Raw genomic sequence first — 56,566 nt, 5'->3', positions numbered from 1 at the left:
GGACCAGTTGAGGCCGGCGAGGAAAGACGGAACGGCCCAGGGCAGGAATACCAGCGCCTGGACGATCGATCTGCCGAAAAACGGTTTGTCCAACAGAAGTGCCAGGATCAGCCCAAAGATGAACTGCAGCACCACGGAAGCGCCCGTCCACCAAAGTGTATTCTTCAGTGCCCAGTAGAAGGCCTTATCCTTGGAGAGATCGCGAAAGTGTTCCAGGCCGATGAAGCCGCCGGAAAACGGATTGAGCAATTGAATATCGCGAAAGGCATAGGAAATGCCGATTGCCAGCGGCACCAGCATCACGGCGATGATGAGGATCAGGGCAGGGGCGCTGTAGAGATAGGGCTCCGAGGCGTCGGCGAGGCGCTTCAGCCACGGCCTGCGGTCGTGACGCCTGTCGAGCGTGTCGGTGATCGAAGTCATCTGCAAGAGTTCCCATTCGCGGCGTTCGAACGCCGTCTGTTTCAATTGGGCAGAGATGGCGGCGGATCGCTCCGCCGCCGCATGTGCGTTCTATTTCTTGGCCAGGAATTTCTGCTGGGCCTTGGTCAGGTAATCGGCCCACTGGTCGGCGAGGTCCTTCGCCGAGATATCGCCGAGCAGCGCCTGCTGCGAGGTCTTGATGGCGAGTGAATCCTTGAAGAACGCGAATTCCTCGAGATAGGTCGGCATGACAGTGGGAACGGTGTCCTTGTCGGCCAGTTCCTGGAACCAGCCCTTGAACTGATCGCCGGCGTAGAAGGGGTCCTTTTCCGCGGCCGTATAGGCCGGCAAGGCGCCGATCTTCTTGTTCCACTCGAGATTGCCTTCCTTACCCTCGAGAGTCGCGATCAGCTTCCAGGACAGATCCTTGTTCTGGCTGGTCGAGAACATCGACCAGCCGGCATAACCAATGGTCGGGAAGGATTTGCCATCGGGACCCTTCGGCAGCGGCGCGACACCGAAATCGTCCTTCTTCATGCGTTCGGCAACGGCGATCAGCGCATCCGGATCCTGATCGAGGAAGGCACAGGTGCCGGAATAGAAGCCGGCGACGACTTCGTTGAAGCCCCAGTTGACGCTATCCTTCGGCGCATAGCCTTTCTTGTAGAGATCGACCATCCATTCGATGCCCTTGGCCCAGCCGGGGCTGTTCATCGTCGATGTGCCGTCATCCTTGAAATATTTGTTGTCGCCGGCCATGGAGGCGGCGAAGATCATCCAGCCGTTGAGACCGCCCGGGCCGCCGCGCATGCAGTAGCCGTATTTGCCCGGCAGCTTGGAGATGGCCTCGGATGCCTTGACGAATTCATCCATCGTCTTCGGCGGCTCTGCGATGCCCGCGTCCTTCAGGATTTTCTTGTTGTAGAACATGGCGCGCAGATAGAAGCCGTAGGGCAGCATATAGGCGGTGTTCTTGACATCCCGGCCAAGCTGAAGCGCACGGGGCGTCAGTTCGCTCGTATGCTCCCATTTGGCGAGGTAAGGCTCGAGGCTTTCGAGCATGCCGTTATTACCATAGAGCGACAGCCAGGTATCAGGCATTTCCATCACGTCGGGCGTGTCGCCGGCCGAAACCATGGTGGCAAACTTCTGGAAGGCTTCGTTCCAGGGCAGGGAAATGATGTCGACCTTGGTGCCCGGGTTGACGGCTTCGAACTTGGCGACGATCGACTTGAGCGTCTCGGTGCGCTCCGGGCTCGTGATGACTTCCACGAGCTTAAGCGTCGTATCGGCAAAAGCGGTACCGCCCATCAAGGCGGTAAAGAGTGCTGCTGATATCAGTCTTTTCATGTTGGTTCCCCCTTTTAGGTTTTCCTCTCAGATTGACGACTTCACGAGGCGGCGGCGATCGCCTCCTCGAGTTCCTTCCATAGGGCCTCGGTTCCTTCGAGGCCGATATGGAGACGTACCGAGCGCGGATTAATGCCGAAGCTATGCGCCGAATTCGGCTGCGCCTTCTGCTGCAGCACGACTTCGCCCGGCACAATCAGGCTCTCATGGCCGCCCCAGCTCACACCCAGCTTGAAGAGCCTGAGGCGATCCGCGAATGCACGCACGTCGACGCCCTCGCGGAAGATGAAAGAGAACAGGCCTGAAGTCCCGTTCAAGCCGGCAGGCAGTCGGTTCGCAAGCCCCGGATGACAGACCTGTTCAACGACATCGAGCTCCTGCAGCCGCTTGGCAATCGTCAAGGCTGCCGCCTCGTGTGCCTTCATGCGGATCGGCAACGTGCGAAGGCCGCGGATCAAGAGCCATGCGTCGAAGGGCGAGAGCTTGCCGCCGAGATAGGGATAGGCTTCGGCCTTCAGTCGCGCGATCATCTCCTTTGAGCCCGCGACGACGCCGGCGACCACGTCGCTGTGCCCACCGAGATATTTCGAGGCGGAATGGATGACGAGATCGACACCAAGCTTCAACGGCTGCTGGAAATAGGGGGTGGCCCAACTATTGTCGATCATCGACACGACGCCATGCTGCCTTGCAAGTGCGGCAAGCGCACCCACGTCATGCGCTTCCATGACCCAGCTCGTCGGGCTTTCCATGTAGAAGACCTTTGCGCCGGGAAGCGCCTTGGCGACGGCTTCCTCGTCGCGGCCGTCGACATAAGTCACCTCGACCTTCATGCGTTTCAGGACCGTGCCGAAAAGGCGGAAGGCATCCGGATAGACGTGCTTAACTGCAACGATACGGTCGCCCGGCTCGACAAAGCTTAAAACGGCCGACGAGATCGCCGCCATGCCACTGGCAAAACCGAGTGCATCCTCCGCGCCCTCGAGTTTCGCCACCATTTCCTCGAACAGGCGTACGGTAGGGTTGAGGCCGCGCGTATAGGTCGGGCGTACCTTTTCGCCGCGATAGGAGGCGATCATCTCGTCGTAGCTGGAGAAGGTGAAAAGCGAGGTCTGGAAGATCGGCGGCACTACGGCATCGGCGAAGTTGCCGTCATCATGGGCGGTGATCAGGGAGGCAAGTTCGAACGGCTCTAACCCGTCAGTCATTTGGACATTTCCTTGATGTCTTCCTCGACCACGTCGAGAATTTTCAATGTTTCGGCGCGCGCAGCCTCGGGATCCCGGTCGGCGATCGCGTTGAACAGCGTGCGATGATATGGGAAGGACCGGCGGGCAAAATCCTGCCGGTCGAAGGGATGCTCCCAGAAGCGTTCGAAGGTTTCTCGCATCTGTTCGAGAAGCTGCCGGAACAATGGGTTATGCGTGGCGTCATAGACGGCAAGATGGAAGGCAAGGTCTTCGGGTCCGGATGTGCCCTTGGCCATATGCTCGCGCTCCATCGCGTTGAGCTTCTCTTCGATGATGACGAGATCTTCGTCGGTTCGCTTTCTCGCAGCCACCATGCCGGCTTCACATTCGATGCCGCGACGGACCTCGAGCGTCTGCAACAGCGCATCGCGCAGGTGTGACGGGTTGAAGGAAAGCGGCATATGGATCGTCGCTTTCGAAACCGGCTTCAGCAGGTAGGTGCCGCTGCCTTTGCGCGTCTCCATGACCCCGAGCGCCTGGAAGTAGGTGATTACCTCGCGAATAGTGGAGCGTCCCACCGAAAGCGCAGCCATCAGCTCGCGCTCGGTCGGAAGCCGATCGCCGGCCTGTAACTTCGATGATTCGATGAAGGTCGACAGCGCCTCGATGACTTGCTGCGTCCGATCGATGGATGGAAGAGGAGTAAGCATGGGTTTCGTCATGGACAGTAAATTGGTCTGACATCTGGCATCAGGTCAATCTCTTTTTCTTGGCATGGTCATTTTTGTGGCCTTAAATTTTTAAGGGGCTTGGAGAGCGGCCATGAAAATTGTTTGCGGCCTTCAAGACCATTGCCGGCGCTGATAGAAGAAGCCTGTTGTGAGTCCCCGAGCAGGAAAAGAATGGCGGCAAGAGATCGATATTCACGGAAGCTGGAATGTGCGAAATGCGAGCACACCGGCTTTGCCGAGGTTTCCGAAACGGATGAGCGCCGTGCCGCAAACCGCGATTTCAATATAGACCAGATGCCGCGCGGCTTTTCCACCGAGCGGCCGTCGCCCGATCCTCGCAAGCACATGATCCGCTGCCGCTGCGGCTCGGTGTTTCCCTTCGAGCAGGATACGGTTTATGCACCGGGCGGCGAACCACGGCGCTAAATAAGCATATCCAGAAAAGAAAAAAGCCCCGCACAGGCGAGGCTAAGCTTGTGCCGCTCCGGGGAAATCGGAAGCGACGCCGTTTGTCTAACGGTCGCCTTCTCTCCCGACTAGGCCAGTTTTGCCGATAGCGGTACGCTTAAGTAAAAAAGCTCTTCATTCGTGAAACGAGATTGATTTGCAGGCGCTCTCCCACTGGCTGCAAAGATCGGAGAAAACCATCGTGCCGTGCAATCTATTCAGCTAGCATTCATTTTCGTGCGGGCAAAAAGGCAACCACCGCAACGCCTTGCGGTCGTCGAGGCCCGGTTTCCACCGCTTCCGAGCGAGGTTGCCGGGCCTTGCAGACATTTAGAACCTCGGATATCCATATGCGCCTGCTTCGTGCCTTCATCGATTGGATTTGTCGCAAGCAGCAGCCGGAACAGGAAATGCTCCAACATTCCGGCGATGATCCCTGGGTCCTGCAGCAGATCGAAAAATTCGAGCAAGAGTTGAAGCACTAGCAGGCTTGCCGATTCGGAGTCCTGGTCCTTGATCAGCGCCGCAGCACGATCCCATCTCTGGCCACGAGCTTGCCTGCCTTATAGACTGCCCGTCCTTTCGGCACTGCAACGACGGCCTCGGGAATGTGCTCTGCCTTCAGGGTAACGAAATCGGCTTTGGCGCCGATTTTCAAGCCGTAGCCTTCCAAGCGCAGGGCCTTGGCGCCGCCTTCTGTCACGACATCGAAGGCGGTCTTCAACTCGTCGTCGGTATAAAAGCCGGACCGATAGCCGATCATCATGGCGCGGCCCAGCATGTCGCCATCACCATAGGGCCACCAGGAATCACGGATATTGTCGCTACCGCTGAAAACGGTGACACCGGCAGCCCGAAGCAGGGCGACGGGCGGGAAGGTATGGGCACCGGGTGCGTTGGTCATGATGGAGACACCGCTCTCTGCAATGAGCGCGGCAGCGCGCTTAGCCGCTTCCATCGATAGATCACCAAGCCCGTAGGCATGGCTGATCGCGACATGTCCACCCATGGAGAGTGCGCGGGCGCGAGCGCAGATCTGCTCGACGGTGAAAAGACCGAGTGTGCCGCCGTCGTGAAGATGGATGTCAACATCGACGCCATGCTTTTCGGCGACGCCGAAAACCACATCGAGATGACTTTCGACATCGCGATCGAAGCTCGCAGGATCGAGCCCGCCGACGAGATCGGCACCCATGGCGATTGCCTGATCCAGAAGCTCAGGCGTCCCGGGGCTTTTCAGAATGCCGCTTTGCGGAAAGGCAACGAGCTGAATGTCGATCAATCCGCGGTATTCTTCACGCACGGCAAGTACGGTCTCGAGCGATTTCAATCCAACGGAGCCGTCCACCATGACATGACTGCGCATATGCGTGCTGCCATTGGCAATGCAGAGGTCAAGCTGGTTTCTGGCTCTCTGGTCCATCGGTGCGGCTTGCGCCATGTTTTGCGCCTGGAAGGCAACACGCTCATGGACGTCGAAGCCGTTGGTGCAAGGCTTGTGGGGTATCCAGGCATCGCCATAGAAGCTGGTGTCGAGATGAATGTGCCCTTCGACGAAGCCCGGCACCACGAGGGCGCTTTCAAGGTCGATGAGCTCGGCAGCAGAGATCGGCGCTCCACTCTCCGTGATTGCCACGATCTGCCCCTCCGCGACGCCGATATCCTTGAGGGAGCCGTCGGCAAGCCTGGCTCGGGTAAAGAGGGTTTCGATCGTGCTCAATTTTCTCTCCTTAGATCGATAGCATCGGCTCTGTGGGCACCGTCCGGCTGGCCGATGTCTTACCGCTCGAAGGCCTCTTTCAGGCCGAGGCTTTTGCGCTCACGTAGATCGAGATCGCTTTCGATATGCGCGATATGATGCAGCATCAGGTGACAGGCCGTGTCGACGTCCTTGCGTTCCAACGCGGTGATGATGTCGCCATGCTCTGAATGGCCGCAACTGGAGGCGCTTGATTGTCCGTAGAGTGCGATCACCAGCGAGGAGCGGGCGACGAGCTCCTCCATGAAGCGCTGCATGATGAGGTTGCCTGATATCGATGCCAGCAGGAGATGGAAGTCGCCCGAGGCCTTGATCTCGGCCCGGCGCGCGGATTGACCGCGCTCTCCCATCAAACGGCCTTCTTCCACCAAGAGCTGCCGGAGCTGTGCGAGCTGAGCCGCGGTGATATGTTCGGCTGCCGATCGCACAATGCCGGGCTCGACCAGACGACGCGCAGCGAATATCTGCCGGGCTTCCTCGGGCGATGGATAGGCGACGAAAGCGCCCCGGTTTTTCTCGACGCTGACGAGCCCCTCATAGGAAAGAGCCTGCAGGGCGGCACGCGCCAGAGTCCGGCTGACATTGAAGAGAGCGCCAACATCACTCTCGGACAGTTTTGTGCCCGGTGCAAGCCGGCGCTCGACGATCGCGTCGCGAATGGCCTCGCGGATCTGTTGCGCGCCGCTATCGTTGGCGTCGCCGGGCGTCAAAAGCGCATCTGCTGAAGAATTCATGATCGGTAGCCTGAGTAACTGGCTGCAATGATAGACAGGTTTCCCGCGGAAGTTAAACGAAATCTGATGCGAATAAGGATCGAAAATGTATACAATGTTTTGCATAAATCGCGCACAATAGCCTATTTCCTGTGCAGATTCATAATTGCCTATACAGAGGCAAAATTCACCACTCAGATAAAGCTTAGGAATTTCAGTCTGTTAGTTGGCGGCAGCAAAACTGGCACGTTTGATGCAGTGTCTTTCTCAAACCAAAGGGGAAGATGATGTCGAAAGCGGCAGAGATCGATATAGTGTCCGTTTCGAAGGTCTACGGTACGACCACGGCTGTCCATGCGATCAGCCTGAAGATACCGGCGGGCTCCTATTGCTGTTTCCTTGGCCCCTCCGGCTGCGGCAAGACATCGACCTTGCGCATGATTGCTGGTCACGAGGGGATTTCCTCTGGCGATATCAGGCTAGGCAATACCGTCGTTACTGATTTCCCGCCCGCCAGACGCGGCACGGCGATGATGTTCCAATCCTACGCGCTGTTTCCCCATCTGGACCTCATCGACAATGTCGCCTTCAGCCTGAAGATGAAGGGCGTTGCCAGGGAAGAGCGCCGCACAAAGGCGCTCGAAATGCTAAAGCTGATGCAGATGGAAGCCTACGCCACCCGCCGTCCGGCCCAGCTTTCTGGCGGCCAGCAACAGCGTGTCGCGCTCGCCCGCGCCCTCATCACCGATCCGGAGGCGTTGCTGCTCGACGAGCCCCTATCGGCACTCGATCCCTTTCTGAAGATCCGCATGCGCGCAGAACTGAAGAAGCTGCAGAAGTCACTCGGCATCACTTTCGTCCATGTCACGCACAGCCAGGAAGAGGCGATGGCCCTTGCCGATATCATGGTCATCATGAATGACGGCCGGATCGAGCAGGCGGGCTCGCCGCGCGAGGTTTTCGAGCACCCCGCAACGGCCTTCGTTGCCCGCTTCATGGGCGATCATAACGTCTTGTCCGGGCGGATAACGGCGAGCGAAGATGGCTTGATTACCATGACCGCGCCGGAAGGGCAGGGCTTCTCCGTAAAAGGGTCAGGTCGCGCTGTCGGCGAAGCCGTTGACATCGCGGTCCGCACCGACCGCGTTCGGCTTTCGCAGCCATCGGGCAAAGGACTGGGCTTCAACGGCGTGGTCTCCAATGTCGAATATCGCGGCGCAACACTGAAGATCACCGTGATCGGTGCCGGCAGCGACGATTTCACCGTCATCGCAAGCAATGACGATGCTGCTGCTAGGTCAATCGCCGTCGGCGATGCCGTATCACTGAGTTGGGCTCAGGAGGATGCAATCCTTCTCGGCCGTATCTCCGCATGAAAATCCGAAGCATTAAAAAAGGGGAACTGACATGACGATTGAAACTAAGACTACCAAGACGACGAAAGGCATTTCCCGCCGCTCGTTGCTGAAGACCGGCGCTGCCGCTCTCGGCACCATGGCCGGCTCCGGCGTGATCACCGGCTTTCCGACCATCTGGGCCCAATCGAATATCACGCTGCGCCAGTTCGGTACCGGCGTTTCGAACATCAATGCCATTGCTGAAAAGTGCAAGGCCGATCTCGGCATTACGCTTGAGATGACTGCCACCGATTCCGATGCCGCCGCCCAGCGTGCGGTGACGCAGCCGAACAGCTATGACATCGCTGACATCGAATACTGGATCGCCAAGAAGGTCTTCCCGACCGGCGTCTTGCAGCCGATGGACGTCAAGAAGCTGAAATATTACGATAAGATCGTGCCGCTCTTCATCACCGGCAAGCTGAAGCCGGACAGCGTCATTGCGCAGGGCACAGCGCCGCATACCGTCGGCTTCGTCGAAGGGCAGGGCTCCAAGAAATTCGCCAAGGAGCCGACGCAGTGGATGACGATGGTTCCGACCATTTACAATGCCGACACGCTGGGCATTCGTCCCGATCTCACCGGCCGTCCGATCAACAGCTGGGCTGACATTCTCGATCCTGCCTTCAAGGGCAAGACCGCGATCCTCAACATCCCGTCGATCGGCATCATGGATGCCGCGATGATCATGGAAGCCGCCGGCAAGATCAAATATGCCGACAAGGGCAACATGACGAAGGCGGAAATCGACAAGACGATCGAATTCCTGATCAAGACCAAGGGCGACGGCCAGTTCCGCGCCTTCTGGAAGTCCTTCGACGAAAGCGTCAACCTTATGGCATCAGGCGAAGTGGTCATACAGTCCATGTGGTCGCCTGCGGTCGCTGCCGTCCGCTCCAAGGGCATTGCCTGCACCTTCCAGCCACTCAAGGAAGGTTATCGTGCCTGGGGCGGTGGTCTCGGCCTTGCTTCGCATCTCAAGGGCGCACAGCTCGACGCAGCTTACGAGTATATCAACTGGTACACCTCCGGCTGGGTCGGCGGTTACCTCAACCGCCAAGGCTACTATTCCGCCTGCATGGAAACGGCCAAAAACTTCATGTCGGCCGATGAATGGGGCTACTGGATCGAAGGCAAGCCGGCGCAAGGCGATATCCTGTCTCCGGAAGGCAAAGTCATGGAGAAGGCCGGCGCCGTTCGCGATGGCGGCTCCTTCGAAACCCGCATGGGCGCAGTCGCCTGCTGGAACTCGGTCATGGACGAGGACCGCTACATGGTTCGTCGCTGGAACGAATTCATCGCTGCCTAAGCTGCGATCGATCATTTCCTCTCCCCGTCCGATACCGGGGGGAGGATCCTATCAATGGAGAAGCCGGACCATGGCGACAATCGCTTCCTCGGACGCGGAGCAGGAAACTCAGAAGCCCGGACGCGGATTTGCCGTACCCGGCTGGGCCGTCTCCTATCTGCAGGCAACGCCGCTCTTTCTCATTCTCGGCTTCTTCTTCCTGTTGCCGATTGCGATGATCGGCATCGTCAGTTTCTGGGATTATGATTTCGCTGGCCTTTATCCGGCGTTCCTGACCACGAATTATACCGATACGCTCGGTTCGTGGGTTACATGGAAAACCTACCTCAACACGTTGAAATTTACAGCCATTGTCTGGGCGCTGACGCTCTTTATCGGCTTCTGGGTCGCTTACTTTCTGGCTTTTCATATTCGCCGGACCTCGACGCAGATGATCCTTTTCCTGGTCTGCACAGTGCCCTTCATGACGTCCAACATCATCCGCATGATCTCGTGGATACCGGTGCTCGGGCGCAACGGGCTGGTCAATTCGACCCTGATCGAGATGGGCCTCATCCCGCAGCCGATCGAATGGTTGCTTTATTCCGATTTCGCCGTCGTGCTGGCCATGGTGCATCTCTACACGCTGTTCATGGTCACTCCGATCTTCAATACGCTGATGCGTATCGACCGTTCTCTGTTCGAAGCCGCTCGCGATGCCGGCGCCACCGGATGGCAGGTGCTGTGGAATGTGGTGATCCCGCTTGCCAAGCCCGGAATGGCGATCGGCAGTATCTTCGTCGTCACGCTCGTCATGGCAGATTTCTCCACCGTGCAGGTCATGTCGGGCGGCCAAAGCGCGTCCATCGCGCTGATGATGAAGAACCAGATGTCGCTGCTGCAATATCCGGCCGCCGCCGCCAATGCGGTCGTGCTTCTGATCGTCGTGCTTCTGATGGTCGCTGCCATTCTGCGCATCGTCGACATCCGCAAGGAGCTCTAGAATGAACCGCGAAAAGCGCAGCCTGGAGTTTTATGTTCTGGCGATCTTCTTCACGATTTTCGTGCTGTTTCTCTACGGTCCGCTGTCGGCGGTCATCATCCTGTCTTTCCAGGGGCCGGACGGTGGCCTGACCTTCCCCTTGAATGGCGTCTCGCTGCATTGGTTCGCCAATCTCTTCGAAAAGCAGGCGGTGGGCGATTTCGGCGCCTCATTCCAGCGGTCGCTCATGCTCGGCGTGATGGTCATGATCGTGACCGTCGTCGTGTCGCTGCTGGCGGGCCTTGCCTTCCGTCGCCGCTTTCGTGGATCGACATTCCTGTTCTATGCGACAGTCGCAAGCCTCGTCGTGCCGTCGATCATCATCTCGCTCGGGATCGGCGTCGTCTTCCAGCAGGGCGGCATCGCGCCGGCATGGTATTCCTCTGCATTCGGCGCGCATCTGACCTGGACCTTGCCTTTCGGTGTGCTGATCATGTTCGCCGTCTTTAATCGGTTTTCGCCAGCCTATGAGGAGGCAGCCCGCGATCTCGGCGCCAGTTCCTGGCAAACCTTCCGTCATGTCGTGCTGCCGATGATCGCACCGAGCCTGATCGGCGTCGGCCTCTTCGGCTTCACGCTGTCTTACGACGAGTTCGCCCGCACCCTGATGACGTCAGGCACCTACAATACCCTGCCGCTGGAGATCTACGGCATGACGACGAATGTCACGACGCCGGTACTCTATGCGCTCGGAACGGTGACGACGCTCTTTTCCTTCACCATTATCCTGCTGGCGCTTGCGGTCATGACCATGCTCGGCCGTCGCCAAGCCAAGAAAAGTTGAGATCATGCGCCTGCTGCTCATCAATCCGAATACCACCGTTTCCATGACGGAGAAGGCGGCAATCGCCGCGCGTGCGGTAGCAGGCCCCGGCACGGAGATCATCGCCGCTACCTCGAAGATGGGGCCGGCTTCGATCGAGGGCTACTACGACGGCGCTATCGCCGTGCCCGGCATGCTACGCGAACTGAAAGAGCGACAGTCCGAAGGCTATGACGCCGCTATTATCTGCTGTTTCGACGACACCGGCCTAGAGGCCGCACGCATGTTTTGCGATGTTCCGGTCGTCGGGCTTTGTGAATCCGCTGTCGCGACCGCGGGTTTCCTGGCACAGCGCTTCAGCGTGGTGACGACGCTCGAACGCTCGCGCATCCTCATCGACAATCTCATCCAGCGCTATGGCATGGGCGCGCGTGCAAAGGTGCGCGCCTCCGATATCCCTGTCCTCGAGCTTGAAGATTCGTCTTCGAGTGCAATCGGAAAGCTGAGGGCTGAAATCGAACGCGCGCTTGCCGAAGACGGAGCAGAAGCCATCGTCCTCGGCTGCGCCGGGATGACCGATCTCGCAAGAGAACTGCAGTCGATCTACGGCGTCCCGGTCGTGGATGGTGTCGCCGCAGCGGTCAAGCAGGCCGAAGCTTTGGTATCCCTGGGCCTATCCACCAGCAAGCGCAGTTCCTACGCCTCCCCATTGCCCAAGCCTTTTTCCGGGGCAATGCAGGATTTTGCGCCGGCACCGGTATTGGCCTAATCTCATCACAATCCAACAGTACGACCTCCACTGATCGCTAAGCGTTGCGATTGGCATATCTTCGCTGCCGGGACTACAATGTCTCGGTAAAGAACGAGAGTCGTGGATTTGGCACAGAGAGCCGGCAAAGCTGATCTTCCCCTGCATGGCGGCCGCGTACCGCGGTGGCTTGGAGACCGCATGACGCGCCTGGGCGCTGTCATCACCGAAGCGATCGTGCAGCATTATGGGCGTGACGAGCTGTTTCGCCGTCTCGCCAATCCCTTCTGGTTCCAATCCTTCGGTGCCGTCATGGGCATGGATTGGCATTCCTCGGGAATCACGACAAGCGTTCTCGGCGCCTTGAAGCGTGGCCTGACACCGCTTTCCGGCGAACTCGGCATCCATGTCTGCGGCGGCCGTGGTGCGCAATCGCGCAAGACGCCCGGCGAATTGCTTGATATTGGCGATCGCGTCGGCATCGACGGCGCATCCCTTGCCATGAAAAGCCGACTGATCGCGAAGGTGGACAGTGCCGCCGTGCAGGATGGCTTCGACCTCTATCTGCATGGCTTCATCGTCGCCGATGACGGCAAGTGGGTCGTCATCCAGCAGGGCATGAGCGACGAACGGCGGCAAGCGCGGCGGTATCACTGGCTATCGGAGGGCTTGACGAACTTCCTGGATTCGCCGCACGCAGCCATTGAAGGGCACGAGCAGGGCGAGATCATCAATCTCGCCGATCGGCGCGCCGGCCGCTCCCGCAACGGTCAGCTGGATTTGCTTACCTCCTTGGGGCCAGATAAAATCATCCGCGAATTCAATATCCTGGAGGGAAAAGTTCCAGAAGTCAGCAAGCAAGAAGCGCAACCAACGCTGCCCTATCTTATCATGCCGCCACATCACGATGTGCGTCAGGAAGACGTGAACATGCGGCGCCTGCACGGAAATCTCGCCGCGGCTGCGGATCGAGGTCCAGTGGATTTCGAGGATTTGCTTTTGACGCCGGGCGTCGGTGCGCGCACGGTTAAGGCTTTGGCGATGGTCGCCGAAATCGTTCATGGCGCACCTTGCCGCTTCTCCGATCCCGCGCGCTTCTCGCTCGCCCATGGCGGCAAGGACCGGCATCCCTTTCCGGTGCCGCTGAAGGTCTATGACGAGACCATCAACGTGATGAAATCAGCGGTCAGGAAAGGGCGTCTCGGTCGCGATGAGGAATTATCGGCGCTGAAGCGCCTGGATGACCAATCGAGAATGCTGGAGCGCTACGTGACAGGCCCCGATCTCAAGGAGATCGTGGCCGGCGAATTCAACAAATCCTTCTCCTATGGCGGCCGCAGCGTCTTCGGCTGGGAACCTCCCGTGGACGCGGGAAATGAGGGTGTCGAGGGCGGCCTACGCTCTTCGAAGAGCTAAGCCAGGGCCTCGACGGAAGGGAACGGCTTGCCTGCCGTTCTGTCACCGCTTCATGGCAGGGTATAGCCGATCACATAATCACCCGGTTTCGTTCCAACCGAACCGTGACCACCGGCCACCATAACGATATATTGCTTGTTGTCGCTGGCGGTATAGGTCATCGGCGTTGCCTGACCGCCCGCCGGCAGGCGCGCCTGCCAGAGCTGTTTTCCGGTCGTTACGTCATATGCCCTGAGATAATCGTCCACCGCCGCCCCAAGGAACGCTACTCCGCCCTTGGTGATGATCGGCCCGCCGATGCCCGGAACGCCGACCTTGAAGGGAAGAGGCAGGGGCGTCATATCGTAGACGGTACCGTTCTTATGCTTGTAGGCGATCTTGCCGGTCTTCAGATCGACACCGGCGACATAGCCCCAAGGCGGTGCCTGGCAGGGGATGCCGAGCGGGCTGACGAACGGACCCATGTAGACGCCATAGGGCGAGCCTTCGTTTCGGTTCAGGCCTTGTTCGCTGCCTTTATCGCCAGCTCCCTTCGGCGGGATCTCGGCGCGCGGCACCAGTCGCGAGGTGAAGGCGAGATAAGTCGGCATGCCGAACATGATCTGCCGTTCGGGGTCGACGGCAACGCTGCCCCAGTTGAAAGTGCCGAAATTGCCGGGGAAGATGATGGAGCCGCGCAACGAAGGCGGCGTGTAGCGGCCTTCATATTGATGCTGGTGGAAGGCGATACGGCAGGCGAGTTGATCGAACAGCGAGACGCCCCACATGTCCTTTTCCTGCAAGGGCGGGGGCGAGAAGGTCAGATCGGAGATCGGCTGTGTTGGCGAGGAATGATCTTCGGGAATGGTGCCGCCGGGAGCGGGGATTTCCTTGAAGGGAATAATCGGTGCGCCCGTACGGCGATCGAGCACATAGATATCACCCTGTTTGGTCGAGGCAACCAGCGCAGGAACCGTACTGCCGTCTGCCTTCGTCAGATCGACGAGCACGGGCTGGGCGGGCACGTCCATATCCCAGAGATCGTGATGGACGAATTGCTGCACCCATTTGAGCTGACCGGTATTGATGTCGAGCGCGACCACAGAGGAGGAGAAGCGTTCGACATTGGCGCTGCGACCCATGCCAAGCTGGTCCGGCGTCTGGTTGCCAAGGGGAACATAAACCATGCCGAGTTTTTCGTCGGCGCTGGAAACCGACCAGCTGTTCGGTGAGTTGGTCGTGTAGGTCTGCCCGGCAGGCAGCGGTGCCGTCTGATCCGGATTGCCCGAATCCCAGTTCCAGAGCAATGCGCCGGTCCGGGCATCGAAGGCGCGGATGACGCCGGACTGTTCCTGGGTGGAGTAATTGTCGTTCACTGCGCCGCCGATGATGATCTTGTCAGAGACGATGACGGGCGGCGATGTCGAATAATAGTAGCCCGCCGGATTGTATTTCATGCCGGTTTCAAGATGCAGCACGCCTTGGTTGGCAAAGCTCGGGCAAGCCTTGCCGTTGGCGGCATCGAGCGCGATCAGTCTAGCATCCGAGGTCGGCAGATAGACGCGATCGGCACATGGTGCACCGGCGGCAGCGGTCGTGTCGTGATAATAGGAGACACCGCGGCAGGTCTGATGCTGCCGATTAGGATTCATGCCGGCATTGGCATCGTAACGCCATTTCTCCTTGCCGTCGGTCGCACCGATCGCGATCGCCAGGCTATGGGGTGTACAGATATAAAGCGTATCGCCGATCTTCAGCGGTGTAACCTGGTAGGTCGTCTCGCCGATGTCATCGGGCCGTTTCACATCACCTGTCCGATACCGCCAGACTTCCTTCAGGTTCGCAACGTTCTGAGTATTGATCTGATCAAGGGGCGAATAACGTTGGCCAAACGAGGTTCGACCATAGTGATGCCATTCACCATCGGGCACATCCCCGCCCATCGCGGCATTTGCGGCTGTTGTCGTCGGCAGATCGCCGGAAAGATCGTGCGGGTCTGTCGTCATCGAATAGACGGCAACGAGAATGGCAATACTCAGGGGTATGGTGAGCGGCCAGGGATTAGCTCCATAGTAAACGCCATCGAGGCTGCGAAAGCCCAGCGGCCGCCGGATCCAGGGTGTTAGCAGCCAAAGACCGATCAGAATGATCAACCCGCCACGCGGACCGAGCTGCCACCAATCGAAGCCTACTTCCCATATCGCCCATCCAAGCGCTGCCAGCACGAAAATGGCGTAGAGCCAGAGCGCTGCAGCCTTGCGCATATAAAGCAGGATAGCGGTCACCAGAAAGGCGAGACCGGCCAGAAGATAAAAAAGGCTTCCGCCGAGCAGTGTAAGCCAAAGCCCACCCCCGCCGAGTGCAAGGCCGATAAGCGCGAGAATGATCGATGTGATTGCGAGGGCCATGATCTGCTCCGGTCTAGCCGTCGATTGAACGGTGATTGCTTGAAGGCAGGCAAATTCGCGCGAGATCCCCTCGGACCTCGACACCTGGTTATATCGAAATCGGTGTCTGTCGCTTCGCTGATAACGAGAAGGGCCATGCCCAGGGCGATTTGGGTCGGTACATCAATCCCCCTAATCAAATCAGAGGCTGAACGTCACGATTGCGAGAATGTTCCAATCCGGTCAACCGTTCAAGCTCGAGGCCAGGTTTGCTGACTTGATTAACGAACGTAGTTAATTTTTTAACAATTACTGAGATACTAATGGAACAGATATTGAAATCAAGGGTTTCCGAGCAGAGCCGGAGGACTGAAAATGAATATGAAGATCGTGACTGCCCAATCGGAAGTAGAAACCGACGACACCGGCACTTATCCGGATGGCATGATGGAGCGTATTCTGGTCGAGTTTTCCGCAAGCTCAGAGCGGCAGCATCGCAAATCTCACGAGCGGGACTATGGCACGCACAAGGCGCTCCGGCCCATACCAGTGGGACTGGCTTGACGGCTCGAAAACTTACTGCTTTCGTCAGATGTAGAGTGGCGCCATTCGCCGCCATGCGCCTGCTTGATGGGCGCGCCCATCCCACACATGCAGTCGATGATCGATCCCTTTGTCAGCGAGCAGCTGGCTCAGGTGACGATTATTGTCGAGGAACGGATCGGCGTCTCCAATCGCCATGACGATGTCGACCTGGCGCAGGCTCCCCAAATGCCGCTCGCAGGCAAGCCCCGGCAGAAAATGCGTCGGTGTGTGAAAATATATATCGTCATCGTAATAGCCGTCGAACAGATCGGTGAAGGATTCGACCTTCATCGTCAGATCGTAGCGACCGGAAAAGGCGACCAGCTTGCGGAAAAGATGAGGGTGGCGAAAGACTAGGCTTGCAGCCTGGAAGGCGCCGAGGCTGCAGCCGTGGACAATAGTGCATTCGTGGCCATTCTTTTGCGCCATCAGAGGCAGGACCTCGTTGAGGATATATTCCTCGAAAGCGTTATGCCTGCGAATGCGTTCGGATGGGTGGCGATGAAAGCCGTAGAAGGTTTCTGCCGCCAGACCTTCGATACAATAGAGCTGAAGCTGCCCAGCATTCAGCTTTTCCGAGAGAGAGGCGACGAGGCCGATCTGCTCGTATTCCCAAAAACGGCCGTCGCGCGTGGGAAACACCAATACCTTGGCGCCGGCATGGCCGAACACCAGCAATTCCATGTCTCGATGCAGCCGAGGGCTGTACCAGCATAGGTATTCGCGGTTCATAGTACCTTGAAGAATTGCCCGACCTTGTCTCGCAGAATTGCGTTCTGCTGTTCGTTGCCAGCATAATCGAAGTGACCGGCATCCAGAATGAAGATTTCGTTAAATTTCCGCAGCGCATTTGCGACAGAGAACTGGCAGGGTGGCGCAACGGCGGGATCGAAAAGCGCGGGCGCGACAAGCATCGGAATGCTGATGCGACTTGCCGCGATCGCAGCATCGAAGAACCGCAGCGTCTCGAGAACGCTGCCGTGCTTTTCCTGATAGGCCTGTACCGATTGGGCACTGCCGACGGTCGGCAATGTCAGCCATAGCTGCCGGTGGCCGAAAGTCGGGACAATGAGGTGGCCGCGCCTGATCCGCGCATCAAAAGGAATGGCCAGCGCGCCGATGCCACCGCCGAAACTGATGCCGCTATAGCCGATATGGCCGGCAAGCCAGGGATAGAGGGTCTCCAAAGTCGACACGGCGAGCCAGATGTCTTCGACGCAGCCGCCGATGACATAGGTGTCCCGGCTTTCGATGCCGCAAAGAACATGACCCGATGCGTCTGAAGGGATTTTTGGGCTAGCACTGAGGGAGAGTCCGCGGCAGCAGGGAAATAGGATCGCCGTCTCTTCTACCGGCCAATCGAATTCCGGCTGGTCTCTTCCGCCATATCCATGGCCGACAACCATGCCACGCCGCACCTGTCCCCTGCGAGGAATGAGTAGCCAGCCATTGATCTGAAATGACCCTGTCGACAGGTAGCTGATATCGAAGACATGCCAATTGTCGTGGCGCAGCTTGCTGTGGCGAAGCCGCGGCTGCGGATCGATGGCCACGACCGTCCTGTAGCGCTGCTGCCAGAAATCGTCGAAGCCTGCCGGGGCTTCTGGTGCCGCTATCGCCTGCAACTGCGCAAGCTGCATGCCATAGGTGGGATCGAAGTCGAAGGGATGGGATGTCGCTATGCTCATGACAGGTTTTTCGCGTGAAAGCACGGGGAACGCAAGAACCGGGATTGCCGACTGCAGGCTTTCATCGCAGTTCGTTCCCTATCACTTAAGGATTTCTTGCATGGGACGATCGATGCGATAGAGCACGTGTGGCCGCAAAATATGGCCTGGCGGCACGGTGATGTCATCGAAATCGCCGCCCTCGACACGGAACATACCAATCTTCTCCAGCGCGCGGCGGGAAGGGGTATTGATTGCCGAAGTATAGCCGATCACGCAGTCAGCCTGAAGTTCCTGCCAAGCGAACTCCAAACAACGCCAGCTGATTTCCGCCGCGTAGCCCTGCCGCCAATAGGAAGCCGCCAGAATCCAGCCGATCTCCAGCCGGAAATTGCCTGGAACTTCCGGTCCGGGTCGCGAAAGGCCAGCACCACCAATCAGCGCGCCGTCAGCTTTGCGCTCGACGGCCAGAAAGCCGAAACCTTCCTTGGGCAACTGCCGGTTGGCTTCATCGATAAGTTCATCCGTCTCTGCTGCCGTGAGCAGGCTCGGATGGTAATATTGCCGAACCCGCGCATCCGCGTTTACGGCGGCAAACCGAGCACGGTCGTCATCCCGCCAAGGCCTGAGAATGAGCCGGGAAGTTTCCAGAGTAAGCATCGTAATCCTTGATACGAATGAGTGACCGCTATGGCGTAATGACACATAAAATCGTTCAGACGTTCGCGACCTATGCCTCATCTCCATCAGTGAATTTGTCATGAAAGTCCATTGTGGCGGCGAATACTCATCCTCCCTGATTTTTGCCATACGGTCGAAAAGGTGAGGCGAATGGACTGCATTTGTTGCGAGCGACTGTCGCTTCCTTGCGGTCGTTGGGATATAGTGAAGGCATGATCAGGGTCCTAGCGATACTTGCCGGAACTTCGTTTGCAGGCTCTGCAATTGCAGGGCAAAGTCAAACTGCGCAAAGCGTCTATAAGGCTCAGGATTGCTCGAGCGCGGTGGATCAGGTCTTGTCCAAGACATGGGGCGTCTCCTATCCGTCAAGCCACGCGCCAGTTGCTGTATCGTGACCGTGATCGTTCCTAATGGCGAACAAAGGCCGGAAAAGATCGTGGTTCGCGTGGATTACAACGATGCCGAAAACGGCCAATAATCCGAAGCGGTAAAAGGACCGCGTGAAATGGGCGATGTCATTCAGTTTCGGCCCGCAACGAGATATGGCAAAGGTCTTGAAGCGCAGGCTCACATGGAAAGGGAGCTCCAGCTTCCCTTTGCAACGGCGGATCAACCGGCCCAAAAGGAAATTCACGCAGATCAGCAGAATACATCAAACGGCTCCACGTCAAAAATAGCGCTTCCCATCAGCGGTATCGCCATCGCAGTCGGCGCCATCCTTGTCTATGCACTGATAATATTCCATGTCGTCAGTCAACCGCATTATTCGGCCCGCGCCAATCTGATGCCCACATTTTTCGTTCAAAACTAGATGTCCGCCGACAAGGTCGGTTTGAGCAGGGCGCGCTTCCCGCAGGCCCTAAATCTTAAGAACACATTCCGCATATTCCGGGCTCGAATAGACAAGGCTTCAGGCCAATCACTTCCCTGCGCCTGCTTAGTAAATGTCAGAAAGATTTAAGACTAATCGTTAAGTGAAGATTCGATAAAGTCTGTTTTTGTGTGCAAAGACGGTTATTTTGGAGAGTACTTATTGTCGCGACTTGAAATTCAACAGCTGCAGCGGATCGGCGTGATAGCCGTTATCATGGTTTGCTTGATGATGGCTGGCTCGACGATTGCTTTCAGCCTGTCTGATTACATCAACTACAAGCGCGGCATAATGGAATTCGGCCGCTTTCACACGGCACTGCACGCTGCGGCCATGATATCGAGAGAACGCGGTCCTGCAAACAGTCTCATGGGAGCTGCGGCGAGCGAGCGAGCACAATATTCTGCGACTCTGAAAGTGAGCCGCGAAGCAACCGACAAGGATATCGCCAAGCTCGAAACTCTCTTTAAAACGGAAATAGACCAATCCGCGGAAATGCGTAGCGCATTTATGGCGCTTCGAGCGCAATTGGAGAGCGGTAGGCAGGCAGTTGACACCGTAGCGGCTCTGCCGCGCGGTGAGCGGAGCGGCATAAAGATAGCGGGCGCCATACAGGCGATGTTCCGGGCAGCGGATCGCGCGCAGGACTACCGGGATATAGCCGGCAGATCAATCATTGCTCTGGCGCCCGAGACGGGCGCCGAAGTCATGCTGACCTCGATGGCAGGAACACTTAGAGAGCGCGCCGGCAGGCTCGGTTCCTATGTCGTCATGATGCTGACCTCGCAGGGACAGGCCCGCTCCCATTATAAGACTGCGTTCGACAGCGAGTTGAATCGGCTTTTCGAGGTGAATGCTCTGCTGAAAACCTACGCACCTGTCACATTGCAATCCCAAGCCCTGGCAAGCCTATTGGATGAGGTGACTGCAAACTATTTTGCGGGAGCGCTGCCTTACGCTCAGCGCGTCGTCTTTGATTTGAATGCGAGTGACGGACTGACACCCGGCGATTTTACAGTGAAATACGTGCCCGGGATGAAGTCGACCGAAGATCTGCGGGAACTCATCGAAACCGCGGCATTGAACTCTTTTGACGAAGTTCAGCGGAAGTCCCTGAGAGCCATGCTAATCTCGGCGTTGCTTGCCGGCATGGCAATATCCGTCATGATTGGATTAGCCTATCTCCTCAGGCGTTCGCTCTTCCGGCCGATGCTTGCCGTCAAGCGGCAGCTCGACGAGATTGCCGTTGGCAATCTTACGACGCCGACGCCTATACCTCACGCCGGGCGCGAAATGCGCGAACTATTCCAGCGTCTTGACTTTCTGCGGGAGCAGCAGCGTTTCAAGCATCATCTGGAAATGGAGCGCAAATCATTGACGGAGGAGCTAAGGCGTCTTTCCCAGACGGATGCACTTACCGGCCTCCTCAATCGGCGTGCGCTGGAAAAAGCAATGAAAGAACTGTTTGCGGCCTCGACAAACGTCTCCCGAGGGATCGCCGTCGTCATGCTCGATATAGATCATTTCAAATCAATCAACGATCGATATGGTCACGCCGTCGGCGACAAGGTACTGCAACAAGTGGCACAGATCCTTGGAATGTGTTTGCGTACCACTGATCTATTTGCCCGCTATGGCGGAGAAGAGTTCATTATCGTCATGGCAGACGTCACCGAAGCGTTTGCGCGCTCCACGGCGGAGCGATTGCGAGAAACTCTGGCACAAGCCGTCGTCAGCAATGAGCACGGCCTGAAGGTAACAGCGAGCTTTGGTATCGATTGGCAGGCACAGTGCGTATACGAAAATTGGGAAAAGCTGGCCGTTGTCGCAGATAATCGGCTCTACAGGGCCAAGCGCAACGGACGCAATTTGGTTTGCTCGTCGGATAATCCATCTGGCCAGGCGGCAGGCCCCGCATTCAGAGACAATTCGAGCGACGCAAAAGCAGCCTGACGCGCCGTCTGCCGAGAGCAGTGCGGGCGCCTCAAAACCCAAACTCAATAGGTGAGCGTTACGACGACCGTATCCGCGTAATTGCCGGCAGACGGCGTCGTCTGCGGCGGGACGCGACCGTAGACCGTCAGAAGCTGCGCCGTACCGGTTCCGGTTCCGGCAACGGTGCTGCCTGGTGTGTTGGCATCGCCCCACGGCTGCGATCGGTTGCTATCCTTATAGAGACCGTAGGTCACGGTCTCTGATCCTTTTGTCATCTTTCGCGCCGTAGGTGCCGCGTTTGTCGTGCCGCCATTTAACGAGATCGTGTAGGTCGTACCTGATGTACAGGTTGCCGTCACCGAACCCGTGGCATCGACATTCGTGCTCAGAACGCCCTGCGTGCCAAAATTGATGTTCTGGACACTCACCAGGCAATTAGCGGCAACGCTCGCGTTGACGGTAAACGGGGCGGTTCCTGTCGTTCCGGTGGGCGCATTACAATTCGTTGCGCTACTGTAGCTGTAATAGAATGAGGTGCTCGATGCGAAACTGGACGTATACGGCCCGGGCAGCGCCGTCGACGGCGTTCCAAACGCCGTGCCATAGATCGTCAGGCTGCCGGTTGCTCCCACCAGCGAACCATTCAGCAAGGACATTGTCAGCGCATAGGCTGGGGCCCGCGGCGGATAGGACCAGCTGCTCGATCCCCACACAAGGCTTCGGCCGCTATCGGAATAGAGCTGATAGTTCAAGAAACTGGCTCCGTTCAACATCTGACGTGCAGCGGCGGAAGATGCGCCACCGCTGCCAGCGCCGATATCAGGGCAAATCAGAAGCCGCTTGCCCAGGTCCAGGATTCCCCCGGCACAATTTACACTTATCGTCGATGTCGAATTGACCGGAGTAGCCGACAAGATATCAACTGCCCCGAAGTTCATATTAGTGGCACTGAAGCTGCAGCTTTGCGCCAGGCACAGCGAAGGCAGCAGCAATGCGAACAATAGAGTGATCGAACGCAGCATCCTTTTACCTCGCCTCAAAAGCATCTGACGTCATCGATCACAACCTGCTCACCCCGCTGCGGCTTATAGGCAAACTCGGCGTGGCACTTCGTTCCATCCTCCAGTGAGACATCGATCCCATTCCTCGCATGCAATCCGCGAATATAAGCCTGACCGTCATAGCCGACGACAAAGTCTTCGTTTGCCCCCTGCAGGGTACCGCTGAGCCCGGCATGCAGCGGCACACCGTTCTTGTCCTTGATCGTAATGAGGGCAGCCTGCGGCGCCTGGGACACACCGAACCTGACGACGACGCCGCTACGGTCTGCCGGAACGACGATTTCCTTCGTCGCCGGCACATCGGCATCGACGGGCAGGTTTTTAGGGTCGATGGATACGGTATTCAGTTCATAGGCGTTGAGATTGGGCACCAGGATGCGCCCGCTCGAATTGGTTTTACCAGCCGGCCGGTTCTGCTGCTGAACCTCGACACCGGGAGCGCCGACATCGACGACCGCAAATGCGTCATCGATTCGATTTGTGGCAAATACACCGCCGCCTGCAATAGCAATGGCGCCATCGATCCTGGCAGTGGCGCTGGTCTGATGATCCTGCTGCCGGAGACCCGCTTCGACCTGGGCAAAGGGCGCCCGATAGCTGACTGCCGCCTCGCGATTGGTATCTTCGCCTTCGGAGGTGCGCAGTCGCCAACCGAAACTGCCATCCTCCTGCTGCATCGACTTGGAAACGTCGGCAACAATGCCGAGGCCGTTGGAGCCGCCCTCTACGCCGGTATTGGCCGTAATATTGTCACCGAAGGGAATGGAAAGGCCGGCAAAGAATCCGAAATTGCTTCGATTGCCTAGGTCGGTGAAGGCGCTCGCATAGACTGTCGCACGTTTGAAGGTCTGACTGTAGGAAAGACCGGCGATCTTGCTCTTGATGCCATCCGCGCTTTCGAGGTTCGTGTAAGACAGGTTGAGACTGGAAAGATCGAGCGGCGTCGGTACGCTGAGCGTAACCTGATCGATGGCGCGCGGCACTCCGGCGCTGAGAATGCTTACGTCTCCGGCAATGCTGGTTGTGGGCCGTGCGGAAACCGAGGCGATGTCGTCGTAATCGCCGAAGGTCCGCTGCATACGGGCATAGAGGGCCCATCGGTCATAGCTGAGCTCGAATGCGGCATTCATCAACGCGCCAGAGCGTGAGCCGCTTTTACTTGCTGCGCCCGCTAAGGAAGCTACGCCGAATGAGCCGACCGGAAAGGCGGCTCCCGCACCGCCATTCAAAAGATCGGCGCCGCCTTCGAAGTGGCTTTCCAGTGTCAACCAATCGGTCAAGCCGTACCTCGCGGTAGCGGAGCCCATGATACGACCGTCATAGTCATTGGAATCCGTTCCGAAATTCAGGCGCGGAGTGCCGAGTTCCGCCGAGAAGTCCAATAGGCCCTGGCGCAGGAGCCAATTGGAGGAGTAGAAGGGCAAGGTCTGCGTAGTTTCCCGCCCGAGGCTGTCACGCAGCACGACGGTCGCTTGCCCGCCTCCGGAAAAGACCGGCAGGTTGGTCACTTCGAAAGGCCCGGCAGGCACATCGCTGGAATAGGTGCGAACGTTCTGCGTATAGATATCGAGTGTCGAAGGGACGGCAGCCGTCCCGGCAAATGAGGGCAGCGGTTCGGTCACCAGGTCCGAGCGCAGCGCAAAATTGCGCTGAAACTGAATGCCGCCAAAATAGACTGGCCGTGTCCATGATAGGCCGCCGGTAGTCAGATCGCCCGCGCGATAGGTAACAAGGTTGTTCGGATCGGAATAGCTCCAGGTCGTGTTGAGGCGGGTTACGCCGTCAAGGCTGCCTTCGGAGTATCCGGCGAGAAAGGACTGGCTGAGCGTGCCGTAGGGGCTGAAGAGGCGAGCATCGAAAGAGCCGGATATTCCTTGGAACATGTTCGAGTTGCCCTGGAACAGACCGTTGGAACTTGCGTAGAGGGAATAGTTGAGAACGGCGCCATAGCCGGACTGAGCTGCGGGGATTGCATTTTCCTGCTGCTGCCTGACGTTTATCACGCGAGGCGCACGCCCCTCGTCGGTCGTCTGCACATAGAGACGCTGAGTCTCAGCGTCGACCTGATATGACAGGCCAGGCAAGGTGCCGAGTTCGATCAGCGTGTCCTCAGCAGCACCCGCTGGCGGCTTGATGCCCACTTCGCGCAACTCTTGCGCGGTTGCAGCGAGCGAGCCATTCGGACGCTGTTTGAAATTGCCGATCATCTTCATCGACACGTTGTTGATGAATACTTCGAGATAGACGTCCATCTGGGCAGCGGGTTGCTCTGCCGTGGCCGTATTCGCCGGCGGATCGGGCACTTCCTGGGCGCGCAGTACCGGGACTGAGGAAAGCATGCATATAAAAACGGCGCCGGCACTACCGTTGATTAACGGCGACTTTGGCATCGAAAGGCCCAAGATCACTCTGGCCATGGAGTGTTACGGCGCCAGCGGAGAGGGATTTTGCTGTGCCCATCGGCCACTCCATCGTCGCGCCGGCAAGCACATATCCGACCAGTCCGTTCCGGCTTCCGACTTTCGTCGCACCCTGCGCTAGGGTAACATTCGACAGGCGGAAACGGCTGCCACCATTGTTCTTGCCAATCAGAGCAAGGTTGTTGCCCTGCTGCTTGAGGCTCCAGACAATATCGGTGGGCTTTACGTCTGGTCGCTTGAAAAAGACGGGAATGGATTGACGCATGATAAGTGTGACCGTGCCGGCGCGCGCGCGGGCAAGGTCGGGAAGTTCATCGACGATGACGCGATAGGTCTCCTCCGCCTTGATGGGAGCCTTACTCGTGCGAACCACTCTGACCACATACTGAACATTCGGGTTCATTCGGGTCGCCGGAGGACTGGCAACGACATCCCTGGTCGGCTCCAAAGTCTCTATCCCGCCCACCTGACTCCACTTGAAGACACGGATCTGGACATTGATCGGATGGTCTCCGTCATTAGCCAGATTCAAGACCGTGGCAGCAGACGGTGCTACAAGCTCCAGACTTGTGGGCGCTACTCGTAAAGATGCTGCGTTTATCTCATAGGCACTGAAAAGCAAAAGCATAGTCGCGGCAATGCATGGCAACATGCGTTGCATGACGGCCTCCCGGATCTGTGAGTTTTCAGTAGGTGACGGTAACCGCTACCGTATCGGTATAGACGCCCGCCGTCGGTGTGGTTTGCGGAGGCACCCGGCCATAGACGTTTATGTTCTGGACCGCGCCATTGCCTGTCCCCGAGACGGTGTCCGTGCCTATGGTTGTGCCCCAGGTCTGCGTTCGATTGGAGTCGGTATAAATCGCATAATTGATCGTCGCACTCGCTGGGCCTGTCATGAGGCGAACAGCCGTTGTCGCACCTGCTCCAGCGCCGGCACTGAGGCCGACATTGTAGGTCTGGCCCGATGTGCATTGCACGCCGATGGTGGTTGCCTGGTCGATATTGCTGGTGATGACACCGTTGGTGCCGAAGTTGAGATTATTGGCACTTTGGATCGTGCATTGCGCCTGAATAGTAATGGTAACGGTCATGTTGGCGCTTGTGGTGGCGGCCTCGGCGGAAGGCGCTGCTGCGGCCATTGCGATACTAATAAGGGCGGCGCCGCGGAGCATTCTCAGCATTCACATTCCCCTCCCATAAGCCCTAAAAATATCAGAATATAATAAAATAAGCACATATATGATTCGCTGGCAATGCGGGTCGCACCTGCTTTAGCGGCTGCGCCAGTCTCCAAAGAATACCCGCGAAGTAGAATTTCAATTTATTTAGAGAATACCCGTAGATAATCGGATTTTTTGAAAAACATGGTTAATAGTGTTTTTCGGGATTGAACTTCGCCAGGACAAGTGGACGGCTTGGATCGCGAGCCGATGTGAAAGACGCGGGCGGAAATGCGCTTCGCAAGACCGAGAAGCGATTGCGTTCTCTGCACGACGGCTTTGATCCGATCGACCATATTAGGCACACCGGATGTGCAAAGCGCATTCATCAACATTTCTTTGCAAAATGCCTGCAATTGGCCACGTTTCGGTAAACGCGGTGCCACAGTTCTCATGAGAATGACCATCCGAGATTTTCCCAAAGGAGCGGTCGATGGATGCGCAGCCCGTGAGATGGTGGAATGGTCAAAGCGAAACGACCCGCAGGTTGAGTTCCGCACTTGCGGTTTGCGGCACCGTGGTCGGCGCCCTCTATATAATCGTCCAAACCGGCCCGGCCGACCGCACGGTAGGGTTCATCGACGAGGGCGGACGTATCGCGATCAATGGCACGGCATCTGCACAACAACTTGCCATGAACAGACTGCAGTCAGTGGTTGATACGAGCCCTGCGAAACCTCTGCTATCGGTGCCAGTTCCGCAGCCTTCGCCGCTTGCAGCCATGGTCAAAAGCAGCGCGCCGGCAAAGCGCGTTGTTCGCACCGATGCGGAGAAGACGAAGGTCGCCTCATCCGCCGACGTGAAGCATTTCGACCACTGCCTGCCGCAGTGCGAGACGCGGGACCCGCTGATAACAAGCCATCCGGATTATACGGAGGCTGCTCTGCCTGTTGCAGACGATGCTCCATCTCCCGTCTTGGAAGAAAGGGCCGGATTTCATCCGCTTGCGGACGCGCGAAACCTTTTGGGCAAAGCAGTGGACGCGCCGGGCATGGTGCTGCGCCGAAGCCGGCAGGTGATCGATAATGTGGCTCGCGCAGATTGGTAGTTTGGACAGGCGTCCGCGCCCATTGCCGATATCGAGGCAAGGGCGCGGACCTTTGACCAAAGCGAATGAGGCATCAAGCCGCCTCGTCGCGCACCACCTATAGGCCACCAGCACTCGCCGTGCTGCGCAGCAGCCGGCAAAGGCTGACAAGGCCGGCATCGAAATTGCCGGATGCCGTCACCTGACGGCAGGCAATAAGCATACGCTTCTGCTCGGCACTCGACATTGTGCGGAAAGCCGCAAGTGTGCGGGTGCTCGATCCGGTGCCGGAACGTCCCGACCCAAGTCCCGTACCGCCCAGCCCGCCGATTGACGTTCCAATGCCGCCCGAGCCCTTGCCTCCGGTCCCGCTGCCGGTGCCATTGCCGCCGGAACCTGTGCCCCCAGATCCTCCCCCAGTGCTGCCGCCCGAGCCGCCAATGCCGACGCCGACGCCAACACCCACTCCGGACCCTCCGAGGGAAACGCCGGCACCGGCGTTAACGCCGCCAGAGCCACCAACCGAAGCGCCAAGGCCAGCATTCACCCCAGAACCGTTAGCCGATGCTCCGAGGCCAGCATTGACGCCATTTGAACCGCCAATGGAGGCACCAGCGCCTGCATTCACGCCGCTGGTTCCAGATACCGAGGCACCCGCTCCGGCATTGATGCCGTTACTACCGCCTACCGAGGCTCCGAGGCCGGCGTTCACGCCGCTCGTTCCGGATACAGAAGTGCCCGCTCCGGCATTGACACCATTCTTCCCGCCAATCGACGCGCCGAGGCCGGCACCGAGCCCATTCGAACCCAGCCCGGCACCCAAGCCGGCGTTGATGCCGCCGACCGATACGCCGACGCCGGCACCCAGTCCACCGCTTCCGGACTGGCTGCCGCCATGATCCGTTCCGCCACCCGGTTCTGCATAGCTCGTTGAGGCCAATAAAAGAAGTGCGGATGCGGCAATTGCCATCCGTGAAGATTGTATTCTCATGACTAAACTCCGTTTCAGCTTAGACTTTGTGACAGTCTGTTTCTGATTGCCGGAGCGCGCGCACCGTAGAGTTGGAATGAAGGGGCTTGCTTATTCTCCTTTCCTCCCAAGACTACATTACAGAATAATCTAATTTAGTAATGCTTCAATATAAAAATTCGCGGATGACTTGCATAATGCTAAACGAAATTAATCTCGGGCAGCCGCAAGTGCGCTATTTCACGACAAAGTTGCTAGTTTCTATAGAGGAAGCGAGGCCTATTCTGGCAAGAATTCAGGAACGTTCTTCCCAGACCTTGGTCAACTCAACGAGCGTCTTGACGGCTTTTTCCATGTCCTGCCGGCTCACCCACTCCAGTGGTGAATGAAAGGCATGACCGCCGGCAAAGATATTGGCGCAAGGCAGGCCCATGAAGGAGAGCCTGGAACCATCCGTCCCACCCCGAATGCTGCCTCGCACCGGCGTCATGCCTGCACGACGGATTGCTTCGACAGCGTTTTCGACGATTTCCGGATGGCGATCGAGGATCACCTTCATGTTGCGGTACTGATGTCTGACCGTGAACTTATGCGAGGAGCCGGGATAGGCGGCCATGACCTCCTTGACGATCGTCTCCAGCATAGCCTCCTTGTCGCGCAGGCCGGCTTCCTCGAAATCGCGGATGATGAAGCCGAGCGAAGCCTTCTCCATCGAGCCGCTGATCCCCGTCGGATGGATAAAACCGTCGCGCCCATCCGTCGTTTCGGGCGCGAGATCCTTCGGAAGCCTGTCGATGATCGCGCCGGCAATCTTGATGGCATTTTCCATTTTGCTTTTAGCGAAGCCCGGATGAATGGCGACTCCCTGGATGACGATCTCGACGCTATCGGCGGAAAAAGTCTCGTCCTCTATGTGACCCGCCGTTTCGCCATCGACCGTATAGGCGAATTGTGCTCCCAACCTCTTCAGATCGACCTTGTCGACACCGCGCCCGATCTCTTCGTCAGTCGTGAACAACAGCTTGATGGTGCCATGGCGGATATCGGGATTGTCGACGAGATATTGGGCGGCGGCGACAATTTCAGCGAGACCGGCCTTATCGTCGGCGCCAAGAAGTGTTGTGCCATCCGAGGTGATGATGTCGTGGCCGATCTGATCTTGCAGGGCAGGGTGCTCGTCAACGCGAATGACCTGCTGAGGATCGCCGCTGAGGCGGATATCTCCGCCGGCGTAGTTCCGAAGGATTTGCGGCTTGACATTCGTGCCGGTGAAATCAGGCGCCGTATCCATATGAGAGCAGAAGCAGATGACGGGAACCGGCTTGTCCACATTCGATGGAATGGTGGCATAGACATAGCCATGCTCGTCCAGATGGGCATCGGTAAGGCCGATCGCCAGCAATTCGTCAACCAGAATGCGGCCGAGATTCTTCTGCTTCGCCGTGGAAGGCTGCGTGACCGAAGACGGGTCCGATTGCGTATCGACGACAACATAACGAAGAAAACGATCGGTGACGGTATCGGTCATGAATCTGGCTCCGAAGAATCTCAGGGTTTTACATAGCTATAGCGCTACGCGAGTGCATGGATAAACCGATTTCGCGCTGAAGGCGTTGATATTCGAAGCGGGCTGCGCTCGCGCCGCGATAGAAAAGGCCGCTCCAGCGCCAGGCAGGAGCGGCCATATTCAATGGTCAAGACTTTAAACGAAATACTCAATCGACCGACGTCAGCGTGACCGACGTGCCGGTAGCCGCAACGTTCAAGCCGAGCTGACCCGTAACGCTCACGGTTTGAAGATGGATGGAGCCGGCGGTGCCACCGACAAGGATGTTCGTGCCCACGCCGGCACCGACAGTGGCTTCAACGGTAGCGCCCTGGTAAAGGCCGCTCAGAGAACCGCGATGGTAGCCGGCTGTTGGCGCGAAGACGAGCCAAATGAGCCGGCTGCGGGTCGTAAAGCCGAGATCGACGCCCATCTTCCGGATCGCGCCGGTATAATGATCGACACGACGCGAATGCCCGACTGTCGAATGGAAGGTGCAATCCATTTCCTTGGCGGAGCCAAGGACATAGCCGACGCCGCCGCCGATATCGCATTCGAGATAGCCGATTTTCACGCCGTTGCGGTCATCCGGCTCCTCGCTATAGGTCGCCGGCATATCGGCTGCGCGCGCTAAGGCGGTGCCCGCAACGATCAACGATGCTGCTGAAAACGCCATGGTCAGAATTTTTCTCATCTGTTTTCTCCTTGTCAGAGTATTATGGGTGGCAGGCACCCTCGTAGTCGGGCCAATAGAATCAACCCTCATTTAACGTTCGTACGCCCAGAACGATCCCAAAATTAAGGCGGCTACCGTCATGATCCACCTCACAATATAGGGAGATCTATATACTGGGACACCCCTCTGCCATTTCACGTTTTGCTACCGACTGAATCGCGCCGTACCGAATCGATGGTCTCTCGGACCAAAAGTTCATCCCGCCTGCGTCTCCGCGTCCTGTGGCAGTTTGTCTTTTGCCGCGAACGCGAAGACGTCAACGGGTTCGCCGAGACCTTTCAGAGGAAAGGACCCCAGGCTTTCCATATCGCGTCGGCAGCCGGCCATATCGACGAAGGCTTTGGAAAGCAGCACCGGGCGCTTCACCTGTTTTGTCAGCGATTCAAGCCGTGAGGCGATATTGACGGCGGGACCGATGACCGTGAAGTCAAGGCGGGTGCGCGAGCCGATATTGCCATACATCACGTCGCCGACATGCACCCCGACGCCGTAGCGCAGCACTTCGCGCCCCTGCGCGTGGTTTTCCTCATTCAGAGCGGCAATGGCCGCCTGCGCCTCGGTGATGGCAACGAGAAGATTGTGGCAGGCGTTCGGATCGCTCAACGGGAAAATGGCCAACAGTCCGTCACCCATGAATTTGAGGATCTCGCCGCCATGCTTCTCGATGGGTTCGACCATCGCGTCGAAATAACCGTTCAGCAATTCGATGACATCGTCGCGCGGCCACATGTCCGAGATGGTGGTGAAGTCGCGCAGATCGCAGATGAGGATCGCGGCCCCAACTGTGGTGCCGCTGCCGCGCGTCGTGGCGCCGGCCAGTATCTTTTCGCTGGCATGCGGCCCGACATAGGTCCGCAGCAGCGTGCGGGCCATGATGTTCTTCAACCGGATTTCGGTCACCATCGTCAGAGCGGGCAGCAGGTCTTTCAGAAAGGTGATGTGCTCGTCGGTGAAGCCGCCGGGCGCGTCCGAGGCAAAGGTTACGATGTGACGCTTGCCGAGCGTGTGATAGATAGGCCAGGCGATATAGTCGGTCAGCCCTTCCGCATACATTTCCTTATAGAGCGGATAGTTCAGTTCCGCCTTCTCGCAGATCTCGAGATTTTTCCGCACTTCGGTCGCGCCGTTGAAGATCTCGTTGATCGGGCTTGCCAGAAATTGCGGCGTATTCTCGACCCCATAACTGAAGGTGGCGATATCGGCCTCCTTCATACCGGTGCGCCAAAGAATTCTCGCGCCCAGCCATTGTGGATGCAGCGTTCGAAAGTGCATCGTCGCTCTTGCGATCGGAACTCCGATTGCCCGCATTTTTTCGCAAAGTTCCACGAGAATATTATCGATGAACCGCTGGTCGCGGACATCATTCATAAGCCAATCGAGGATTTTGCTTTGTTTTGTCGGCCAGTTGCCCTGGTCGTCCTGGGTGGAGGCGGCAACGGCCTCAATGGAAGATTGCATGTTCTATACCCCACAGGTTCCGTCATCCGTCCTGGATCGTGAGCGCTATTCGATCCGAATAGAACTATACGCGTCTCGCCAGTGACCGGGAACGGCAATCACTTTTAATTCGCGACTTCGTAAATTATGCGCCGGGTATGGCAGAAGAGCCCTGAATCGGCCATAGGCTTCATATGGTTCCGCAACTTCCGCAGTGCAATATTCGGTCAAAGAGGTAAGGCATTGAGAGCATATCTGGCAGGTCCGGAAGTTTTCCTTCCAAACGCAAGGGAAATCCTCGATCGCAAGATCGCGATGGCACGCAGCTACGGCTTCACGCCCGTTTCTCCAGGAGACTTGGTCGTGCCGGAAACCGAGACACGCCGCCAGCGTGGCCTTGCTATCAGCGCCATCAATGAAAAACTGATGACAAGCGCCGATCTCATCATCGCCAATCTGACGCCGTTTCGTGGCATAGCGGCCGATATCGGTACCGCCTTCGAACTCGGCTTCATGTGCGCCCGCGGCTGCCCGGCTTTTGCCTTTTCCAACTGCACCGATAACCATTTCGAGCGCGTGAGCAAGCTCTATGGGGGCGACGTTCATCTCGGTGAGGATGGGCGCCACCGCGGTCCCGATGGCATGGCGCTGGAAAACTTCGACATGGCCGACAATCTGATGCTCGACGGCGGCATTGCGGCACGCGGCGGTGTCATTGTCACGCGCCAGGTCGCGCCGGAGCAGCTCTTTCTCGATCTGACAGCCTTCGAGGAATGCCTGAGCCTGGCGGCAGAGCAATTGCTGAAACAGACTGCCAGCGCATAATAGGTTCAGCTATCGATGCGCGCTCGAGCTTCACCATGTTCCGAGCGCTGCATCGATCGCCCGCGCTCGTATGGGAAGCTGGTCATACGCTGCAATATCCGGTTCGGCAAAGGCGCTGAGGCCGAGCGATGCGAGGATATTGCTCCCTTCCGGATCTCGATGTGCCGCGAGAAGATTGGTGCGTAGCGCATTGACAACATTAGGCGATTGCTGACGCGAAGCCACCAGCAAAGGGAAGGGGGCGGGTTTCGTGGTGGCGATGATACGCAATGGCGCGATCATGTCCGGCTCGTGCAATGCCAGAAGCTGATAGGCATAAGCGTCAATGGCACCCACATCGACAGCGCCCGAACGAATGGCGTCGATCACGCCGCGCGGATTGAGGAGCGAGCCGACGGTTTGAGCTGCTGAAGGCCTGTTCGGAAGCATGGCAAAGAATTCACGCGGAGCATTATAGCCGGACTGCGAGTCCCACACCGTCCAGCCCCAGCGCGCGCCTGCAAGATCAGCTTCTGTAAGCTGTTTATCGCGCGCGGCGACGATATGGCTCGCATAGACTGGCTGGCCGTTTGCCCAGTCCGCCAGAGAAACCGGCGCGGCCAACGGCTGCGGACGCTCCATTGGCGATAGCTGAGAGAACGGAAAGCCGCACATGAAGACGGCGCCCATATCCGGACGCGCCCAAAGTTCGGACAAAGGTGCCGGGGCGGCATGGGCAATGACTTCCAGTTCGACGCCCGATCGGTCGGCAAGCCAATGAAAGAGCTGATCCCAGAGAGCAGATATTCCTGGGCTGAGATTATACATTCGCGAGCAAGCGATAGCACTGGAAGTCGTCATGGCACGTCACGCAAACCGAAGTCGCTGGCCAATATTCATGCTTTTCGCCTTTTCAACCATCGCCGCGCCGAGTGCGACGTCGGTGGTGCTGAGGCCGCGATGCCAGAAGAGGATGGTCTCGTCATCGCTTTCACGGCCCGGCTTGGCGCCGGAGACGATCTGGCCGATTTCGGCATGCAGCGTCTCCGCCGTCACCTTGCCTTCGTCGACATGCCGGCGAAGGGCACCGAAGGGGCGCCCTGGTCCGCATTGTCCCCAATCATCGACGACGACCTTGTCCATGATGTCGGTCAGGTCGAATTCGAGCGCGCTCATCGTGCCGTAGGGTACGACGAAGGCGCCTTTCTTGACCCAGGCGGTCTTGAAAAGCGGCGTCGGCTCCGGCAGCCGGCTCGCCTCGATCATAACATCGGCGCCTTTCAGGCAATCTTCCCAATTGTCCGTCACGATGATCTTCTTGCCGAGATCTTTCTCCAGTCGGGCGGCAAAGGCGTCGCGGCTTTCCGGACGGCGCGAATGTACGCGGATTTCGTCAAAATCGAAGAGGTGGTCGAGCAATCGCACATTCCAGTATGAAGTGCCGCGCGCGCCGATATGGCCTAGGATCTTGCTGTCCTTGCGGGCGAGATACCTCGCGCCGATAGCGGTGACCGCACCGGTGCGCATGTCGGTAATAGCAGTCGCGTCGATAATGGCCTTCGGTACGCCGGTGCGCGGATCGAACAGATTGAGAACTGCCAGCTCCGAGGGCAGGCCCTGTTTGTAGTTATCGACGAAATCGCCGACGACCTTGACGCCGGCATAGTCGAGCGGCTTCACATAGCCGCGCAGCACGTTGAAATGCCCCTTATCGGAACTCTCGGGTATGAGATGAACACGAGGCTCGATGACCGTCTCGCCGCGCCCCTGCGCATCGAGCGCCTTGGTCACGGCGTCGAGTATTTCGTCGTTGGAAAGGGCCAGCGCCTTGGCGTCGATGGCATTCAGATAGTCGATCCAGATTTCCTGCATTACCGTTCTCCAGGCATGTCACCGGCCGTGCCGGTCTATCGAATGATGAAGGCCGGATGGCCGGCCCGCGAAAAGTGAGGCAACGGGCGTGGACCACCTTGCCGCCATATCGATCAGGAAGCCATGTCCATCATGTCGGCGTTCTCAATGAACTCCGACAGCCTCTGAAAATCTGGTCCCTGCGCACGATCTTCCTCCAGTGGCGGAACCAGTTCGCGCACCTTGCGATAGGCGTGCTGCGTTCCGTCGCCGAGCTCGCCCGCCACACCGCGCAGCTCAACGGCCTGGGCGGACGCGACAAGCTCGATTGCCACGAGATAACGCATGCGCTCGATCATCGCCTCGATCTTCGTGAGGACACTCGGCGCCATCGACGCCTGATCCTCGACACCATCCGCGACCGGGATCGGCGCGAGCGACACCGGATTGGCCAGATGGCGTATCTCGGCTTCGAGCGCCGAAACCGTTTTCTGCACGGTGGCAAAACCCGTTCTGCTCTGCCCAAGCGGTGTCAGGAACCGCGGCAGCTCCGACATGCCCGGAGACATGATTTTCATCGTTCTATAGGCAATCGCTGCTGCGCAATGGGCGATTGCCTGGCCGAGCCGCTCCCATGCGAGAACGAAGGCCGTCATGTCGAAATTGCCATGCGAAAGAATAAGTCCTTCCTCGGTCAGCACGACGGGATTGTCACCGGAACTGGCAAGCTCGATCTCGGTTGCGGCGCGCGCTTCGCCGATCGCGTGAAACAGGGCACCCCAGACCTGCGGGGCACAGCGATAGCTCAACGGATCTTGGAGGCGCCGTGCCGCACCGCCCGTCAGAAGAGAACTTCCGGAAAGCAGCTCGCGAAGCCTTGCCGCCGTTTCAAGCTGGCCGAACGCCGGTCTTGCCGCTAGCGCCCGGTCATCAAAAGCCGAGACGTTGGCGCGGAATGCCTCGAAGTTCAACGCGGCGGCTGCAAGCGACCAATCGAACAAGCGTTCGATATCCTCGATGCACAGGCATGCCTTGCCAACCGACAGGCTGTTGGCGACCACGAGGACGTGGCCATCCTTCGGTGCGATCGGCAAAGGTGTCAGGCCCGCCTTCGATAAGGCATCCAGCGCGGGCATAACCTTGCCATCGAGTTCCGCCTCGCCGTCGCCCAACAAGGCCCGTGCCATATGCGCCAGAGGCGCAAGATCGGCTGCGCCGATCGAGCCGAGCGACGGCACCATTGGATGAAAGCCGGAATTCAGCGCGGCAACGAGGCCGGTGAAAACCGGGAGCGATACGCCGGAGCCGCCGGCCGCCATTCCGGCGACGCGGGCGGCCATCATCGCTCTCACGGCTGCGCGGGGAAGCGCTGGTCCGATCCCTACGGCACGAGCCTGTGGCACTCGCAATTGGAAGGCGATGAGATCGTCCGTGGCTAGGCGTGTATCAACCCCGGCGCCGAGCGCCGTCGTCAAACCATAAACAGGCTGGTCCGCCGCCAAATAGCGTTCGACCACGGCACGTGCAGCATTGATTTTGTCTTCGACACCCTGCGAAATCTCGATCCTGGCATCGCGCCGCGCGATTGCGGTAATATCGCTCACCGTTGGGGGCGTCCCGGTGAAAGATACGATATTATCCGTCTTGCTCATTCCCGCTTGCCTCCAAGACGCGCGCTCGGTTTCCCGCAACCGTCGTCAGAACGTCTTCCGGTCGATATCGGTCGTCAGAATAGGTAGATATCACCCATAGCACGAGATACGGCCGGCGATAGTCATATCGATTGAAGAACACCGCTATCTCATTGTGCGGCAATAATTGGTAAAGTTCCGGCGGCCATCCAAGAGCTTGACGCAAACAAGGAGATAGCGGCGGCACCATCGCTATTCTCCTTGTCTTAAAAGGCTGTGGCCCGGTGACCGGTCAGCCGCCGATCATAAGCCGCACGATCTCTTCGTGGTTGGTCTCGGCGATATTGCGCTCGCCTGCCACGATGCCGCGACGCAGAACGACGATGCGGTCGGAGACCGCAAAAATGTCCTGCAGATTGTGCGAAATGAAGATGACGCCGCGCCCTTGCGCCTTCAGCGACTTGATGAGGGCCACGACCTTGCGCTGTTCGGGCACGCCGAGCGCCGCGGTCGGCTCATCCATGACAAGGATGCGGGCATTCCAGTAAACAGCGCGTCCGATCGCAACCGCCTGGCGCTGGCCGCCGGAGAAATTGCTGACGGGTGCGTCGAGCCGCTTCACATGAAAGTCCAGCTCCGCCATCGTCTTGCGCGCCGCTTCCGCCATTGCCTTCCGGTCAAGCACCGGCAGGAAACCAAAGAGCTTTTTCATTGGCTCGCGGCCGAGAAAGATATTGGCGCCGATCGTCAGATTGTCGGCCAGAGCCAGATCCTGATAGATTGTCTCGATGCCTTTCTCGCGCGCATCCTGCGGCGAGGAGAAGGTGACAGGCTTACCTTCGATCAGGATTTCGCCCGCCGTCGGCGGATAGACGCCGGAGATCGCTTTGATCATCGTCGTCTTGCCCGCACCATTATCGCCCGCAAGCGCCACGACTTCCCCGGGCCGAACAACCATGGAGCAATTGTCAAGCGCACGCACCGCGCCGAAATAACGCGAGAGATTGCGGACCTCGAGGACGGGAGTTGCGCTATTCATCCTGTTTTGCTCCGCTGAATCGGCGCTGTGCCTGGTCGATGAGCACCGAAATGATGATGACGATGCCGACGGCGATGAACTGCCAGAACGGTTCCACGTTCATGAAGACGAGACCGTATTGGATGACGGCGATGACGAGAGCGCCGGCAACGGTGCCGATGATCGTGCCGGAACCGCCGAACAGGCTCGCACCACCGATGACGACGGCAGCCACGCTGTCGAGCAGCAGGGGTTCGCCCGCTTGGGCGGCGCCTGCGGTAAAGCGGGCTGCGTAGAGCGCACCGCCCAAACCTGCGCAGACGGCCGAGAGAATATAGAGCCGCAGGAGATGAGACTTGATGTCGATGCCGGCGCGGCGCGCGGCCTGGGCATTGGCGCCTATGGCATAATTATGCTGGCCGAATCGGGTCTGGCTCAGCAGGTAATGCATGATCACCACGAAGACCAGCGTGACGATGACGAGATAAGGTACACCGTAGAACCGCCCGTTGCCGAGCTCGGCGAAATAGGAATTCTTGACGGGCACGGTGGTGCCGCCGGCAATCAGAAAGGCCGTGCCGCGCGCAACGCCGAACATGCCAAGCGTGCCGATGAATGGCGGAACCTTGAGACGCGAGATCAGGAGACCGTTGATGAAGCCGGGGACCGCGGCGGCCAGCATGGCAACGAGAATGCCGAATACCATCGCTATCGGCAGCGGCATGTAGAGCCCGGCAATATTGGCGACATGCGCCGCGACGACGGCGGCAAGTCCCATGATGAAACCGGTCGACAGATCGATGCCGCCGGAAATGATGACGAAGGTCTGTCCGATCGCCAGCAGCAGCGGCGCCACGGCGAAGATCGCGACGGATTGCCAGTTGAAGCTCGAACCGACGAACGTGCCGCCGAAATCGATCCGCGCCCATATTTCGAAGGTCACGATAAGAGCGGCAAGAAAGAGCCATGCACGCAATTGCGCGATGCGGTTTAGAATGGTTTTTGCCTGATCGCCATGGTCTGCCTGCGGTGCCACGTGATGATCCGCCTTGCGGACCTCTGCATTGTCGATTGTCATGGACTGGTCCAAACTGAAGCGTTGAAGGCGCGAAGATCACGGCGCCGTTCGCTCTATCATCGTTGGATGATGTGCCTCGCCGATCGGCGAGGCACAGATCAGCTCCGGATCAATCGGAGTAGATGAACTTCGCGACGTTCTTGTCCGTCACGTTCGATTTGTCGATGACCGTGAAGCCGGTGCCAATCGCTGTCGGGATCGAATTACCGGTCAGGTGCGCGTAGGCTGCCATCACACCAAAATAGCCGATTTCGGCCGGATGCTGCGCGATTGCCAGATCGACCAGGCCGGAGTTGATGTTGTCGACGATAGACGTCGGCGCATCGAATGCGACCACGCGGATCTTGCCTGTCTGGCCGGCCTGCTGCACGCCGTTGGCGGCACCGAGGGCGGAGAACAGATTGGCTCCGAAGACGCCGTCGAGATCGGAGTTGCGGGCAAAGACCGCCTGCAGCTGTGATGCTGCCTTGTTGGCGTCGTCGTCGTTATACTGCGTCTCCAGAACAGTGATGTTCGGATATTTCTTCATTTCCTCCTTGAAGCCCTGCTCGCGCTGATCGGTGGTCGAGATGCCGGGCTTGACGTTAGAAACATAGACCTTGCCCTTTTCGCCAACGGCTTTTGCCAGTGCGCGTGCGGCAATCGCACCGCCTAGCAGGTTGTCGGAAGCGATGTAGGACAGAGGAAAATCGGCATCCCCCTTGCCGGTCTGATAGACACCGGTGCCGATGAAGGTATCGACTGTAATGACCGGGATGCCTGCATCATTGGCCTTTTTCAGCGGCTGAATCAGCTGATCCTTATCGGTCGGGGCGATGAGAATTGCGTCTGGCTTCTTGGCGATCACCGCATCAAGAACCGGAACCTGCGTCACCGGGTTGAAATCGGGGCCGCCCTGGAACACCAGCGTGGCACCGACGGCCTTGGCTGCGGCCTCGGCGCCCTTGCGCATGGTGATGTAGAATGCATCGGTCGTCAGACCCGGAATAAGGGCAATCGTAAATTTCTTATCTGCAGCTTTGGTGGTGCCGGCTACAGCCGCAACACCGGTCGCGAGCGATGCCACGGCCGAAGCCTTCAGAAATGAGCGGCGCTCCATGATTTTCCTCCTCTTGAAGCCGAACCTCCCCTGTCCGGCAACGCGATAATCAGTGGGTTACGGCAGCACGTCAAGTAATTTTTTTCTGCAAAGAATTTCTTATATCCAATTGATATAATTCAGAAATTAGACCGCAACCGCAACGTGATTATCCGTCCACAGACATTGCGTCGCACGACGTTCGACATTATTCGGAATATATCGTGGCCATCCAGACGGCGACGGACATTATTCGCGGCCGAATACCCGCCAGATCCAAGCCAGGATCGCGTCCATATCCGGTTCTTTGGTCTGATCGACAGACATGACCGCGCCGCAGCCCATAGGCTCGGCCCGATCCGCCAGCGCTATCAGTTCCGCCACATATTCGGCGCCCGGATGCCCCGGCAGTCGCTCCTTCAGCCGGGTGGTATAGCGCTCGCCTGCGACCGATCCCGGCACCTTGCACCATAGCTCCGCGATATGCGCGACCTTCGCAGTATCGATATAGTTTTCGAGCTGCGGCTTCGGCTGGAAGCCGAACCAGGCATCGATGATAAAGGTCGAATTGGCTGGTGCTTCGGCAATGATCGACCAGATCGCCTGATAGCTCGCCTTTCCCAAAGTCCGGTTGAAGTTGCGGTCGACAGGGCCGATATGCTGCAGAAACGGATTTTTGATGTCGTCGAGAGACAGGATCGGCCAACCGGTTCGCTTAGACAAAGCCTTGGCAAGGCGGCTTTTGCCGGAGGCCGGCACGCCATTGACCAGGACGACCCGCTTTCCTTGCGGCGGAGGCTCTGCCACCAAAATCGCCAGACCCGCACCAATTACGCCGGCATCGTCAGCAAGTTTGGCCGGCAATATTGCGGGGCAGAACCATGGCGCTGCCGCTGGCAGGTCTGCAAGTGCACGTGCGGCGTCGCAGCCAAGCCCTCCGCCAAGCAGTATGACTTCAGGATCCATCGTCGCCGCGATATTGTCGAGCGCCGCACGTAACGGGACTGCCCATTCACGCAAGATGCGCATTGCCGCTTCATTTCCCTCCGCTGCCATGCTGAAGACTTCCCCGATCGTCACGACAGACAATCCCGCTTCCGCGATGTGGCGGCGTAGCGCAGTTCCCGAACTGAAGGTTTCGACACAGCCGCGTCTCCCGCAGGGGCAGGGCGGGCCATCCTGCGATACACAAATATGGCCGAGTTGTCCGGCGGCCTTGTGTCCGTGATAGATGCGCCCGGCATGGGCGACAGCGCCGCCGATGCCTGTCCCGATCGTTAGCATGGCGACGTTTTGATAGCCTTTGGCCCCGCCGATACGCATTTCGGCGATCAGCGCCATGCTGCAATCATTCTCGATGACGACAGGCTTTCCGAGAGCCGCCTCAATCCGGTGCACGAAGTCTAAGCCAGAGAGATTAAGAATGCCGCCGGAGAGGATTTCACGGCTGGCGATATCGACCCGTCCGGGTATGCCGACACCGATCCCCAGGACTCCGGGAGCATCGAGCGCACGCGCCATCGCTATGACGCGCTCCAATGCAAGCATGGGATCGGTCGGGGTTCGTTCCGACAGCTTGGCAAGAATTTCGCCCTGGGCAGAGACGAGGGCAGCGCGAATATTCGTGCCGCCAATATCGACGCCGATGGCGGTATCAGCCATTGGCGCGTTGCCTTTGATAAGCTCCGTGCGAGCCTGTGCCTTTGAAGTGTCTCGCTATGACGGCCTGGATTTCACGAAGCCTTGGCACTGCGATCGTCTCCAATCGATCCTTCGTTACCGAGCGGTCGAGCGAGATACAGTCCTTCCAGAGCGATCGGCCTGCGATCACGCCAGAAGCGCCGTTGCGCATGGCATCCTCGACCTGAGTGACGAAGGTTGCATGGTCGACGCCGGCCGAGAGCACCGCCCAAGGCACGTCGCCTGCAAGGCATGTGACTTCGGCACAGGCTTCCGACGAGCCCGGATAGGGGATTTTCAAGACCTTCGCGCCGAGATCGAGGCAGATCTTGCTGCCGCCGACGATCAGAGAGGGCAGCTTCGCCTTGTAGTCGACCTCCTCTTCGTCATCGAATTTGTAGCTCAGGAATTCGACGACAAGCAGAAGATCCTCACGCGCAAAATCTTCGATGCACTGCTTCAGGATCTGGACGTTGTGCACATTGGCCGCATCCCGATCCGAGCGCAGATAGACCATGATCTTGCCGCCCGTTGCTCCCAACTGGCGCACGCGGCGCGCGGAGATGCCGGGAACCAGCTTCGACAGACGATAGCCCTCCGGCGATGTATCCCAGCCGGAAGCATCGAGGCCGATCAGCAGTGCGGTATCGCGCCGAAGGACATGCTCATCGACCAGCGCCGGCACAGCACAGATCGGATCGACGAGAACACAGGACGCCTTGCTTGCCAGGAAGCGGGCAATATCGGCCTTCGTGTCACCCAAAACCTTGTCGGAGATTGCCGCCTGCTCGGCGGGATCCTTGGCCAGAAGGCTGCGCATGCCGCCGCGCTGGTCGCAGGCAATTACCATCATCGCACCGTCGCTACCACAAATTTGTTGGTAGCCACGCATCTCCGCCGTCGTCAATTTCGTCATTTGATCCTTCCTCCGACCGTTGCAACAACGGCACCCGTCCGAGCACGCCTTCACCACTCCTCGAAGAGAGGCATGCTCCTGAAATTGAGGGCTCCAACGCGCGGCATAAACATTGCGAAACCGGCTATTTTGAGCGATAACTCCCTCAAGTGCCGTATATGTAACACATTGCAGAAAGGAATTTCAATCTGAATTCGTCTCAATCGCAGGAGGCTGCGGCAAATCGCGCATTGCTGCATACGGTCGCCAAATTGCACTACCAATCCGACATGGCGCAGGTGGATATAGCCAGAAAGCTTGGCCTGTCGACGGCGACGGTTTCGCGATTGCTGCAGCGAGCGCGGGCGATAGGGATAGTCCGGATCGAGGTGATCGATCTTTCACCTGCCGAGGATTTGAGCGCTGCACTGATAGACGGGTTGAAGTTGCGCACGGCAGCCGTGATCGATACGCCGTCGTCGAACGTGTTGAGCGCGCTTGCCGCGCCCGTCGGCTCGCTTCTGCAGCAGGCCGGCCTGCGTTCGGGTTCGACGCTCGGCATTGGTTGGGGGCGGGCGGTGCGCGAGGTGACATTGGCCGGCCTGCCGCAATTGCCCGGTATCGTCACGGTCGCACTGAATGGTGGCATTCAACATCCAGCGCCCCACTTTCAGATCAATGAATTCGTGCGTCAGGCGGCAGTCCAGATGGGCGGCGTGCCGCATTTCCTGCATGCGCCTTATATTTCGTCGACCGAGCTCCGCGACGCATTTCTGGGTGATCCCACCGTGCAACAAGTGACGTCCCTTTGGGACAGGCTGGACGCGGCAATTGTCGGCGTCGGGCTGACACATGCGACCAATCCTTCGGAAACGGCCCTGCCGGGCGAAAAGGCGCTAAGCCAGGCAGCCGGCGACGTGCTGCGCCACTACGTCACCGAGGAGGGTGAGATCCTGCACTGGGATGGAGAGGAGGGGATGATTGCCGCTTCTCCCGAGCAATTGCGAAAGGTGCCACTCTGCATCGCGGTTGCCGCCACTCCAGGCAAGGCGAGCGGCATCATCGGAGCGGCACGATCGGGAATGATCAATGCTTTGGTCACGGACGCCAATACGGCCCAGGCCATTCTCGACCGCCTGTCGTCCAATCAGAAAGCCGAGGATCGATCCTGATGTCGAGCGGCTCGTCTGCTCATGCGTTGATAAGGCAGCAATTTCTTACGCTGCCTTTGGCAAGAGCGATTTTAGGTTCACGCCATCCATCAAGGCTTCGATGGGCGGCATAGTGCGCCTGGCAATCAGCATCTCGCTTAGCTTGATATCCTTGGCGATCTTATTGCCCGGCCCAACACCGCTCGCTGCGACCAGCCTTTGTTCTGTGTTGAGGTGGAACAGGATGAAGGCGCCGTCATCGAGATCGCGTCTGACGATCGTGCACCCCTCATCGGCGAGGCCGGCAATCTGCAGCGTGTGATCGAACTGGTCGGACCAGAAATAAGGTACGGCCAGATAGCAACGAGCCGCACCCATCAAATTGGCCGCCGCGAGAATGCCCTGATCCTGCGCATTGCGCCAGGCTTCCAGGCGCAGCCGACGTCCGCCGTAGAGCGGATGCGGAAACGAACAGCAATCGCCGGCGGCAAAGATGTCGGCAATCGAGGTTTCCAGGCGCTCGCTGACGGCAATGCCATTGTCGAGCGCAATACCCGCCTGTGCAGCAAGTTCGGTACGCGGCTGCGCGCCGATCCCGACAACAAGCACATCGGCAGCAATCACCTTTCCGTCGGAAAGGTAAAGACCGACATGTCGTTCATCCGCTTCGATCCCGAGAACCGCCACGCCGCATTTTACGGTGACGCCGTTGCTCTGGTGCAGGGCTGTGATCGTTTCCGCGATCGGCTCGGGTACGCCGCGCTTGAGAATGCGTTCCTGGGACTCGATGACGGTTACCTTCGCGCCGCGGCTGCGCGCCGATGCGGCAACCTCTAGCCCGATGAAGCCACCGCCAAGCACGGCTACATGCATATTTGCCCGGATATGGGAGCGAAGCGCAATCGCATCGTCGATCGTCCGCAGATAGAGGATCCGGGAACTGGCGGGCGTGTTCGCCAATTGCCGGGGTGCGGCCCCCGTCGTCAGCAGCAACTTGTCGTAAGGCAGCGCCCGACCATCCGAGAGGATGAGCCGTTTTCCCGCTGCGTCGATGGCGTCAGCCGATATGCCGCCGATATGCCGGATAGTCTTTTCAGCCAGCGCGAGATCATTGAGAACGGCAGGCAATCGAGGCTCTGCCTGATCGAGCAGGACCTGTTTGGAAAGAGGCGGCCGCTCGTAAGGAAGATGAACCTCATCGCCGATGAGCGTGATCGCGTGCCGATAGCCGTTTTCCCGCAGGCTCAATGCGGCGCGTGCGCCGCATTCGCCGGCACCGACGATGATGATGCCCGCATCGCCGCTCATGCGCCGATCCCGATCATGACACGATTGCCTTCCACTTTGACCGGATAGGTCTTCAGATTGATGCAGACGGGCGCACCCCGCGCTTCTCCCGTCTTGTAGCTGAAGCGGCCATTGTGCTTTGGACATTCGATGGTGTCGTCCATGACGAGCCCGTCCGCCAGATGGATTTTTTCATGGGTGCATAGGCCATCTGTAGCAAAGTATTGATCGTCGGGACTGCGATAGATCGCAAAGGTTCGCCCGGCGTGATCGAAACGAACAACGTCTTCCTGATCGATTTCGTCGGCAGCGCAGGCATCAACCCAGTTCGTCATTTCTTCCTCCTCATTGCAATCGCCAAGGCGTAAAAGGCGTTATCGAGTCCTGGGGCAGGTCGACATTACGCTTTGAGCGTGCATCGTTTTTTCCTCCCGAGTGGTTCCCAGCATGCGCGAAATCACCCCTCCCATTCCACGTCGATCATGATCATTTTTCATCATGGGAGCTTCGTGGAAAGGGCAGGTCCGCCGGGCCTTCGATCCGCTTTAGCTCGGTGTGCCGGAGCGCCGCGCCTGCTTCTCCGCATATTTCTTGGCGCGCTCCATGAAGCGCTTGTTCATGCGGTCCTCGGCCTCTTTCGAGCCGTCATGGAAAGTGCCGAACCATTGGTCGAGCGGGATGACGCCATCGGCATAATTGCATTCAAAGAATTTGTGATGGAGGTAATGGTCATAGGCGTGAGTATCGATCCCGGCTTCCTCGCCGATTACGATCTTATCGAAGCCGGCATGGCCTGGCGCCGGCGCAAGAGCGGCATGCGTCAGATGAAACAGGGCATGGATCGGATTGGAGGGCACAACCCAATGGATGAGGACGCCGGAAAAATAGAGAAGATGTTCGACCGGGTGCATGGCAAGGCCGGACCAGGGACCGGGATTGACGTTATTGTGATGCAGCTTGTGGACCGCATGATAGAGCGGCGGCCAGTGGATCAGACGATGGACAAGATAGAAATGCAGATCACGGAACGCCGGGATCAGCAGCATGATGATGGTGCAATAGATGGGGTGCTCAGCAAAGTCGACATAGGCAATGATGCCATTGGCGAAGGCCCAGAGCGTCAGAACTTCGAATGCCGTCCATAAAGGCACAGCGCTTGCAAAGGTCCAGATCACGTTGTCGACGGTCTGGTTGCTGAAAAGAAAGGCTGAGTTATCCTTCGACGGCCACTTGCTGTTATATTTGAAGCTCGTGCCCTGCTTCTTCTGCATATAGAGCCGCAGATGAAAGGCGCCGAAGAACAGGAAGACCAGCGTGGCATTGCGCAGGAGAAGATAGGCGATCCAGCCCGGCGCCAGTGTCTTCATCGTTTCCATAGAAGGTGTCACGTAAAGCCACAGCAACGTTGCGACGGCGGCATAGACGGCATTCCAGGGCATCAGATAGCCGGGGTATCCGAAGAACCATTTCAGGAAGGCAATCGGTTTGGCCGGCCAGATGAAGACGGGCGGATATTGCAGAAGTTTGTTGGGCTTCCAGTCGCCGCGTTTGTCGCGGGTGCCGTAGAGCGTGTCGTCCATAATGTGCCTCCCGGTGGATGAAATATACTGTCAGTGTCAGGGACCTCGGCTGGAAACGACAGCATTGATTTGATGAAATTTGCTCACGGCGACGGGAATGCTGCTGAGCCGAAATCGGGGGAGGAGAAGGTGGCGATTTGGCATCAGAGCTTATTGAGGGAAAAACTCTCACGCTACCGGCACTCCGCTCGCGAATACATCCGCTTTGCAATGAAACGCGCCGATGATCAAAAGCCATCATCGCGCCGGCTGGCGAAGATTTCGGATTCATGATCTGAGCAGTGCACTGGCACGGGAGGAACCATGCAGAACTTGCTCATATTCCAGTCGCTCTGGTCCATGGAGCGACGCAGCGCGAGATATCCGGAGCTTTCTCTGGAAAAAAACATAGAAAAAATTGCGTCTGCGGGCTTCGATGGCATCAGCACCCATTGGTACGACCGCAAGGTCGTTTCTCGCGTCGCGGGCCTGCTCAAGCAGCATGGGCTGCAGGCGGAGGGCCAATGTTTCCCCAAGACTGTCGATGATCTAAAGCCGGTGCTGGAGATCGCGGCCGAATTCAACGTTCATCATATCTGTCTGCAGCCGGACGTGCGGCTGCGTCGGCTGGAGGACTGCATTCCGCTGCTGGAGGGCTGGCAACGGCTGGCGGAAGAAGCCGGCATCGACGTCTGGATCGAGACCCATCGTGACCGTATGACGACGGATCTCTTCTTCACGCTCGATCTTCTCGATCGACTGCCGGATCTGCGGCTGTTGGGGGATGTCTCCCATTTCCTCGTCGGGCGAGAGTTCGCCTGGCCGGTATCCGACGAGAACCATGCGCTCATCCATCGGATACTGGATAACTCCTGGGCTTTCCATGGCCGCGTCGCCTCGCGCGAACAGGTCCAGATCGAGATTTCTTTCCCGCATCACAGGCCCTGGGTCGATCTTTTTCTCGGCTGGTGGGAATATGGTTTCAAAAGCTGGAAGAAGCGCGCCGATAAGGACGCAACGCTTGCCTTCACCTGCGAGCTGGGACCTAAACCCTATGCGATCACCGGCAGGGATGGCGAAGATACCACCGACCGCTGGGAAGAATCGCTGCTTATGCGGCAAGAAATACTCGATTTATGGGCAAACTTGGGCTGATAAGTCGAATTAAATATCGATCTTAGATTATTGATTTTGGAGGAATTCCGATGGACGTAAGAGCAGCGGTCGCGGTTGCGGCAGGCAAGCCGCTTGAGGTGATGACGGTTCAGCTTGAGGGGCCGAAGGCCGGCGAAGTGCTGATCGAGGTCAAGGCGACCGGCATCTGCCATACCGATGATTTCACGCTGTCCGGTGCCGATCCGGAAGGCCTGTTCCCCGCCATCCTCGGCCATGAGGGTGCCGGCATCGTCGTCGATGTCGGTCCGGGAGTGACTTCTGTCAGAAAGGGCGACCACGTCATTCCGCTCTATACGCCCGAATGCCGCGAATGCCCGTCCTGCCTGTCGCGCAAGACCAACCTCTGCACGGCGATCCGCTCGACCCAGGGCCAGGGTCTGATGCCCGACGGCACATCGCGCTTCTCGATCGGCAAGGACAAGATCCATCATTACATGGGCTGCTCGACCTTCGCCAATTATACCGTGCTGCCGGAGATTGCCGTCGCCAAGGTCAATCCCGACGCTCCCTTCGACAAGATCTGCTATATCGGCTGCGGTGTGACGACAGGCATCGGCGCGGTCATCAACACCGCCAAGGTGGAGATGGGCGCAACCGCCATCGTCTTCGGTCTCGGCGGCATCGGCCTCAATGTCATCCAGGGCTTGCGGCTTGCCGGCGCCGACATGATCATCGGCGTCGATCTCAACAATGACAAGAAGGCCTGGGGCGAGCGCTTCGGCATGACGCATTTCGTCAATCCGAAGGAGGTCGGCGACGACATCGTGCCTTATCTCGTCAACATGACGAAGCGCGGGGCCGATCAGATCGGTGGGGCCGACTATACCTTCGACTGCACCGGCAATACCAAGGTGATGCGCCAGGCTCTCGAAGCCAGCCATCGCGGCTGGGGCAAGTCCGTGGTCATCGGCGTGGCCGGCGCCGGCCAGGAGATCTCGACGCGTCCGTTCCAGCTGGTGACGGGTCGCTCCTGGATGGGCACGGCCTTCGGCGGAGCGCGCGGCCGCACCGATGTTCCGAAGATCGTCGACTGGTACATGGAGGGCAAGATCGAGATCGATCCGATGATCACCCACACCATGCCGCTCGACGACATCAACAAGGGCTTCGAGCTCATGCATTCGGGAAAGAGCGTCAGAGGCGTCGTCATTTACTGACGGCACAGGCGTCCTCGTCGGAAGATTTTGGCGGTCCGAGCGACGGATAAACCGATCGCCATCGTTCAATAAGAACGCCGGCCTTGTGACGAGGTCGGCGGCTTGAACATGAATGGCCTTCAGGCAAAAGGATATGCCCCATGACCAGCAAGTTGCTAGGTGTGACCGCTGCAGCTCTCTTCACCCTATCTTCCGCAACCATCGTCTTCGCGCAAACGGCGGCACCTGCGACGACCGTGACGCCAACTCCTACCACGACCCCTTCTACATCGGCGACACCGTCCACTATGCCGTCGAAGGATGAGATCAAGACGGCGCGGCAAGCCTGCCGGCAGGATGCAACGGGGCAGGGCCTCAAGGGTCAGGCACGCAAGGACGCAGTCAAAAGCTGCCTGCAGCAAAAGTATCCAGTCCTGGCAAAGCGCAAGACCTGTCATGACGAAGGTACCGCCAAAGGTCTGGAAAAGAAAGCATTGCACGATTACGTCAAGCAGTGCATCGCCGCGAGCTGAGCATCGGCCCGCGATCGCGGATCCGCACTGGAACGGTTACGCAATGACAGTCCGCTCTACGGGGCGGACTACTTGCCTCGCGCATCACGCCCCCCTTTTTCTCAAGCGCAAGCCTCCTTATCTCCTTGGCAAGGATATCAATTTCAGGGTGCGGCGTGCTTTTCCATCCAGACAGGCTTTCATTCGGCATAGTTCTGCCGGCGCAAATGAGAACTGCCGCCGACATAGAGTTCGATGCTCAGCTCGACCTCGCAGCCCATGCCGACAAATTGGGTTTCGATGCGCTGTGGGTGAGGGATGTTCCCCTCAATAGCGACAGCTATCCCGACCCGATCGGACATGCCGATCCATGGGTTTTCCTCGGAGCTTTGGCGGCTGTCACCTCCAATATCCATCTAGCGACCGGCGCAATCGTCCTGCCTTTGCGGCATCCGCTCCATATCGCCAAGGCTTCCCTGTCCATTGCCTCCCTGTCGAAGGGGCGATTTGTCCTCGGTCTCGGTTCGGGAGATCGGCCAACCGAATATGAAATGTTCGGAGAAGATATCGAGGACCGCAAGACGCTCTTTCAATCGCATTGGCAGCGCCTTGCTGCGGCTCTTCAGAGGGATCAACAGGTCTTGGATAAAAGCGGCCACATACGGAACGAATTCGCTATAAGGCCTTCGCTGCAACAATCACCCATTCCCATGGTGGCAGTGGGTTCGTCGTCGCAATCGCTCGAATGGATTGCCCGTCACGCAGCGGCCTGGATGACCTATTATCGGCCGCTGTCCGTCCAGAAAGATCGGTTGGCGCTTTGGCGTAATGCCCAGGGCAAGGTCACCACGGATTTTCGCGGCTTTGGCCAGTCCATGGTGCTGGAATTGCTCGATAACCCGCAAGCCTCCTATGAGGAAATCAATCTTGGCGGCAGAACGGGCAGGCGGGGCCTGATCGACGCTTTGTCGGCAATGCGTGAAGCGGGCATCCATCATGTCGCCTTCAATCTCGCCGCCCTAGGTAGACCGCTCGGCGACGTCATGGAGGAGATCGCCGCGGATGTTCTGCCGGCCATACGGTAGCTTCTTGAATTGTCCTCGATGACAGCGCCGCGGAAATCATATTCGCGGAACCCTGGCTTTTGCAGCCTTTGCCACCTATCTTTCCGCTACAACCAAAAAGGGCTGATTTTGCTTCTCGAAATTTCTATTGTCATTGTCCTCACCCTCTTGAACGGTGTGCTTGCCATGTCGGAATTGGCGATCGTCTCATCGCGTCCCGCCCGCCTGAAGGTACTTTCGGATCAAGGCAGCAGAGGTGCGAGCATGGCGATGAGGCTGGCCGAAGAACCAGGCCGCTTCCTTTCAACCGTACAGATCGGCATCACGCTCGTCGGCGTCCTCTCTGGCGCATTTTCCGGCGCCACCCTCGGCGCTCGCCTGTCTGGCTGGCTTTCGGCACAGGGCCTTTCGGTCGCAGCCGCCGAGGCCATCGGCGTCGGTTCCGTCGTGGTGGCCATCACCTATCTATCTTTGATTATCGGCGAACTCGTGCCAAAGCAGGTCGCTCTCCGCGCGCCGGAATTGGTCGCCAGCAAAGTCGCGCCGGCCATGGTGTCCCTTTCCCGGGCTGCTGCCCCTCTCGTCTGGTTGCTCGACATCTCGGGACGGCTGGTTCTGCGTGCGCTTGGTCAATCCGGCAAGGCTGCCGATGGGGTCAGTGACGAGGAAATCAAGACTGTTCTGGCGGAGGCACAGAGCGCCGGCGTCATCGCGACGGAGGAGCAGGCGATGATCTCGGGTGTCATGCGACTGGCCGATCGAACAGCAAGAGCCCTGATGACCCCGCGACGCGACGTGGAGGTTATCGATATCGAAGATAGCTTCGACGAGATACGCGAACGGATTCGCCGTACCGAACAGGCGCGGTTGCCGCTGCGCAAGGACAGTTCTGACGAAATCGTCGGCGTCCTGACAACCCGGGATTTCTTCGATGCGCTGGCTTCCGGGGGGTCGCCTGACATTCTGAAGCTCGCCAAGCAGGTGCCGATCGTTTCAGATCTCTCAAGCGCGCTTGACGTGGTCAAGGCCCTGCGTCGCTCCTCTTCGCATATGGTGCTCGTCTATGACGAATACGGGCACTTCGAAGGCGTCATCACGTCGGGTGACATCCTTGAGGCTATCTTGGGAGCCATTCAGGAAGAAGCCGACACCGGCAGCGAACAGGCGATCGTTCGTCGCCACGACGGCAGCTATCTCGTATCTGGCTGGATGCCTATAGACGAGTTCGCCGATTTCATGAACCTCCAGATCCAAGAGGACCGCGACTATCAAACGGTTGCGGGATTTGTGTTGCAGGAGTTGCGTCACCTTCCGGACGTTGGCGAAAGCTTCACGAAAAACGGCTGGCGCTTCGAGGTCGTGGATCTCGACGGACGCAGGATCGACAAGCTGATGGTGAGTTCGGAAAGCAGCGGCAGGGATAGTAGTCTTTGACAGCTGGATTGAGGCGCATGACACGCCAATGATCATCCAAGCATGTCTCTTTACAAAACGAACTAGTTCGTACATTATTTTCTCAGAGGAGGAGTACCTGCCGCGCAAAGCGGTACGGTGACTGCCAAGATCGACTTGAATGCTATGCGAAGGGGCGCGGAAGGTGGATTCGGCGCTGCGTGCGCTGCATTTCCTTGAAATTGGAATTGTCTGGGGAGGAACAACGATGACGATATCAACTGATCATAAGACGCCCAAGCGCGCCGCTTTTGCCAGCTGGCTGGGAAGTGCCGTCGAATATTATGATTTCTTTGTCTATGGGACGGCCGCGGCGCTGATCTTTCCGAAAATATTCTTTTCAGCGGAAGACCCACAAACAGCGGCAATCGCTTCTTTTGCAACCTTTGGCGTTGCCTACATCATGCGGCCACTGGGTGCGGTGATCCTCGGACACGTCGGCGACAAGTTCGGTCGTAAAAAAGTGCTGACCTTCACGCTGCTTCTCATGGGATTTTCGACATTCATTATCGGTTGTCTGCCGACCTATGGCCAGGCCGGCATCCTGGCGCCGATCCTCCTGGTCTTTGCGCGACTGCTGCAGGGCATTTCGGCTGCTGGCGAGCAGGCCGGAGCAAGCTCGATGACGCTCGAGCATGCTCCCGAGAACCGCCGGGCCTTCTTTACGAGCTTTACGCTGAGCGGGACACAAGCCGGCCTGATCCTTGCGACCCTCGTCTTCATTCCGTTGGGGACGTTGGACGAAGCCACTTTGCTCTCATGGGGCTGGCGCATCCCATTTTTCCTGAGTTTCGTTGTCGTTGTCGTCGGCTTCTGGGTTCGTCGGACGCTCGCGGAAACGCCCGCTTTCCTCGAGGAAACGAAGAAGGGCGACGCTGTCAGGCTGCCGCTGGTATCGCTGTTTGCCAATTATTGGGCCGATGTCCTGCGCATCGTCTTTGCCGCCTTGATTTCCGTCGTCAGCACGATTTTCAGCGTCTTCACGCTCTCCTATGCCGTCAACACCATGCATATCGATCGCTCGACGATGCTGACCGTTCTAGTGCTCGCCAACATCGTTGCGCTTGGCGCCATTCCGGCTTGGGCCATTCTGGCGGATCGAATCGGCCGCAAACCGGTCTTCATCTTCGGTGCCATCGGCTGTGCGCTTTTAATTTGGCCCTATATCTGGGCAATCAGCCAGAATAATCTCACGCTTGTCTTCATCCTCGGCATCCTGCTTTCGGGTGTTGTTTACAGCGCATCCAACGGCATCTGGCCAGCACTCTATGCGGAAATGTTCGACACCCGCGTGCGTCTGTCCGGCATGGCCGTCGGCACCCAGATCGGTTTTGCGCTCGGCGGCTTTGCCCCGACGATCAGTGCCGCTCTTATGGGCAGCGGCCCCATGGGCTGGGTGCCGGTTGCCTTGTTTACCTCGATCACAGCCGTGATTGCCGCCGTTTCTGCCGCAACTGCGACGGAGACCTACAAGACGCCGATCGATCAACTCGGCAAGGATGCGCGGCGCTTCGAGGGCTCGATGGGTCACGCCGATCGGACGGTGTAGCCATCAGAATCTGGTCTCGACGATAACGCGTCGCGATCGCGGAGAAGCTTGTTGAAAACCACCACGGGAATGGGATGAAACAATGAAAACCTCGATTGCGACCGTTTCGATCAGCGGAGACCTTAAAGAAAAGCTTCAAGCCATCGCCAGGGCTGGTTTCGATGGTGTCGAGATCTTCGAGAATGATTTCCTCGCTTTCGATGAGTCGCCACGCCAGGTCGGTCAAATGGTCCGCGACCACGGGCTGGAGATCACGCTCTTTCAACCTTTCCGAGATTTCGAAGGCATGCCGGAACCTTTGCGCACTCGCACCTTCGACCGCGCGGAACGCAAGTTCGATCTGATGCAGGAAATGGGCACGGATCTCGTGCTTGTCTGCTCGAACGTGTCGTCGGTGGCGATGGGTGGCATTGATCGTGCAGCTGCCGACTTTTTCGAACTCGGGGAGAGGGCAGCTAAGCGCGGCTTGCGCGTTGGCTATGAGGCACTTGCCTGGGGCCGGCACATTCATGATCATCGCGACGCCTGGGAAATCGTCCGCCGAGCCAATCATCCGAATATCGGCCTCATTCTCGACAGCTTCCATACGCTTTCGCGAAAGATCGATGTCAATTCGATCCGGTCGATCCCGAAGGAAAAGATCTTCATCATCCAGCTTGCCGATGCGCCATTGATCGATATGGATCTGCTCTACTGGAGCCGTCATTTCCGCAACATGCCGGGAGAGGGCGACCTTCCCGTACTGGACTTCATGAAAGCCGTCGCGGCGACAGGCTATGACGGCTATCTCTCTCTCGAAATTTTCAACGACCAGTTTCGCGGCGGCTCGCCGACGGCCATTGCCGTCGATGGCCGTCGTTCGCTCATCTATCTCGGCGACCAAGTGCGCCGCGCCGAAAGCAGTAGCCTGACATTGGCACCCATGCCTGCGCGGGCCGAGGTGGAAGGCGTCGCCTTTATCGAATTTACCGTCGATGAGACGGAGGCATCCGTTCTTGCCGATAGACTGCGCTTGTTGGGCTTCCGTCATCTCGGGCGGCATAAAACCAAGCGCGTCGATGTCTTCCGTCAAGGCGCCATCAGCCTTGTCATCAATACCGATCCGGATGGATTTGCCGGCGCCTCCTATGCTTTGCACGGGCAGTCGGCCTATGCGATGGGGTTGTGGGTTGACGATGCCGAAGCTGCGGTCACGCGGGCTATCGCGCTCGGCGCCGAACGTTTCGAGCAGCCGCTGAAGCCCGGCGAGATAAAGATGCCGGCCATAAGGGGCGTCGGCGGTGGCATCCTTTATTTCCTGGATCGGCGGAGCGCGCTCGCTCGCATATGGGACACCGAATTCGATCCGGTCGACGACGATACCGATCTGCGGCCTGTCGGATTGACGGGGATCGATCACGTTGCGCAAACGATGAAATACGAGGAGTTGCTGACCTGGCTACTCTTTTATACCGCGATCTTGAATGCGCATAAGACACCGATGGTCGACATTATCGATCCCGCCGGGGTCGTCCGCAGCCAGGTTATCGAAAACGGGCCTGGCACTCTGCGTATTACTTTGAACGGCGCAGAAAACCGCAATACCCTGGCTGGCCATTTCATTGCCGAGACTTTCGGCTCCGGGATTCAGCATCTCGCTTTTGCCACCGACGATATTTTCTCGACGGCTGCAGCCTTATCGAAGAACGGCTTTGCCACCTTGATGATCTCGCCCAACTATTACGACGATCTCGAGGCGAGATTCGGCCTGGAGCCGGCTTTCACGGATCGGCTGAAGGCGCATAATATTCTCTATGATCGCGACGATCACGGCGAGTATTTCCAGCTCTATAGCCCGACCTATGGCGAGGGCTTCTTCTTCGAAATTGTTCAGCGCAGCGGCTATCGCGGCTACGGTGCGGCGAATGCCATCTTTCGCATAGCCGCGCTCCGGCGGCATCTGCGGCCAATTGGCGTGCCGAAACTTTAGGCTCTCCCCATCAGCGTGAAGCCTGTGTTAAAGCTTTGATCTTCAATGATGGGTGGAAACACCCAGGAAGACGGGCAAGGGCAATGACGAAATCGCAAGCGGCGAAGATCGAGCGTATAGCGCGAAAGAACGATCCAGATGCGACCAAAGAAAATATCCTGAAAATCGCCACCGAGGAATTCGTTGCAGCCGGTTTTTCTGGGGCGCGCGTCGATGAGATTGCAGAGCGCACTAAGACGTCCAAGCGCATGATCTACTATTATTTCGGCAGCAAGGAAGGGCTCTATCTCGCCGTTCTCGAACAGGCCTATACGAAGATTCGTACGCTGGAGAGCGAACTCGATCTCGAAAATATGCCGCCCGTTCAGGCGATGGCACACTTGATCGCAAGCACCTTCGATCATGATGATCAGAATCCCGATTTCGTGCGCCTCGTCAGCATCGAAAACATTCATCGTGCCGAGCATATGAAGCGTTCGGTCATCCTGTCGCAAATGAACATCGCAATCATCGACATCATCTCGGACATTCTCAAAAGGGGCTATGCCGATGGCAGCTTCCTGCGCAGAGTGGATCCGGTCGATCTGCACATGATGATTAGCGCCCAGTGCTTTTTTCGCGTTTCCAATCGGCATACTTTTGGAGCGATCTTCGAGCGCGACCTTTCATCAGTGGAATTGAAAAAACGGCACAAGTCTCTGATAATCGACGCCATTCTTGCCTTTCTGAGAAGTCCATCGCTCGCATAGATCTGAATTCACGCCGAGCCGTTTGAGTTCCGCCAGTAGCTCCAGCCGGGATGCAAAACTGCGCTTCATGTTGACTTTACGTACTAGTTCGTACATTTTCTCATCAAGCCATTTTTTGGCGTAGCTTTATCTTGCTGCTCGGGAGGGAAAATTGAACACGCAAGCAGCTATTGTTCCGCGTCAGCTTCGTGTGGGATTGATCGGAGCAGGGATCGGCCGGTCGCTAACGCCGGCGATGCATATGCGCGAGGGCGAGCATTTCGGGCTATCCTATCGGTACGATCTTATCGATCTCGACGCACGCAGCCTCACCGTATCGGACCTGCCGGCTCTTGTTGATGAAGCCGAGGCGCAGGGCTTTGCAGGTCTTAACATCACACACCCTTGCAAGCAGGCGGCGGTTGCGCTCGTGGATGAGTTATCGCCTGATGCGCAGACGTTGAGATCCATCAACACGGTCGTTTTTCAAGGGAAGCGCAGGATCGGCCATAACACAGATTGGTGGGGCTTTGCTGAAAGCTTTCGCCGCGGGCTGTCCGGCGTTTCGCTTGGTCGCGTCGTGCAGTTAGGAGCGGGTGGCGCAGGTGTTGCCGTCGCCCATGCAACTGCCGAGATGGGTGCACGTTCCATTGAGATATTCGATCTGGATCCGAAGCGTGCACAGGCTCTCGTGGAGCAACTTCAGCCGGCACACGGCACCTGCCGTTTCTCGATCGGTCATGATCTTGTCGCCGCGCTTGATGCCGCGGACGGCTTGGTTCATGCAACCCCGACCGGCATGGCTGCGCATCCGGGTTTGCCGCTCGACGGACAGCTTTTAACGGAGCGCCTTTGGGTTGCCGAAATCGTTTACTTCCCAATAGAAACCGAATTGGTGAAGCGCGCCAAGCAGGCAGGCTGCCGCGTTCTCGACGGCGGTGGAATGGCGGTATTTCAGGCTGTAAAGGCTTTCGAACTGTTTACGGACATGCGCCCGAATGCAGAACGTATGATGCAGCACTTCGATTCGCTGCGTTCATGACGAAAAGCCGGTACTATTGGCATCAAAATGCTTTTCGCGCTCTTGGCTCATCATTTGCATTTCAGAGCATGGAGATCAAGTAAACGACTGCGGCCAGAAGTTCCATAAGATAGA

54 protein-coding genes (1 of these 54 cut by a window edge) are annotated in these 56,566 nt (G+C 58.1%); 24 read left to right on the top strand and 30 right to left on the bottom strand.

Annotated elements, in window-relative coordinates:
- The 4 genes from ACYJRZ_RS29335 to ACYJRZ_RS29320 all read right to left on the bottom strand — a co-directional run.
- Positions 1-423, bottom strand: the 5' end (the start) of a protein-coding gene (locus tag ACYJRZ_RS29335) for a carbohydrate ABC transporter permease (protein WP_459464696.1). The gene continues 513 nt to the left of window position 1, outside the view; 423 of the gene's 936 nt are visible here — the first part of the coding sequence; it begins with the start codon at positions 421-423; its stop codon lies beyond the left edge, outside the window.
- A gap of 90 nt (positions 424-513) precedes the next feature.
- Entirely contained in the window at positions 514-1,773 is a 1,260-nt protein-coding gene (locus ACYJRZ_RS29330; RefSeq protein ID WP_459464694.1) for an ABC transporter substrate-binding protein, read from the bottom strand.
- A gap of 41 nt (positions 1,774-1,814) precedes the next feature.
- Entirely contained in the window at positions 1,815-2,981 is a 1,167-nt protein-coding gene (locus tag ACYJRZ_RS29325) for a PLP-dependent transferase (RefSeq protein WP_459464692.1), read from the bottom strand.
- Positions 2,978-3,673 (bottom strand): FadR/GntR family transcriptional regulator, encoded by a 696-nt coding sequence (locus ACYJRZ_RS29320; RefSeq protein WP_459464690.1) that lies wholly within the window; start codon positions 3,671-3,673, stop codon positions 2,978-2,980. The genes ACYJRZ_RS29325 and ACYJRZ_RS29320 overlap by 4 nt, the downstream gene beginning before the upstream one ends.
- A 192-nt stretch (positions 3,674-3,865) precedes the next feature.
- Between ACYJRZ_RS29320 and ACYJRZ_RS29315 the strand changes: the two genes are divergently transcribed.
- Both ACYJRZ_RS29315 and ACYJRZ_RS29310 read left to right on the top strand, forming a co-directional pair.
- The gene (locus tag ACYJRZ_RS29315) at positions 3,866-4,120 is read left to right on the top strand and encodes a hypothetical protein (protein WP_459464688.1); all 255 of its coding nucleotides are present in this window, start codon (positions 3,866-3,868) and stop codon (positions 4,118-4,120) included.
- Between the two features lie 371 nt (positions 4,121-4,491).
- Positions 4,492-4,626, top strand: a complete 135-nt coding sequence (locus ACYJRZ_RS29310; RefSeq protein ID WP_459464684.1) for a hypothetical protein — start codon at positions 4,492-4,494, stop codon at positions 4,624-4,626.
- A gap of 32 nt (positions 4,627-4,658) precedes the next feature.
- On the opposite strand, the gene ACYJRZ_RS29305 is transcribed toward ACYJRZ_RS29310, so the two are convergent.
- Together ACYJRZ_RS29305 and ACYJRZ_RS29300 are read right to left on the bottom strand one after the other, a co-directional pair.
- Entirely contained in the window at positions 4,659-5,861 is a 1,203-nt protein-coding gene (locus tag ACYJRZ_RS29305; protein WP_459464682.1) for an amidohydrolase family protein, read from the bottom strand.
- Between the two features lie 59 nt (positions 5,862-5,920).
- Positions 5,921-6,634 (bottom strand): GntR family transcriptional regulator, encoded by a 714-nt coding sequence (locus ACYJRZ_RS29300; RefSeq protein WP_459464680.1) that lies wholly within the window; start codon positions 6,632-6,634, stop codon positions 5,921-5,923.
- Between the two features lie 266 nt (positions 6,635-6,900).
- On the opposite strand from ACYJRZ_RS29300, the gene ACYJRZ_RS29295 reads away from it, so the two are divergent.
- The 6 genes from ACYJRZ_RS29295 to ACYJRZ_RS29270 all read left to right on the top strand — a co-directional run bounded on the left by ACYJRZ_RS29295 (position 6,901) and on the right by ACYJRZ_RS29270 (position 13,267).
- Complete coding sequence (locus ACYJRZ_RS29295) at positions 6,901-7,989, top strand: ABC transporter ATP-binding protein (RefSeq protein ID WP_459464678.1); 1,089 nt, start codon at positions 6,901-6,903, stop codon at positions 7,987-7,989.
- Positions 7,990-8,020: 31 nt separating this feature from the next.
- On the top strand, positions 8,021-9,319 hold the full coding sequence (locus ACYJRZ_RS29290; RefSeq protein WP_459464676.1) for an ABC transporter substrate-binding protein: 1,299 nt from the start codon (positions 8,021-8,023) through the stop codon (positions 9,317-9,319).
- A gap of 70 nt (positions 9,320-9,389) precedes the next feature.
- Positions 9,390-10,301, top strand: coding sequence for an ABC transporter permease (locus ACYJRZ_RS29285; RefSeq protein ID WP_459464674.1), 912 nt, complete (start codon positions 9,390-9,392; stop codon positions 10,299-10,301).
- Between the two features lies 1 nt (position 10,302).
- Positions 10,303-11,124, top strand: a complete 822-nt coding sequence (locus ACYJRZ_RS29280; protein WP_459464672.1) for an ABC transporter permease — start codon at positions 10,303-10,305, stop codon at positions 11,122-11,124.
- Between the two features lie 4 nt (positions 11,125-11,128).
- On the top strand, positions 11,129-11,872 hold the full coding sequence (locus ACYJRZ_RS29275; protein WP_459464670.1) for an aspartate/glutamate racemase family protein: 744 nt from the start codon (positions 11,129-11,131) through the stop codon (positions 11,870-11,872).
- A gap of 108 nt (positions 11,873-11,980) precedes the next feature.
- The gene (locus ACYJRZ_RS29270; RefSeq protein ID WP_459464669.1) at positions 11,981-13,267 is read left to right on the top strand and encodes a DUF763 domain-containing protein; all 1,287 of its coding nucleotides are present in this window, start codon (positions 11,981-11,983) and stop codon (positions 13,265-13,267) included.
- Positions 13,268-13,317: 50 nt separating this feature from the next.
- On the opposite strand, the gene ACYJRZ_RS29265 is transcribed toward ACYJRZ_RS29270, so the two are convergent.
- Positions 13,318-15,654, bottom strand: a complete 2,337-nt coding sequence (locus tag ACYJRZ_RS29265) for a glucose/quinate/shikimate family membrane-bound PQQ-dependent dehydrogenase (protein ID WP_459464667.1) — start codon at positions 15,652-15,654, stop codon at positions 13,318-13,320.
- Between the two features lie 354 nt (positions 15,655-16,008).
- Here ACYJRZ_RS29265 and ACYJRZ_RS29260 point away from each other — a divergent pair, with 354 nt between their 5' ends.
- On the top strand, positions 16,009-16,197 hold the full coding sequence (locus ACYJRZ_RS29260; RefSeq protein ID WP_459464665.1) for a hypothetical protein: 189 nt from the start codon (positions 16,009-16,011) through the stop codon (positions 16,195-16,197).
- Positions 16,198-16,221: 24 nt separating this feature from the next.
- Here the strand turns inward: ACYJRZ_RS29260 and ACYJRZ_RS29255 are convergent, their stop codons facing one another.
- The 3 genes from ACYJRZ_RS29255 to ACYJRZ_RS29245 all read right to left on the bottom strand — a co-directional run bounded on the left by ACYJRZ_RS29255 (position 16,222) and on the right by ACYJRZ_RS29245 (position 18,647).
- Positions 16,222-16,950 carry an esterase family protein gene (locus tag ACYJRZ_RS29255; RefSeq protein ID WP_459464663.1) on the bottom strand — a complete coding sequence of 243 codons (729 nt, stop codon included), beginning with the start codon at positions 16,948-16,950 and terminating at the stop codon, positions 16,222-16,224.
- Complete coding sequence (locus ACYJRZ_RS29250) at positions 16,947-17,906, bottom strand: acetylxylan esterase (protein ID WP_459464661.1); 960 nt, start codon at positions 17,904-17,906, stop codon at positions 16,947-16,949. Before ACYJRZ_RS29250 ends, ACYJRZ_RS29255 begins: the two co-directional genes overlap by 4 nt.
- A gap of 81 nt (positions 17,907-17,987) precedes the next feature.
- The gene (locus tag ACYJRZ_RS29245; RefSeq protein WP_459464659.1) at positions 17,988-18,647 is read right to left on the bottom strand and encodes a GNAT family N-acetyltransferase; all 660 of its coding nucleotides are present in this window, start codon (positions 18,645-18,647) and stop codon (positions 17,988-17,990) included.
- A 424-nt stretch (positions 18,648-19,071) separates the two neighbouring features.
- Here ACYJRZ_RS29245 and ACYJRZ_RS29240 point away from each other — a divergent pair, with 424 nt between their 5' ends.
- Both ACYJRZ_RS29240 and ACYJRZ_RS29235 read left to right on the top strand, forming a co-directional pair.
- Entirely contained in the window at positions 19,072-19,377 is a 306-nt protein-coding gene (locus ACYJRZ_RS29240; protein WP_459464658.1) for a hypothetical protein, read from the top strand.
- Positions 19,378-19,599: 222 nt separating this feature from the next.
- On the top strand, positions 19,600-21,390 hold the full coding sequence (locus tag ACYJRZ_RS29235) for a GGDEF domain-containing protein (RefSeq protein WP_459464656.1): 1,791 nt from the start codon (positions 19,600-19,602) through the stop codon (positions 21,388-21,390).
- A gap of 44 nt (positions 21,391-21,434) precedes the next feature.
- Here ACYJRZ_RS29235 and ACYJRZ_RS29230 read toward each other — a convergent pair whose 3' ends face one another.
- The 5 genes from ACYJRZ_RS29230 to ACYJRZ_RS29210 all read right to left on the bottom strand — a co-directional run bounded on the left by ACYJRZ_RS29230 (position 21,435) and on the right by ACYJRZ_RS29210 (position 26,483).
- A complete protein-coding gene (locus tag ACYJRZ_RS29230) occupies positions 21,435-22,394 on the bottom strand; it encodes a Csu type fimbrial protein (protein ID WP_459464654.1) in 960 nt (319 codons plus the stop codon).
- Between the two features lie 14 nt (positions 22,395-22,408).
- Positions 22,409-24,772, bottom strand: coding sequence for a fimbria/pilus outer membrane usher protein (locus ACYJRZ_RS29225; protein WP_459464652.1), 2,364 nt, complete (start codon positions 24,770-24,772; stop codon positions 22,409-22,411).
- A gap of 22 nt (positions 24,773-24,794) precedes the next feature.
- A complete protein-coding gene (locus tag ACYJRZ_RS29220) occupies positions 24,795-25,514 on the bottom strand; it encodes a fimbrial biogenesis chaperone (protein ID WP_459464650.1) in 720 nt (239 codons plus the stop codon).
- A gap of 25 nt (positions 25,515-25,539) precedes the next feature.
- Positions 25,540-26,037, bottom strand: coding sequence for a Csu type fimbrial protein (locus tag ACYJRZ_RS29215; protein ID WP_459464648.1), 498 nt, complete (start codon positions 26,035-26,037; stop codon positions 25,540-25,542).
- 140 nt (positions 26,038-26,177) lie between these two features.
- Positions 26,178-26,483, bottom strand: a complete 306-nt coding sequence (locus tag ACYJRZ_RS29210; RefSeq protein ID WP_459464646.1) for a hypothetical protein — start codon at positions 26,481-26,483, stop codon at positions 26,178-26,180.
- 26 nt (positions 26,484-26,509) lie between these two features.
- On the opposite strand from ACYJRZ_RS29210, the gene ACYJRZ_RS29205 reads away from it, so the two are divergent.
- Positions 26,510-27,124, top strand: a complete 615-nt coding sequence (locus tag ACYJRZ_RS29205) for a hypothetical protein (protein WP_459464644.1) — start codon at positions 26,510-26,512, stop codon at positions 27,122-27,124.
- Positions 27,125-27,221: 97 nt separating this feature from the next.
- Here ACYJRZ_RS29205 and ACYJRZ_RS29200 read toward each other — a convergent pair whose 3' ends face one another.
- The 4 genes from ACYJRZ_RS29200 to ACYJRZ_RS29185 all read right to left on the bottom strand — a co-directional run bounded on the left by ACYJRZ_RS29200 (position 27,222) and on the right by ACYJRZ_RS29185 (position 31,813).
- The gene (locus ACYJRZ_RS29200) at positions 27,222-28,094 is read right to left on the bottom strand and encodes a hypothetical protein (protein ID WP_459464642.1); all 873 of its coding nucleotides are present in this window, start codon (positions 28,092-28,094) and stop codon (positions 27,222-27,224) included.
- Positions 28,095-28,368: 274 nt separating this feature from the next.
- Positions 28,369-29,601, bottom strand: coding sequence for a peptidase T (gene pepT / locus ACYJRZ_RS29195; protein WP_459464640.1), 1,233 nt, complete (start codon positions 29,599-29,601; stop codon positions 28,369-28,371).
- 187 nt (positions 29,602-29,788) lie between these two features.
- Positions 29,789-30,313 (bottom strand): DUF992 domain-containing protein, encoded by a 525-nt coding sequence (locus ACYJRZ_RS29190; protein ID WP_459464638.1) that lies wholly within the window; start codon positions 30,311-30,313, stop codon positions 29,789-29,791.
- Between the two features lie 237 nt (positions 30,314-30,550).
- Positions 30,551-31,813 (bottom strand): adenylate/guanylate cyclase domain-containing protein, encoded by a 1,263-nt coding sequence (locus ACYJRZ_RS29185; protein WP_459464636.1) that lies wholly within the window; start codon positions 31,811-31,813, stop codon positions 30,551-30,553.
- Between the two features lie 222 nt (positions 31,814-32,035).
- Between ACYJRZ_RS29185 and ACYJRZ_RS29180 the strand changes: the two genes are divergently transcribed.
- Positions 32,036-32,617, top strand: coding sequence for a nucleoside 2-deoxyribosyltransferase (locus ACYJRZ_RS29180; protein ID WP_459464634.1), 582 nt, complete (start codon positions 32,036-32,038; stop codon positions 32,615-32,617).
- A gap of 30 nt (positions 32,618-32,647) precedes the next feature.
- On the opposite strand, the gene ACYJRZ_RS29175 is transcribed toward ACYJRZ_RS29180, so the two are convergent.
- From ACYJRZ_RS29175 to ACYJRZ_RS29140, 8 genes are all read right to left on the bottom strand, one after another.
- Positions 32,648-33,457 (bottom strand): phosphate/phosphite/phosphonate ABC transporter substrate-binding protein, encoded by an 810-nt coding sequence (locus ACYJRZ_RS29175; RefSeq protein WP_459464632.1) that lies wholly within the window; start codon positions 33,455-33,457, stop codon positions 32,648-32,650.
- A 6-nt stretch (positions 33,458-33,463) separates the two neighbouring features.
- The gene (locus tag ACYJRZ_RS29170; RefSeq protein WP_459464630.1) at positions 33,464-34,468 is read right to left on the bottom strand and encodes an ornithine cyclodeaminase family protein; all 1,005 of its coding nucleotides are present in this window, start codon (positions 34,466-34,468) and stop codon (positions 33,464-33,466) included.
- 113 nt (positions 34,469-34,581) lie between these two features.
- Positions 34,582-36,099: an HAL/PAL/TAL family ammonia-lyase gene (locus ACYJRZ_RS29165; RefSeq protein WP_459464628.1), complete on the bottom strand. Its 1,518-nt coding sequence runs from the start codon at positions 36,097-36,099 to the stop codon at positions 34,582-34,584.
- 271 nt (positions 36,100-36,370) lie between these two features.
- Complete coding sequence (locus ACYJRZ_RS29160) at positions 36,371-37,117, bottom strand: ATP-binding cassette domain-containing protein (RefSeq protein ID WP_459464626.1); 747 nt, start codon at positions 37,115-37,117, stop codon at positions 36,371-36,373.
- Positions 37,110-38,174, bottom strand: coding sequence for an ABC transporter permease subunit (locus tag ACYJRZ_RS29155; protein ID WP_459464624.1), 1,065 nt, complete (start codon positions 38,172-38,174; stop codon positions 37,110-37,112). Before ACYJRZ_RS29155 ends, ACYJRZ_RS29160 begins: the two co-directional genes overlap by 8 nt.
- 109 nt (positions 38,175-38,283) lie before the next feature.
- Positions 38,284-39,273 carry a substrate-binding domain-containing protein gene (locus ACYJRZ_RS29150; RefSeq protein ID WP_459464622.1) on the bottom strand — a complete coding sequence of 330 codons (990 nt, stop codon included), beginning with the start codon at positions 39,271-39,273 and terminating at the stop codon, positions 38,284-38,286.
- A 228-nt stretch (positions 39,274-39,501) separates the two neighbouring features.
- A complete protein-coding gene (locus ACYJRZ_RS29145; RefSeq protein WP_459464620.1) occupies positions 39,502-40,914 on the bottom strand; it encodes an ROK family protein in 1,413 nt (470 codons plus the stop codon).
- Positions 40,907-41,848, bottom strand: coding sequence for a tagatose-bisphosphate aldolase (locus ACYJRZ_RS29140; protein ID WP_459464619.1), 942 nt, complete (start codon positions 41,846-41,848; stop codon positions 40,907-40,909). The genes ACYJRZ_RS29145 and ACYJRZ_RS29140 overlap by 8 nt, the downstream gene beginning before the upstream one ends.
- Positions 41,849-42,078: 230 nt before the next feature.
- On the opposite strand from ACYJRZ_RS29140, the gene ACYJRZ_RS29135 reads away from it, so the two are divergent.
- The gene (locus ACYJRZ_RS29135) at positions 42,079-42,999 is read left to right on the top strand and encodes a sugar-binding transcriptional regulator (protein WP_459464617.1); all 921 of its coding nucleotides are present in this window, start codon (positions 42,079-42,081) and stop codon (positions 42,997-42,999) included.
- A 45-nt stretch (positions 43,000-43,044) separates the two neighbouring features.
- Here the strand turns inward: ACYJRZ_RS29135 and ACYJRZ_RS29130 are convergent, their stop codons facing one another.
- The 3 genes from ACYJRZ_RS29130 to ACYJRZ_RS29120 all read right to left on the bottom strand — a co-directional run bounded on the left by ACYJRZ_RS29130 (position 43,045) and on the right by ACYJRZ_RS29120 (position 45,845).
- On the bottom strand, positions 43,045-44,286 hold the full coding sequence (locus tag ACYJRZ_RS29130) for an NAD(P)/FAD-dependent oxidoreductase (protein WP_459464615.1): 1,242 nt from the start codon (positions 44,284-44,286) through the stop codon (positions 43,045-43,047).
- Positions 44,283-44,600 carry a MocE family 2Fe-2S type ferredoxin gene (locus ACYJRZ_RS29125; protein ID WP_459464613.1) on the bottom strand — a complete coding sequence of 106 codons (318 nt, stop codon included), beginning with the start codon at positions 44,598-44,600 and terminating at the stop codon, positions 44,283-44,285. The genes ACYJRZ_RS29130 and ACYJRZ_RS29125 overlap by 4 nt, the downstream gene beginning before the upstream one ends.
- A 210-nt stretch (positions 44,601-44,810) precedes the next feature.
- Positions 44,811-45,845 (bottom strand): sterol desaturase family protein, encoded by a 1,035-nt coding sequence (locus tag ACYJRZ_RS29120; protein WP_459464611.1) that lies wholly within the window; start codon positions 45,843-45,845, stop codon positions 44,811-44,813.
- A gap of 72 nt (positions 45,846-45,917) precedes the next feature.
- On the opposite strand from ACYJRZ_RS29120, the gene ACYJRZ_RS29115 reads away from it, so the two are divergent.
- The 10 genes from ACYJRZ_RS29115 (at position 45,918) to ACYJRZ_RS29070 (ending at position 56,452) form a co-directional block, all read left to right on the top strand.
- Positions 45,918-46,118 carry a hypothetical protein gene (locus ACYJRZ_RS29115; protein ID WP_459464609.1) on the top strand — a complete coding sequence of 67 codons (201 nt, stop codon included), beginning with the start codon at positions 45,918-45,920 and terminating at the stop codon, positions 46,116-46,118.
- A 30-nt stretch (positions 46,119-46,148) separates the two neighbouring features.
- Positions 46,149-46,979, top strand: a complete 831-nt coding sequence (locus ACYJRZ_RS29110) for a sugar phosphate isomerase/epimerase family protein (protein WP_459464607.1) — start codon at positions 46,149-46,151, stop codon at positions 46,977-46,979.
- Between the two features lie 50 nt (positions 46,980-47,029).
- Positions 47,030-48,157: an S-(hydroxymethyl)glutathione dehydrogenase/class III alcohol dehydrogenase gene (locus ACYJRZ_RS29105; protein WP_183713704.1), complete on the top strand. Its 1,128-nt coding sequence runs from the start codon at positions 47,030-47,032 to the stop codon at positions 48,155-48,157.
- Positions 48,158-48,297: 140 nt separating this feature from the next.
- Positions 48,298-48,669 (top strand): PsiF family protein, encoded by a 372-nt coding sequence (locus tag ACYJRZ_RS29100; protein ID WP_459464605.1) that lies wholly within the window; start codon positions 48,298-48,300, stop codon positions 48,667-48,669.
- 155 nt (positions 48,670-48,824) lie between these two features.
- On the top strand, positions 48,825-49,733 hold the full coding sequence (locus ACYJRZ_RS29095) for a TIGR03571 family LLM class oxidoreductase (protein WP_459464603.1): 909 nt from the start codon (positions 48,825-48,827) through the stop codon (positions 49,731-49,733).
- Between the two features lie 108 nt (positions 49,734-49,841).
- The gene (locus tag ACYJRZ_RS29090; RefSeq protein ID WP_459464602.1) at positions 49,842-51,146 is read left to right on the top strand and encodes a hemolysin family protein; all 1,305 of its coding nucleotides are present in this window, start codon (positions 49,842-49,844) and stop codon (positions 51,144-51,146) included.
- 226 nt (positions 51,147-51,372) lie between these two features.
- Entirely contained in the window at positions 51,373-52,713 is a 1,341-nt protein-coding gene (locus ACYJRZ_RS29085) for an MFS transporter (RefSeq protein WP_459464600.1), read from the top strand.
- 82 nt (positions 52,714-52,795) lie between these two features.
- The gene (locus tag ACYJRZ_RS29080; protein WP_459464598.1) at positions 52,796-54,682 is read left to right on the top strand and encodes a bifunctional sugar phosphate isomerase/epimerase/4-hydroxyphenylpyruvate dioxygenase family protein; all 1,887 of its coding nucleotides are present in this window, start codon (positions 52,796-52,798) and stop codon (positions 54,680-54,682) included.
- Between the two features lie 83 nt (positions 54,683-54,765).
- The gene (locus tag ACYJRZ_RS29075; protein ID WP_459464596.1) at positions 54,766-55,431 is read left to right on the top strand and encodes a TetR/AcrR family transcriptional regulator; all 666 of its coding nucleotides are present in this window, start codon (positions 54,766-54,768) and stop codon (positions 55,429-55,431) included.
- Positions 55,432-55,582: 151 nt separating this feature from the next.
- Positions 55,583-56,452 carry a shikimate dehydrogenase gene (locus ACYJRZ_RS29070; protein WP_459464594.1) on the top strand — a complete coding sequence of 290 codons (870 nt, stop codon included), beginning with the start codon at positions 55,583-55,585 and terminating at the stop codon, positions 56,450-56,452.
- Positions 56,453-56,566 lie beyond the last annotated feature (114 nt).

The sequence above is a fragment of the Rhizobium sp. No.120 genome (assembly GCF_054558365.1).
The sequence above is the reverse complement of the archived record's forward strand: the minus strand, read 5'-3'. Positions and strand labels throughout refer to the sequence as shown.

Excerpts from the sequence above, each read along its gene's own strand:
- pepT (WP_459464640.1), bottom strand. The coding sequence starts at position 29,601 with ATGACCGATACCGTCACCGATCGTTTTCTTCGTTATGTTGTCGTCGAT.
- ACYJRZ_RS29330 (WP_459464694.1), bottom strand. The coding sequence starts at position 1,773 with ATGAAAAGACTGATATCAGCAGCACTCTTTACCGCCTTGATGGGCGGT.
- ACYJRZ_RS29315 (WP_459464688.1), top strand. The coding sequence starts at position 3,866 with ATGGCGGCAAGAGATCGATATTCACGGAAGCTGGAATGTGCGAAATGC.
- ACYJRZ_RS29115 (WP_459464609.1), top strand. The coding sequence starts at position 45,918 with ATGAAATTTGCTCACGGCGACGGGAATGCTGCTGAGCCGAAATCGGGG.
- ACYJRZ_RS29185 (WP_459464636.1), bottom strand. The coding sequence starts at position 31,813 with ATGCAATCTTCCATTGAGGCCGTTGCCGCCTCCACCCAGGACGACCAG.
- ACYJRZ_RS29105 (WP_183713704.1), top strand. The coding sequence starts at position 47,030 with ATGGACGTAAGAGCAGCGGTCGCGGTTGCGGCAGGCAAGCCGCTTGAG.
- ACYJRZ_RS29150 (WP_459464622.1), bottom strand. The coding sequence starts at position 39,273 with ATGGAGCGCCGCTCATTTCTGAAGGCTTCGGCCGTGGCATCGCTCGCG.
- ACYJRZ_RS29290 (WP_459464676.1), top strand. The coding sequence starts at position 8,021 with ATGACGATTGAAACTAAGACTACCAAGACGACGAAAGGCATTTCCCGC.
- ACYJRZ_RS29300 (WP_459464680.1), bottom strand. The coding sequence starts at position 6,634 with ATGAATTCTTCAGCAGATGCGCTTTTGACGCCCGGCGACGCCAACGAT.
- ACYJRZ_RS29100 (WP_459464605.1), top strand. The coding sequence starts at position 48,298 with ATGACCAGCAAGTTGCTAGGTGTGACCGCTGCAGCTCTCTTCACCCTA.
- ACYJRZ_RS29220 (WP_459464650.1), bottom strand. The coding sequence starts at position 25,514 with ATGCAACGCATGTTGCCATGCATTGCCGCGACTATGCTTTTGCTTTTC.
- ACYJRZ_RS29310 (WP_459464684.1), top strand. The coding sequence starts at position 4,492 with ATGCGCCTGCTTCGTGCCTTCATCGATTGGATTTGTCGCAAGCAGCAG.
- ACYJRZ_RS29085 (WP_459464600.1), top strand. The coding sequence starts at position 51,373 with ATGACGATATCAACTGATCATAAGACGCCCAAGCGCGCCGCTTTTGCC.
- ACYJRZ_RS29130 (WP_459464615.1), bottom strand. The coding sequence starts at position 44,286 with ATGAGCGGCGATGCGGGCATCATCATCGTCGGTGCCGGCGAATGCGGC.
- ACYJRZ_RS29125 (WP_459464613.1), bottom strand. The coding sequence starts at position 44,600 with ATGACGAACTGGGTTGATGCCTGCGCTGCCGACGAAATCGATCAGGAA.
- ACYJRZ_RS29325 (WP_459464692.1), bottom strand. The coding sequence starts at position 2,981 with ATGACTGACGGGTTAGAGCCGTTCGAACTTGCCTCCCTGATCACCGCC.
- ACYJRZ_RS29265 (WP_459464667.1), bottom strand. The coding sequence starts at position 15,654 with ATGGCCCTCGCAATCACATCGATCATTCTCGCGCTTATCGGCCTTGCA.
- ACYJRZ_RS29175 (WP_459464632.1), bottom strand. The coding sequence starts at position 33,457 with ATGACGACTTCCAGTGCTATCGCTTGCTCGCGAATGTATAATCTCAGC.
- ACYJRZ_RS29205 (WP_459464644.1), top strand. The coding sequence starts at position 26,510 with ATGGATGCGCAGCCCGTGAGATGGTGGAATGGTCAAAGCGAAACGACC.
- ACYJRZ_RS29240 (WP_459464658.1), top strand. The coding sequence starts at position 19,072 with ATGGGCGATGTCATTCAGTTTCGGCCCGCAACGAGATATGGCAAAGGT.
- ACYJRZ_RS29140 (WP_459464619.1), bottom strand. The coding sequence starts at position 41,848 with ATGACGAAATTGACGACGGCGGAGATGCGTGGCTACCAACAAATTTGT.
- ACYJRZ_RS29200 (WP_459464642.1), bottom strand. The coding sequence starts at position 28,094 with ATGAGAATACAATCTTCACGGATGGCAATTGCCGCATCCGCACTTCTT.
- ACYJRZ_RS29280 (WP_459464672.1), top strand. The coding sequence starts at position 10,303 with ATGAACCGCGAAAAGCGCAGCCTGGAGTTTTATGTTCTGGCGATCTTC.
- ACYJRZ_RS29075 (WP_459464596.1), top strand. The coding sequence starts at position 54,766 with ATGACGAAATCGCAAGCGGCGAAGATCGAGCGTATAGCGCGAAAGAAC.
- ACYJRZ_RS29255 (WP_459464663.1), bottom strand. The coding sequence starts at position 16,950 with ATGAACCGCGAATACCTATGCTGGTACAGCCCTCGGCTGCATCGAGAC.
- ACYJRZ_RS29110 (WP_459464607.1), top strand. The coding sequence starts at position 46,149 with ATGCAGAACTTGCTCATATTCCAGTCGCTCTGGTCCATGGAGCGACGC.
- ACYJRZ_RS29160 (WP_459464626.1), bottom strand. The coding sequence starts at position 37,117 with ATGAATAGCGCAACTCCCGTCCTCGAGGTCCGCAATCTCTCGCGTTAT.
- ACYJRZ_RS29165 (WP_459464628.1), bottom strand. The coding sequence starts at position 36,099 with ATGAGCAAGACGGATAATATCGTATCTTTCACCGGGACGCCCCCAACG.
- ACYJRZ_RS29245 (WP_459464659.1), bottom strand. The coding sequence starts at position 18,647 with ATGACAAATTCACTGATGGAGATGAGGCATAGGTCGCGAACGTCTGAA.
- ACYJRZ_RS29170 (WP_459464630.1), bottom strand. The coding sequence starts at position 34,468 with ATGCAGGAAATCTGGATCGACTATCTGAATGCCATCGACGCCAAGGCG.
- ACYJRZ_RS29260 (WP_459464665.1), top strand. The coding sequence starts at position 16,009 with ATGAATATGAAGATCGTGACTGCCCAATCGGAAGTAGAAACCGACGAC.
- ACYJRZ_RS29250 (WP_459464661.1), bottom strand. The coding sequence starts at position 17,906 with ATGAGCATAGCGACATCCCATCCCTTCGACTTCGATCCCACCTATGGC.
- ACYJRZ_RS29320 (WP_459464690.1), bottom strand. The coding sequence starts at position 3,673 with ATGCTTACTCCTCTTCCATCCATCGATCGGACGCAGCAAGTCATCGAG.
- ACYJRZ_RS29145 (WP_459464620.1), bottom strand. The coding sequence starts at position 40,914 with ATGGCTGATACCGCCATCGGCGTCGATATTGGCGGCACGAATATTCGC.
- ACYJRZ_RS29215 (WP_459464648.1), bottom strand. The coding sequence starts at position 26,037 with ATGCTGAGAATGCTCCGCGGCGCCGCCCTTATTAGTATCGCAATGGCC.
- ACYJRZ_RS29120 (WP_459464611.1), bottom strand. The coding sequence starts at position 45,845 with ATGGACGACACGCTCTACGGCACCCGCGACAAACGCGGCGACTGGAAG.
- ACYJRZ_RS29225 (WP_459464652.1), bottom strand. The coding sequence starts at position 24,772 with ATGCTTTCCTCAGTCCCGGTACTGCGCGCCCAGGAAGTGCCCGATCCG.
- ACYJRZ_RS29230 (WP_459464654.1), bottom strand. The coding sequence starts at position 22,394 with ATGCTGCGTTCGATCACTCTATTGTTCGCATTGCTGCTGCCTTCGCTG.
- ACYJRZ_RS29190 (WP_459464638.1), bottom strand. The coding sequence starts at position 30,313 with ATGAGAAAAATTCTGACCATGGCGTTTTCAGCAGCATCGTTGATCGTT.
- ACYJRZ_RS29285 (WP_459464674.1), top strand. The coding sequence starts at position 9,390 with ATGGCGACAATCGCTTCCTCGGACGCGGAGCAGGAAACTCAGAAGCCC.
- ACYJRZ_RS29295 (WP_459464678.1), top strand. The coding sequence starts at position 6,901 with ATGTCGAAAGCGGCAGAGATCGATATAGTGTCCGTTTCGAAGGTCTAC.
- ACYJRZ_RS29080 (WP_459464598.1), top strand. The coding sequence starts at position 52,796 with ATGAAAACCTCGATTGCGACCGTTTCGATCAGCGGAGACCTTAAAGAA.
- ACYJRZ_RS29155 (WP_459464624.1), bottom strand. The coding sequence starts at position 38,174 with ATGACAATCGACAATGCAGAGGTCCGCAAGGCGGATCATCACGTGGCA.
- ACYJRZ_RS29210 (WP_459464646.1), bottom strand. The coding sequence starts at position 26,483 with ATGGTCATTCTCATGAGAACTGTGGCACCGCGTTTACCGAAACGTGGC.
- ACYJRZ_RS29275 (WP_459464670.1), top strand. The coding sequence starts at position 11,129 with ATGCGCCTGCTGCTCATCAATCCGAATACCACCGTTTCCATGACGGAG.